At 71.1% G+C, this 41848-nt stretch carries 42 protein-coding genes, 4 pseudogenes and 1 riboswitch; of the genes and pseudogenes, 20 read left to right on the forward strand and 26 right to left on the reverse strand.

Going from position 1 to position 41848, the window contains the following annotated elements:
- Positions 1–115: 115 nt before the first annotated feature.
- Complete coding sequence (locus tag ACIRJP_RS35715) at positions 116–691, reverse strand: TerD family protein (protein WP_351258496.1); 576 nt, start codon at positions 689–691, stop codon at positions 116–118.
- A 183-nt stretch (positions 692–874) separates the two neighbouring features.
- On the opposite strand from ACIRJP_RS35715, the gene arfB reads away from it, so the two are divergent.
- Complete coding sequence (arfB, locus tag ACIRJP_RS35720; protein WP_266730820.1) at positions 875–1309, forward strand: alternative ribosome rescue aminoacyl-tRNA hydrolase ArfB; 435 nt, start codon at positions 875–877, stop codon at positions 1307–1309.
- Positions 1310–1386: 77 nt separating this feature from the next.
- Here the strand turns inward: arfB and ACIRJP_RS35725 are convergent, their stop codons facing one another.
- A complete protein-coding gene (locus ACIRJP_RS35725) occupies positions 1387–1893 on the reverse strand; it encodes a flavin reductase family protein (protein ID WP_351258498.1) in 507 nt (168 codons plus the stop codon).
- A 349-nt stretch (positions 1894–2242) separates the two neighbouring features.
- On the opposite strand from ACIRJP_RS35725, the gene cdgB reads away from it, so the two are divergent.
- Together cdgB and ACIRJP_RS35735 are read left to right on the forward strand one after the other, a co-directional pair.
- Entirely contained in the window at positions 2243–3889 is a 1647-nt protein-coding gene (gene cdgB, locus ACIRJP_RS35730; protein ID WP_404183639.1) for a diguanylate cyclase CdgB, read from the forward strand.
- A gap of 152 nt (positions 3890–4041) precedes the next feature.
- Positions 4042–4992 (forward strand): carbohydrate-binding protein, encoded by a 951-nt coding sequence (locus tag ACIRJP_RS35735; protein ID WP_404183642.1) that lies wholly within the window; start codon positions 4042–4044, stop codon positions 4990–4992.
- 86 nt (positions 4993–5078) lie between these two features.
- On the opposite strand, the gene ACIRJP_RS35740 is transcribed toward ACIRJP_RS35735, so the two are convergent.
- From ACIRJP_RS35740 to ACIRJP_RS35760, 5 genes and pseudogenes are all read right to left on the reverse strand, one after another.
- Positions 5079–5930: a ketose-bisphosphate aldolase gene (locus ACIRJP_RS35740; RefSeq protein WP_404183645.1), complete on the reverse strand. Its 852-nt coding sequence runs from the start codon at positions 5928–5930 to the stop codon at positions 5079–5081.
- A gap of 59 nt (positions 5931–5989) precedes the next feature.
- The gene (locus ACIRJP_RS35745) at positions 5990–7012 is read right to left on the reverse strand and encodes a 1-phosphofructokinase family hexose kinase (RefSeq protein WP_404183648.1); all 1023 of its coding nucleotides are present in this window, start codon (positions 7010–7012) and stop codon (positions 5990–5992) included.
- A gap of 170 nt (positions 7013–7182) precedes the next feature.
- Complete coding sequence (gene nagA, locus ACIRJP_RS35750) at positions 7183–8337, reverse strand: N-acetylglucosamine-6-phosphate deacetylase (protein WP_404183651.1); 1155 nt, start codon at positions 8335–8337, stop codon at positions 7183–7185.
- Entirely contained in the window at positions 8337–9269 is a 933-nt protein-coding gene (locus tag ACIRJP_RS35755; RefSeq protein ID WP_404183653.1) for an ROK family protein, read from the reverse strand. Before ACIRJP_RS35755 ends, nagA begins: the two co-directional genes overlap by 1 nt.
- Positions 9270–9389: 120 nt before the next feature.
- Positions 9390–9851 (reverse strand): annotated as a pseudogene (locus tag ACIRJP_RS35760) (SIS domain-containing protein); the annotation flags it as partial.
- Positions 9852–10070: 219 nt separating this feature from the next.
- Between ACIRJP_RS35760 and ACIRJP_RS35765 the strand changes: the two are divergent.
- The gene (locus ACIRJP_RS35765) at positions 10071–11291 is read left to right on the forward strand and encodes an extracellular solute-binding protein (protein ID WP_404183720.1); all 1221 of its coding nucleotides are present in this window, start codon (positions 10071–10073) and stop codon (positions 11289–11291) included.
- 39 nt (positions 11292–11330) lie between these two features.
- Positions 11331–11588: a DUF3263 domain-containing protein gene (locus ACIRJP_RS35770; RefSeq protein WP_266730802.1), complete on the forward strand. Its 258-nt coding sequence runs from the start codon at positions 11331–11333 to the stop codon at positions 11586–11588.
- A 42-nt stretch (positions 11589–11630) separates the two neighbouring features.
- On the opposite strand, the gene ACIRJP_RS35775 is transcribed toward ACIRJP_RS35770, so the two are convergent.
- Both ACIRJP_RS35775 and ACIRJP_RS35780 read right to left on the reverse strand, forming a co-directional pair.
- Positions 11631–12473, reverse strand: coding sequence for a hypothetical protein (locus ACIRJP_RS35775; RefSeq protein WP_404183656.1), 843 nt, complete (start codon positions 12471–12473; stop codon positions 11631–11633).
- 9 nt (positions 12474–12482) lie between these two features.
- Positions 12483–12968 (reverse strand): hypothetical protein, encoded by a 486-nt coding sequence (locus ACIRJP_RS35780; protein WP_404183658.1) that lies wholly within the window; start codon positions 12966–12968, stop codon positions 12483–12485.
- Between the two features lie 183 nt (positions 12969–13151).
- On the opposite strand from ACIRJP_RS35780, the gene otsB reads away from it, so the two are divergent.
- Positions 13152–14078 (forward strand): trehalose-phosphatase, encoded by a 927-nt coding sequence (gene otsB, locus ACIRJP_RS35785; RefSeq protein WP_404183661.1) that lies wholly within the window; start codon positions 13152–13154, stop codon positions 14076–14078.
- Between the two features lie 43 nt (positions 14079–14121).
- On the opposite strand, the gene ACIRJP_RS35790 is transcribed toward otsB, so the two are convergent.
- Complete coding sequence (locus ACIRJP_RS35790; protein WP_404183664.1) at positions 14122–15537, reverse strand: trehalose-6-phosphate synthase; 1416 nt, start codon at positions 15535–15537, stop codon at positions 14122–14124.
- 90 nt (positions 15538–15627) lie between these two features.
- Positions 15628–16584 (reverse strand): glucosyl-3-phosphoglycerate synthase, encoded by a 957-nt coding sequence (locus ACIRJP_RS35795; protein WP_404183723.1) that lies wholly within the window; start codon positions 16582–16584, stop codon positions 15628–15630.
- A gap of 153 nt (positions 16585–16737) precedes the next feature.
- Positions 16738–16864: riboswitch (SAM riboswitch) on the forward strand.
- A gap of 17 nt (positions 16865–16881) precedes the next feature.
- Between ACIRJP_RS35795 and thrC the strand changes: the two genes are divergently transcribed.
- The 4 genes from thrC to groL all read left to right on the forward strand — a co-directional run bounded on the left by thrC (position 16882) and on the right by groL (position 21184).
- Positions 16882–18207 carry a threonine synthase gene (thrC, locus tag ACIRJP_RS35800; protein ID WP_404183667.1) on the forward strand — a complete coding sequence of 442 codons (1326 nt, stop codon included), beginning with the start codon at positions 16882–16884 and terminating at the stop codon, positions 18205–18207.
- Positions 18208–18237: 30 nt separating this feature from the next.
- Positions 18238–18516 carry a MoaD/ThiS family protein gene (locus ACIRJP_RS35805; RefSeq protein ID WP_072487929.1) on the forward strand — a complete coding sequence of 93 codons (279 nt, stop codon included), beginning with the start codon at positions 18238–18240 and terminating at the stop codon, positions 18514–18516.
- Between the two features lie 420 nt (positions 18517–18936).
- Positions 18937–19143 (forward strand): cold-shock protein, encoded by a 207-nt coding sequence (locus ACIRJP_RS35810; protein WP_003967346.1) that lies wholly within the window; start codon positions 18937–18939, stop codon positions 19141–19143.
- Positions 19144–19561: 418 nt separating this feature from the next.
- Positions 19562–21184: a chaperonin GroEL gene (gene groL / locus ACIRJP_RS35815; protein ID WP_124717206.1), complete on the forward strand. Its 1623-nt coding sequence runs from the start codon at positions 19562–19564 to the stop codon at positions 21182–21184.
- A gap of 125 nt (positions 21185–21309) precedes the next feature.
- Here the strand turns inward: groL and ACIRJP_RS35820 are convergent, their stop codons facing one another.
- Positions 21310–21558: a hypothetical protein gene (locus ACIRJP_RS35820; protein ID WP_404183671.1), complete on the reverse strand. Its 249-nt coding sequence runs from the start codon at positions 21556–21558 to the stop codon at positions 21310–21312.
- Positions 21559–21870: 312 nt separating this feature from the next.
- Positions 21871–23112 (reverse strand): hypothetical protein, encoded by a 1242-nt coding sequence (locus tag ACIRJP_RS35825; protein WP_404183674.1) that lies wholly within the window; start codon positions 23110–23112, stop codon positions 21871–21873.
- Positions 23113–23754: 642 nt separating this feature from the next.
- On the opposite strand from ACIRJP_RS35825, the gene ACIRJP_RS35830 reads away from it, so the two are divergent.
- Positions 23755–24222, forward strand: coding sequence for a hypothetical protein (locus tag ACIRJP_RS35830; protein WP_404183677.1), 468 nt, complete (start codon positions 23755–23757; stop codon positions 24220–24222).
- A gap of 190 nt (positions 24223–24412) precedes the next feature.
- Here the strand turns inward: ACIRJP_RS35830 and ACIRJP_RS35835 are convergent, their stop codons facing one another.
- On the reverse strand, positions 24413–24631 hold the full coding sequence (locus ACIRJP_RS35835) for a ferredoxin (RefSeq protein ID WP_404183680.1): 219 nt from the start codon (positions 24629–24631) through the stop codon (positions 24413–24415).
- Between the two features lie 5 nt (positions 24632–24636).
- Positions 24637–25827 carry a cytochrome P450 gene (locus ACIRJP_RS35840; protein WP_404183683.1) on the reverse strand — a complete coding sequence of 397 codons (1191 nt, stop codon included), beginning with the start codon at positions 25825–25827 and terminating at the stop codon, positions 24637–24639.
- A 112-nt stretch (positions 25828–25939) separates the two neighbouring features.
- On the opposite strand from ACIRJP_RS35840, the gene ACIRJP_RS35845 reads away from it, so the two are divergent.
- Positions 25940–26539 (forward strand): TetR family transcriptional regulator, encoded by a 600-nt coding sequence (locus ACIRJP_RS35845; RefSeq protein WP_404183686.1) that lies wholly within the window; start codon positions 25940–25942, stop codon positions 26537–26539.
- Positions 26540–26634: 95 nt separating this feature from the next.
- Here ACIRJP_RS35845 and ACIRJP_RS35850 read toward each other — a convergent pair whose 3' ends face one another.
- Positions 26635–28245, reverse strand: a complete 1611-nt coding sequence (locus ACIRJP_RS35850; RefSeq protein ID WP_404183689.1) for an adenosine deaminase — start codon at positions 28243–28245, stop codon at positions 26635–26637.
- Positions 28246–28497: 252 nt separating this feature from the next.
- Positions 28498–28625: pseudogene (locus ACIRJP_RS35855) on the reverse strand (transcriptional regulator); the annotation flags it as partial.
- 114 nt (positions 28626–28739) lie between these two features.
- Between ACIRJP_RS35855 and ACIRJP_RS35860 the strand changes: the two are divergent.
- The 3 genes and pseudogenes from ACIRJP_RS35860 to ACIRJP_RS35870 all read left to right on the forward strand — a co-directional run.
- On the forward strand, positions 28740–28988 hold the full coding sequence (locus ACIRJP_RS35860; RefSeq protein WP_404183692.1) for a hypothetical protein: 249 nt from the start codon (positions 28740–28742) through the stop codon (positions 28986–28988).
- Positions 28978–29211 carry a hypothetical protein gene (locus tag ACIRJP_RS35865; protein ID WP_404183694.1) on the forward strand — a complete coding sequence of 78 codons (234 nt, stop codon included), beginning with the start codon at positions 28978–28980 and terminating at the stop codon, positions 29209–29211. Before ACIRJP_RS35860 ends, ACIRJP_RS35865 begins: the two co-directional genes overlap by 11 nt.
- 202 nt (positions 29212–29413) lie before the next feature.
- A pseudogene (locus ACIRJP_RS35870) lies at positions 29414–29539 on the forward strand (hypothetical protein); the annotation flags it as partial.
- Between the two features lie 61 nt (positions 29540–29600).
- On the opposite strand, the pseudogene ACIRJP_RS35875 reads toward ACIRJP_RS35870, so the two are convergent.
- Positions 29601–29810 (reverse strand): annotated as a pseudogene (locus tag ACIRJP_RS35875) (response regulator transcription factor); the annotation flags it as partial.
- A gap of 181 nt (positions 29811–29991) precedes the next feature.
- Here ACIRJP_RS35875 and ACIRJP_RS35880 point away from each other — a divergent pair.
- Positions 29992–30597: a Uma2 family endonuclease gene (locus tag ACIRJP_RS35880; protein WP_404183697.1), complete on the forward strand. Its 606-nt coding sequence runs from the start codon at positions 29992–29994 to the stop codon at positions 30595–30597.
- A 92-nt stretch (positions 30598–30689) separates the two neighbouring features.
- Here the strand turns inward: ACIRJP_RS35880 and ACIRJP_RS35885 are convergent, their stop codons facing one another.
- The 3 genes from ACIRJP_RS35885 to ACIRJP_RS35895 all read right to left on the reverse strand — a co-directional run bounded on the left by ACIRJP_RS35885 (position 30690) and on the right by ACIRJP_RS35895 (position 34281).
- Positions 30690–32240: a PTS transporter subunit EIIC gene (locus tag ACIRJP_RS35885; protein WP_404183700.1), complete on the reverse strand. Its 1551-nt coding sequence runs from the start codon at positions 32238–32240 to the stop codon at positions 30690–30692.
- A gap of 48 nt (positions 32241–32288) precedes the next feature.
- Positions 32289–33254 (reverse strand): N-acetylmuramic acid 6-phosphate etherase, encoded by a 966-nt coding sequence (gene murQ / locus ACIRJP_RS35890; RefSeq protein WP_388661708.1) that lies wholly within the window; start codon positions 33252–33254, stop codon positions 32289–32291.
- Between the two features lie 109 nt (positions 33255–33363).
- On the reverse strand, positions 33364–34281 hold the full coding sequence (locus tag ACIRJP_RS35895) for a MurR/RpiR family transcriptional regulator (RefSeq protein WP_266730761.1): 918 nt from the start codon (positions 34279–34281) through the stop codon (positions 33364–33366).
- A gap of 143 nt (positions 34282–34424) precedes the next feature.
- On the opposite strand from ACIRJP_RS35895, the gene ACIRJP_RS35900 reads away from it, so the two are divergent.
- Together ACIRJP_RS35900 and ACIRJP_RS35905 are read left to right on the forward strand one after the other, a co-directional pair.
- Complete coding sequence (locus ACIRJP_RS35900; RefSeq protein WP_072487914.1) at positions 34425–34793, forward strand: hypothetical protein; 369 nt, start codon at positions 34425–34427, stop codon at positions 34791–34793.
- Positions 34790–35122, forward strand: a complete 333-nt coding sequence (locus tag ACIRJP_RS35905) for a DUF4031 domain-containing protein (RefSeq protein WP_404183705.1) — start codon at positions 34790–34792, stop codon at positions 35120–35122. Before ACIRJP_RS35900 ends, ACIRJP_RS35905 begins: the two co-directional genes overlap by 4 nt.
- A 6-nt stretch (positions 35123–35128) precedes the next feature.
- Here the strand turns inward: ACIRJP_RS35905 and ACIRJP_RS35910 are convergent, their stop codons facing one another.
- The 4 genes from ACIRJP_RS35910 to ACIRJP_RS35925 all read right to left on the reverse strand — a co-directional run bounded on the left by ACIRJP_RS35910 (position 35129) and on the right by ACIRJP_RS35925 (position 38994).
- Positions 35129–36361, reverse strand: a complete 1233-nt coding sequence (locus ACIRJP_RS35910; protein ID WP_404183726.1) for a Cmx/CmrA family chloramphenicol efflux MFS transporter — start codon at positions 36359–36361, stop codon at positions 35129–35131.
- 81 nt (positions 36362–36442) lie between these two features.
- A complete protein-coding gene (locus ACIRJP_RS35915; RefSeq protein WP_404183708.1) occupies positions 36443–37123 on the reverse strand; it encodes a hypothetical protein in 681 nt (226 codons plus the stop codon).
- Positions 37124–37151: 28 nt separating this feature from the next.
- Positions 37152–38015, reverse strand: coding sequence for an endonuclease/exonuclease/phosphatase family protein (locus tag ACIRJP_RS35920; protein WP_404183729.1), 864 nt, complete (start codon positions 38013–38015; stop codon positions 37152–37154).
- A 337-nt stretch (positions 38016–38352) separates the two neighbouring features.
- Positions 38353–38994: a M15 family metallopeptidase gene (locus ACIRJP_RS35925; RefSeq protein ID WP_404183711.1), complete on the reverse strand. Its 642-nt coding sequence runs from the start codon at positions 38992–38994 to the stop codon at positions 38353–38355.
- 196 nt (positions 38995–39190) lie between these two features.
- Between ACIRJP_RS35925 and ACIRJP_RS35930 the strand changes: the two genes are divergently transcribed.
- Positions 39191–39868, forward strand: coding sequence for a response regulator transcription factor (locus ACIRJP_RS35930; protein WP_360928461.1), 678 nt, complete (start codon positions 39191–39193; stop codon positions 39866–39868).
- Entirely contained in the window at positions 39865–41073 is a 1209-nt protein-coding gene (locus tag ACIRJP_RS35935; RefSeq protein WP_404183714.1) for a sensor histidine kinase, read from the forward strand. The genes ACIRJP_RS35930 and ACIRJP_RS35935 overlap by 4 nt, the downstream gene beginning before the upstream one ends.
- 19 nt (positions 41074–41092) lie before the next feature.
- On the opposite strand, the gene ACIRJP_RS35940 is transcribed toward ACIRJP_RS35935, so the two are convergent.
- Positions 41093–41848: HAD-IC family P-type ATPase (locus ACIRJP_RS35940; protein ID WP_404183717.1), on the reverse strand; the 756-nt coding region annotated here is incomplete at its 5' end.

Below are 41848 nucleotides of genomic sequence, written 5' to 3' on the forward strand. Positions count from 1 at the left end.
TCCGGTGACGGTCCTCCCGGATCTCGAAGTCCATCGCATCCCCTGAGCTGGGGTGTTGCGACGACCACTAGAACTCAAGGTTGGCCTGGGGCTTTCGCGATGGGGTGCCGGTGCGTCAGAGGTTGACGCCGAAGTCCTGGGCGATGCCGCGCAGGCCGGAGGCGTAACCCTGGCCCACGGCGCGGAACTTCCACTCGGCGCCGTTGCGGTACAGCTCGCCGAAGACCATGGCGGTCTCGGTGGCGGCGTCCTCGCTCAGGTCGTAGCGGGCGATCTCGGCGCCGCCGGCCTGGTTGATGATGCGGATGAACGCGTTGCGCACCTGGCCGAAGTTCTGGCTGCGGGTCTCGGCGTCGTAGATCGAGACCGGGAAGACGATCTTGTCGACGTCGGCCGGCAGACCCGCCAGGTTGACGTTGATCTGCTCGTCGTCGCCCTCGCCCTGGCCCGTGACGTTGTCGCCGGTGTGCACGATGGTCTGGTCGGGCGTCGACTTGTTGTTGAAGAAGACGAAGTGGCCGTCCGAGACGACCTTGCCGGCCGGGTTGACCGCGATCGCCGAGGCGTCGAGGTCGAAGTCGGTGCCGGTGGTGGTGCGGACGTCCCAGCCGAGGCCGACCGTGACGGCGGTCAGGCCCGGGGCCTCCTTGGTGAGGGAGACGTTGCCGCCCTTGGACAGGCTTACAGCCATGGGAAGTCCCTTTCATCGTCGATCGCGGGCTTCGTGCCATCACGAAGCTACCGTCACAGGCCATAACGCGGGCAAGGGGTCAGGAGGTTCCTGACCCCTTTACTTTCTTTACCGAAATCCCTCGGTCGGCCGGACGGGCGGTACCGCAAAAGAAGGTGACGAACACCCCTCGGTCCGGGGAACATGGGTGCCATGTCCGGGCCCTATGTCATCCGTGGTTCGGTCTCCCTGCCGGAGGCCGAGCTCATGTGGCGTTTCTCGCGGTCCTCGGGGCCCGGCGGGCAGCACGTCAACACCAGCGACTCCCAGGTGGAGCTCCGCTTCGACCTCGCGGCGACCGAGTCGCTCCCCGAGGTGTGGAAGGAGCGGGCGCTCCAGCGCCTGGAGAGCCGGCTCGTGGGCGGGGTGCTCTCGGTGCGCGCCTCCGAGCACCGCTCCCAGTGGCGCAACCGCGAGACCGCTCTCGTACGGCTCGCCTCGCTGCTCGCCGAGGCGACGGCGCCGCCCCCGAGGCCGCGCCGCAAGACGCGCATCCCACGAGGCATCAACGAACGCCGGCTGCGCGAGAAGAAGCAGCGCGGCGAGACCAAGCGGGGCCGCTCCGGCCGCGACTGGTGACGGCCCGGGTACCTGCGGCGGCTCGGTGACCGCGACGGCCCGGATGCCTGCGCCGATGCCCGCTTCCGCCCCCGTCCTTACCCCAGCTGCCGGTACCGACCCCGGAAGTACGTCAGCGGCGACCCTTCCCCGCTCGGCAGCGCCGCGCTCAGGACCCGGCCGATCACCAGCGTGTGGTCACCGGCCACGACCCGCTGCTCGGTCCGGCACTCCAGCGTGGCCAGAGCCCCTGAGATCAACGGCGCGGCGGTGACCTCCCCTCGCTTGTAGGGGATGTCCTCGAACAGCAGCCGGTCGCTGATCCGGCCCTTCATCGCGAACCGCCCGGCGACGTGCCGCTGGCTCTCGGCGAGCACCGACACCGCCCACAGCGGCTGCTCGGACAGCAGGTCGTCCATCCGGGAGTCGTTGCGCAGGCTGACCATCACCAGGGGCGGATCCAGTGAGACCGACATGAAGGCGGTCGCAGTCATGCCGACGTCCTCGCCGCGCCCGTTCTCGTCCAGCGGCGGCTCCTGGGCGGTGATCAGCACGACGCCGGCGGCCAGCCGGGCGAGGGCGCCTCGGAACTCATCGTTGCTCACCCCCTCAGCATGGGGGATGGGCCGGGGGTGCGGGTCGGGGGTCTTCGTCTGCAACACATCGGGCACGCTAATCGCGCGGCGCGTGCCTCCGCATCGGGCCAGGGGACCAGCCCGGTCCTAGGACCCGCGCTCAGGGAGAGCCGGGATCCGCGTTCAAGGAACGTACGGAGCGGATCCGTACGGCACTCGCGACCCTTTACCATCTGTTGTGACTTGAGTCACAGAGTGCAATATTTGTTGACCCTGTGTACCGACTGCACAGCTCACTGTGATTCAGTTGCGGTGACACTGCAGTAAGTACGTCGATATGAAACCTGGAGTGCTGTCGAGGTCTCGGGGAGTGCGAGCAATGGAGGCCGAGTCGGAGCCGTACGTCCGCCTTGCGACGATGCGGCAGCTGCACCAGGCCGTCGCCGATCTCAATACGGCGCGGAGCCTGGCCGACACGCTGCAGACCGTGGCCGACGGAATCGTCAACGGTCTCGGCTACGAGCTGGCCTGTGTGAACCTGGTCCGCGCCGACGGTGACCTCGTCGTCGCCGCCTTCGCGGGCAACAGCGCGGCCGAGGCCCTGATCACCGGCCGGGTCGGCTCGCGCACCTCCTGGGAGCGCCGGCTGTCGATGGGGCGGGCCTGGGACGAGCTCCGCTTCATACCGCACACCGACGGCTGGGTCCTCCTCGACGACGACGTACCGCAGTGGCACACCGACGGGCCCGACCCCCGGTTCGAGGACGAGTGGCATCCCCAGGACCGCCTCTACGCCCCGATGTACGCGTCCGGCGGCGATGCCGATCTGCTCGGCGTCATCTCCGTGGACCGCCCGCGCAACGGCCGCCGCCCCGGTGCCTGGGGCCGCGAGGCTCTCCAGATGTACGCGTCGCAGGCCGCCATCGCGATCAGCAACGCCCGGCTGAGGGCCAACATGCAGCGGGCGCTCGTCCGGCTCGAACGGGAGCAGCAGGCGCTGCGGGCCAGCGAGGAGTCCTTCCGCCAGGCCTTCGAGTACGCCCCGAGCGGCATGGCCATCGCCGAGATGGGCGGCGACCAGCACGGCAGGCTGCTGCGCACCAACGACGCGCTGTGCCGGCTGCTCGGCCGGCCCGCGTCCGTTCTGCGCCGCTACTCCTTCGCCGACCTCGTCCACCCCGAGGACATCGGCACGCTGCTGCGCACCTCCGCCGAGGGCGGGCGCGCCGAGCTGCGGCTCGGGCGGCGGGACGGCACCTACCTCTGGGTCTCGCTGCGCAACTCCGTCGTCGCCGACACCGCGGACGGCCCGCGCTTCCTGCTCACCCACGTCGAGGACATAGAGGAGCGCAAGCGCCACGAGCTGCATCTGGCGCACCGCGCCTCGCACGACGCGCTCACCGGCCTGCCCAACAGCGCCGAACTGCGCTCGCGGCTGAGCGCCCGGCTCTGCGAACGCCCGGACTCCACGGCCACCACCCCGGTGGAGGCGCTGGACGCGGCCTACGGCGACGTCGACGACCCGGACGCGCGGATGGCGCACGGCTACGAGGTGGACCCGGCGCCCGGCGGCCCGTACGACCACCATGTGCACTGTGTCGCACCCGATACCGAGCACGACGACGGGGCGAAGGGGCTCGCGGTCCTCTTCTGCGACCTCGACGGCTTCAAGTCGATCAACGACCGCTTCGGCCACCACACCGGTGACGCCGTGCTGATCGAGGTCGCCCGCCGGCTCACCACCTGTGTCCGCGACGGCGACACCGTGGCCCGGCTCGGGGGTGACGAATTCGTCGTCCTGGCCGACGGGCTCGGCAACGCGGACGCCGCGGACCTGGCGGTACGCCTCCGTAACGCCATCATTCCGCCGATCCGGGTCGACGGCCGGGCGGTGCGCGTGGGGGCGAGCTTCGGCATCGGCTGGGCCACCTGCGGCATGACCGCCGAAGAGGTGCTGCGCTCCGCCGACCAGCGGATGTACGTGGAGAAGCGGTCGCGGTCGAAGGTTCACCGCAGGGCCGGCTGACGTTCACGGGGGCGCGGTCCTCGTGCTCCGCCGCACTTCCGGTACGGCCGACGGCAATTCTCGGTGCCGTTCGTTCGGGGTAGGCTCGGCCGGTCGGCCACGGCTGGCGATATCCGGCGACGGCTGGCGACATGGTGAGGAGTGACCCAGGGATGACGGCCGGCAACAACGGCGCAAACAAGCCCGAGGACGACGATCCGTTCGGCTATCTGTACGAGGACGGACAGGCGGCGGGTGCCCAGCCGCCGCGGCAGGGCGGCTACGGCTACCCGGGACCGGCGGCCCCGCAGCCGGGTGTGCCCCGGACCTCGTACAACCAGGTGCGCACCGTCGGCGAGCGCCAGTACGGCCAGCAGGTGCCGCAGCAGCAGGTGTACGGCCAGCCGAACGCGCAGTACGCCGCCCCCGAGACGTACCCCGGCGCCTCCACCGCGCAGGTTCCGCAGCAGGGCGGCCGCGGCCGGTCCGGCGGCTCCAGTGGCGGGCCGAACACCAAGGGCCTGCTGATCGCCGCGGTCGCGGTGGTGCTGGTGGTGCTCATCGGGATCGGAGCCGCGCTGCTCACCGGTGACCCGGACAAGGACAAGAAGAAGGACGAGGCCACTTCCTCGGCGGGCCCCGGCAGCCAGGTCGATGAGTCCCCGAAGCCCCAGCAGTCGCCGAGCTCCGAGGCCCCGGTCGAGCTCCCCGAGCAGGACGCGGCGACGCTGAAGCTCGGCGGCACGGCCCAGCTGGACAACACGGTCAAGGGTGCCGAGAGCTCCAACGGCCAGTACATCAACCTCAACGAGGTCGGCAGGTCCGCGACCTGGTCGGTCGAGGTGCCGAAAGCCGGCCCGTACACGCTGTTCGTGACGTACGGAGTGCCGGGCAAGGACGCCAAGACGTCCCTCACCGTCAACTCCGAGGCCCCCCGCGGCATCAACATGAAGAACTACGCGAACGCCCCCGAGGGTGATCTGGAGAAGGGCTGGACGAACACGTTCGCCTACGTCAATCTCAACAAGGGTGCGAACACCCTGATGATCTCCTGCAACGAGGGCGACCAGTGCGACGCCAATCTGGACCAGCTGTCGCTGAAGGCCGGTCACGTGAAGCGCTGAGTGTGTGACGAGAACGGTCCGGCCCCCATCGCCCGAGCGAGGCGATGGGGGCCGGACCGTTTTTCGACTGCGTGTCGCCCGGCCGGTCAGCCCATCAGGGCCAGGAAGCCGGCCACCGTCGCGGCCATCGCCTCGCGCCCCGGGGCGATGTACTTCCGCGGGTCGACACCCGTGGTGTTCTCGGCCAGGTACGCCCGTACCGCACCGGTGAACGCGGTGTTCAGCGCCGTGCCCACGTTGATCTTGACCATGCCGGAGGCGGCGACGGCCCGGCGGATCTCCTCGTCCGGGACGCCGCTGGAGCCGTGCAGCACCAGCGGGACCGGGACGGCGTCGCGGAGCCGGCCGATCAGCTCGTGGTCCAGGGCGGCGGTGCGCTCGGTCATGGCGTGCGAGGAGCCGACCGCGACGGCCAGGGCGTCCACCCCGGTGTCGCGGACGTACGCGGCGGCCTCGGCCGGTTCGGTACGGACGCCGGGGGCGTGGGCGTCGAGCGGGGCCTCGCCCTCCTTGCCACCGACCTTGCCGAGCTCGGCCTCGATCCAGATGCCGTGCTCGTGGCCCCAGGCCACCGCGGCGGCCGTGGCCCGCACGTTCTCCTCGTACGGCAGCTTGGAGGCGTCGAACATGACGGAGCCGAAGCCCTCCGTGTGTGCCTGGTGCAGCAGCTCCACGGACTCGACGTGGTCGAGGTGGAGGGCGAGCGGAGCGCCGGAGGTGCGGGCGACGGCGGCGGCCGCGGCGGCGATCGCGGAGAGCCGTCCGCCGTGGAACTTCACGGCGTTCTCGGAGATCTGGAGGATGGCGGGGGCGCCGGCGCGCTCCGCGCCGGCCGCGATGGCCTCCGCGTGCTCCAGCGTGATGACATTGAAGGCGGCGATCCCGCGTCCCTCGGCCTGGGCGGCGGAGACGAGTTCACCGGTGCTGACGAGCGGCATGCTGACCTCTTGCTACTTCTTTCGAACCAGCGGTCGGGCCGGTTCGGGACGGGCGCGGCCTATCGGGCCGCCGGTGTGTGTTCCTCGACTCCGACGCGCGGCAGCAGTTCCTCGTAGGCCGCGCGGTCGAAATCACCGGCTGTCGGGGAGAGCACGGTCGCCGTCGACAGTGCCACCGCCCGCCGCAGCCGGTCCGGCCAGCTCAGCCCCTCGACGAGTCCGGAGAGCAGCCCGGCCACCGCGGAGTCGCCCGCGCCGGTCGGATTGCCCAGGACCCTGGCGGGCGGCGCTGCCTGCCAGATTCCGTCGGGGGTGACCGCCAGCATGCCGTCCGGGCCCAACGAGGCGACGACCCCGTGCGCGCCGCGGCGGCGGGCGTCGCGGGTGGCGCGCAGCGGTTCCCGGGAGCCGGTGAGCTGGGCGAGCTCGTCGGCGTTCGGCTTGATCAGGTCGGGGCGGGCGGCGATGCCGCGTCGCAGCGGTTCGCCGCTGGTGTCCAGCAGCACGGGGACACCGGCGGCGCGGGCCGCACGCACCAGTTCGGCGTAGGCGCCGACGTGGATGCCGGGCGGCAGGCTGCCGCAGAGCGCGACGGCGTCGGCCCCGGCGAGGAGCTCCTCGTACCGACCGAGGAGGGCGGTCCACTCGTCGGCGGTGACGAGCGGTCCGGGTTCGTTGAGCTGGGTGGTGTCGCCGGTGGCCCGGTCCACGACGGCGATGGTGCGGCGGGTGTTCCCGGCGACGGTGACGAGAGCGTCGGTGATCGGTGCGGGGGCGATGGATGCGGGGGTGGTCGGCACGGGGGTGGTGCCGGGGGCTTCAGGCCCGGGGGCTCCGGGGCCGGGTGCGTCCGTGGCGGGCAGGCCGGCCAGCAGTTCGCGGAGCACCGCCCCGGTGGAGCCTCCGGCGAAGCCGGTGACCACCGTCGCGTGGCCGAGTGCGGAGAGCACCCGGGCCACGTTCAGTCCCTTGCCGCCGGGTCGCTCGGACATCTCGCTGACGCGGTGACTGGCGTGCGGGACGAGTTCCGGGACGCCGTACGTCAGGTCGAGTGCCGTATTCAGTGTGACCGTGAGGATCACCGCGGCCGCTCCCTCGATCCCTGCTCCGAAGCGCGAGACCTTGGATGGAATGCGCTTTCTCCAGCTGTTTTCCAGGCGATCATGCCAAAGAGGTGGCGGTCGGCCCAGAGCTGTGGACCAACCGCCGTCTCTTCGTTACTTATTCGACCGGTCGTCAATATTGGGACGGATCAGCCGATTTGAGGCTCCTTGATCCATTCGCCCTTGCGCATGACGCCCTTGAGCCCGAAGTCCGCGTCCAGGACCACCAGGTCGGCGTCCTTGCCCGGTTCCAGCGAGCCGACCTTGTCGTACACGCCGAGCAGCCGGGCCGGGTTGGCGGAGATGGACTGCACGACGTCACCGACCGGGATCCGGTCGATGGTCACGGCCCGGTGGAAGGCGGTGTCCAGCGTGAGCGTGGAGCCGGCGATCGATCCGCCCTCGACCAGCCGTGCGACGCCGTCCTCGACCTCGACCGCGAGCGGGCCCAGCTGGTAGAGGCCGTCGCCGAAGCCGGCCGCGTCCATGGCGTCGGTGATCAGCGCGACGCGGTGGGCGCCCGCGTGGTGGTAGGCCAGCTCCAGGGCCGCGGGGTGCAGGTGGGTGCCGTCGTTGATCAGCTCGACGGTGATCCGCTCGTCCTCCAGCAGCGCCGCGATCGGGCCTGGCTCGCGGTGGGCGAGCGGCGGCATCGCGTTGAAGAGGTGCGTGGCGACGGTGGCGCCCGCGTCGATCGCCTCGACGGTCTGCTCGTACGTGGCGTCGGTGTGTCCGATCGCGGCGATGACGCCGTGCTCGGCGAGCAGCCGCACCGAGTCGATGCCGCCCGGCAGTTCGGTGGCGAGCGTGAACATCTTCGCGGTGCCGCGCGCCGCGTCCATCAGCTTGCGGACCTCGGCCGGGTCCGGGTCGCGCAGCAGCTCCTCGCTGTGCGCGCCCTTGCGGCACGGCGAGATGAACGGTCCCTCGAAGTGGATGCCGGCCAGGTCGCCCTGCTCCACCAGCTCGGACAGGACGCCTGCCCGGTGGGCGAGGAAGTCCATCTCGCCGGTGACCGTGGAGGCGACCAGCGTGGTGGTGCCGTGCTCGCGGTGGGTCCGGATGCCGGTGAGGACCTCGTCCACGGTGCCTGAGGTGAAGGACGCGCCGCCACCGCCGTGGTTGTGCATGTCGACGAAGCCGGGGACCACCCAGTGGCCGCTCAGGTCGAGGGTCCGGGCGTCCTCGGTCGCGCTGCCCGCGATCCGGGTGCCTTCGACGATCACCCGGCCGTTCTCGACCGTCCCGGTGGGGAGCACCACCCGGGCGCCTGCGAGAACTGTGCTGTCTGCGCGTCCGGCCATCAGGCGGATACCTCCGTGGAGAGAAGATCCCAGGCGAGCAGCCCTGCGCCCAGGCATCCGGCGGTGTCCCCGAGGGCCGCCGGGACGATGTGGGGCAGCTTCTGGAACGTGACGCGTTCCTCGACGGCCGCACGGAGTGGTGTGAACAAGGTTTCCCCTGCCTCGGCGAGACCGCCACCGATGACGAGCGTGCTCGGGTCGAGCAGCGTCAGTGCGGTGACCAGCCCGGCGGCGAGCGCGTCCACGGCGTTCCGCCAGACCTCCAGCGCCGCCGGGTCGCCGGACTCGACGGCCTTCGCGCAGTCCGCCGCGTCCGCCTCGGGGTCGCCGGACGCGGCGGCCCAGGCGCGGCTGACGGCGGAGGCGGAGGCCAGGGTCTCCAGACAGCCGCGCTGTCCGCAGCCGCAGTCCGGCCCGTCCGGCCGGACCACGATGTGCCCGATCTCGCCCGCGTACCCGTGCGCGCCCGCCTCGATCGTGCCCGCGATGCCGATGGCCCCGGCGATGCCGGTGCCCAGCGGTACGAAGAGGAAGCGGTCGGCGCCCTTGCCCGCGCCGATCCGGCCCTCGGCGAGCCCGCCGGAGCGTACGTCGTGGCCGAGCGCGACGGGGACGCCGCCGAGCCGCTCGCCGAGCAACTGCCGCATGGGCACGTCGCGCCAGCCCAGGTTCGCGGCGTAGACGGCGACCCCGTTCTCGGCGTCGACGATGCCGGGCACGACGACGCCGGCCGCGACCGCGCTCTCGCCGAGGTGCTCCTCGCCGTACGCCCGCAGATCGGCGGCGAAGGCGAGGATCGATTCCACGACGGCTTCGGCGCCGCGCTCTCTGCCGGTGGCCCGCCGCGCCTCGTGCAGCAGGGTGCCGTCGGCCCCGACCAGTGCGGCCTTCATTCCGGTGCCGCCCACATCGAGGGCGATGACGTGTTTCACGGGAAACAGTTTCGCCCGAGGAATGAAAAAGGTCTAGTCCACTATCCCGGTTTGTTGCGGATACATACAAAATCGTGGCCAAGATCGCGCGGCAGAAGACCCGGGCCTTTCCGGTCGGTCTCAGGAGGAAAGGATCACGCTGCGTGAGAGGTTGCGCGGCCGGTCGGGGCCGTACCCCTTCGACTCCGCCAGCTCCACCGCGAGCCGCTGCACCCGGATCAGATCCGCTATCGGATCCGCCGTGGCGTGCGCGACCAGCGTGCCGCCCACCCGTGCCACATCCCCGGCCAGCCCCTCCGGCAACCGGCCGAACACCCACGCCACCCGGTGCGGCCCGGTGATCGAGATCGGGCCGTGGCGGTACTCCATCGCCGGGTACGACTCCGTCCAGGCACCCGCCGCCTCGCGCATCTTCAGCCCGGCCTCCTGTGCCAGCCGGTAGGTCCAGCCGCGCCCCAGGAACATCCACTGCTCGGCCGCGACCACCGCCTCGTCCAGCGGCTCCGTCACCGCCAGCTCCGCGTCCACCGCGGCAGCGGCCACCGTCTTCACCCCGGCCGGCAGGGGGCCCGACGCCTCCAGGCAGTTCCCAGGCCGGATACGACCGGGTGCCGGCCCGGTTACGTTGCGAAAGCGATATCGCTCTGGTGTAGACCATCGGCAACGGCCTGGGGGAGGATCGCAACTCGTCCGGAGCGCCCCACGACGGAGTGGCCGGCACGGACGACGCCATGGACGAGGACGGACTGGGCTGTGCAGCTGCGCCACCGGGTACTGATCGCGGCAGTGACCGCGCTGGGCATGACAGCGACGTTGTCGGGTTGCGGCAGCATGGGCGGCGGCCCGGAGGACATCACCCTCGAGCTCGTAGCGGCCGACTACGGCACCGGCCCGGCCAACAGCTCCGAGAAGTACTGGAACAGGCTGGTCAAGGGCTTCGAGGCCACCCACCCCGGCATCAGGGTCGACGTCACCGTCCATTCGTGGAAGAAGGTCGACCGAGAGGTCGCCGCGATGGTGAAGAAGGGGCAGGCCCCCGACATCGCCCAGATCGGCGCGTACGCCGACTACGCCAAGGCCGACAAGCTCTACCGGGCCGACCAGATGCTCTCCATCCGCACCCAGGCCAACTTCCTGCCGTCCCTCGCCGAGGCGGGCAGCGTGGACCGCACCCAGTACGGGCTGCCGTTCGTCGCCAGTACCCGGCTGCTCTTCTACAACAAGCAGCTCTTCGCGCAGGCGGGCCTCGACGCCCCGAAGACCTGGGACGACATACGCGACGACGCGACGGTGCTCAGGCAGCGCGGGGTGGCCTACCCGTACGCGCTGCCGCTCGGCCCGGAGGAACCGCAGGCCGAGACAGCGATGTGGCTGCTCGGCGGGGGCGGCGGCTTCACCGACGACAGCGGCTCGTACGCGATCGACTCGGCCGAGAACATCCGGACTTTCGACTGGCTGAAATCGAACCTGGTCGACAAGGGCCTCGTCGGCCCCGTCGCCCCCGGGAAGCTCGACCGCCAGAAGGCGTTCGACGCGTTCACCGACGGCAAGGTCGGCATGCTGAACGGCCATCCCACGCTGATGCGGGAGGCCGGGCGGAAGGGTGTCTCCGTCGGCATGGTGCCGCTGCCCGGCATCGACGGCCCGAGCAAGAGCTCGCTGGGCGTGGCCGACTGGATCATGGGCTTCAAGCAGAACGGTCACAGGGTGCCGCTGGGCAAGTTCTTCGACTACATGTTCAGCGACAAGAACGTCATCGACTTCGCCGACGAGTACGACCTGCTGCCGGTCACCGACAGCGCCTCCGCGGCGATGGAGACCGACGCCAGGTTCAAGCCGCTGTGGAAGTTCCTGGCCGCGCTGCCGGACTCGCAGTTCTACCCGTTCGGCAAGACGTCCTGGGCCCGGTCCAGGGAGTCGATCAAGGAGAACATCGGCAAGGCGGTCGCACCCGGCGGCAGCCCCGAGAGCGTGCTGGGGAAGATCGCACGCGACTCGGCGGCGGCGGAGCGCACCAAGTAGCGGGTGGCGGCCCTCCGGACGGGCGATATGTTGGCTGATATGACCGCCCCCACGCATGGCCCCGACGACACGGACGGCCTCTCCGACCGGGACCGTGCCGTGCTCGCAGTGGAACGGCAGTCATGGTCCGGCCCCGGAGCGAAGGAGCGGGCGATCCGCGAACAGCTGGGCATCTCGCCCACGCGCTACTACCAACTCCTGAACGCCCTGCTGGACGACCGCCGCGCACTGGAGGAGGACCCGGTCACGGTGAACCGCCTGCGCCGGGTGCGGGACGCGAAACGCGAACGGCGCTGAGGCCGAAGTACGCGGCGGGGTGGCGCTGGGACCGGCGTCCGCTCAGTAAGAGACGGTGATCAGGACGGGCTCCGCGGTGCCGGTGGCACGGAGCGCCTCGACGAAGACCTCCGTGGTCCAGGCCGCCGCGTCCAGGGACCACACAGGCACCCGGCAGCGGAAGGCCAGGGCCCGGCGCATCCCTTCGGTCTGCACCTTCCCGGTCGGTGACCGGGACAGACCCGTGAGGTTCACGGCGGTGCTCTCCGGTTCGACGGTCATCCGGCCGTAGGCGCACGCCAGCGCCTCCTCGCGGACGCGCCCGCCCCGGCCCGGCAGCCCCGCATCGCGGCCCGACACGGTCACGGTGATGTCCCTGGCCGCGCCCGGATCGGCCAGCTCGTACCAATGCGCGGCGTACAGCAGAGCGGCGGCGGGATCCGGCGCCAGATGCACCGGCGCCACGGTGTGCACTCCGGTGACCCGGACATCGCCCACTTGCCGCAGCACATCGCCGAGGACCGTCGCCACCGGCAGCACGGGCAGTCGCTGCCGGTTCAGGCAGGAGGCGACGTCCACCTGGAGCCAGCCGATCTCCCGGACGCGCCCGTCCTGCGTCCAGTCCTCCCCCGCGTCGTTGTGCCCCCACCGGCTTCCGCCGAGCTCCATGCCGGCGCCCAACAGGGTGCTGCTCCACCCGTAGGCCTCGGCCCGGCTCACCGCCAGGCCGAAGACGTCGACGTCTTCGGCTTCCGAGGCGTCCTCGGCCACGGCGGAACCGGAATCCGAGGGGTCCTCGGGTGGGCCGGACGCCGAAGCGCTCTCGGGCGGCGTGAGCCAGGGATGCCGGGTGAGGACTCCGTGCACGCCCATGAGCAGGGTCGCGTCCCGCACCACATCACCCATTGCCTCTCCCTACACACCCGCGCCGCAGTTGAAGGTCATCGTGGCAGTGACGGCCTTCTCCGGGGAGTCGGCCTCGCCGATGACGTCCACGTCGATCAGGCTCCGCCACTGCGTCTTCTTCCGGCCCTCGCACGTCTTACGGGCGTTGGCCCGATGGGTGCTGCTCGCCCTGCCCTTGGTCGGCTTCACCTTCTTCGACCCGCTGGCCACGGACTTCCACTTGCCGTGCCGGTCCTTCGCCTGAAGCCAGATGGTGACCTTGGCCTTCTCGCCGGGCTTCCCTCCCCTCACCCGCACCCACCAGCCGTGTCCGGACGCCGTCGCCGGGGGCGTACTGGAGACGTGGACGTGGTCGCCGTTGGTGTAGAAGAGGCCGGCGTCCGCCGCGTGCCGGGCTTTCGGCCCGGCCGGCCGGGCCTGAGCCGGGGCGGGGGAGAGGGAGGAACCCGCGAGGAGAGCCGCCAGTACCGTGGAAAGGACAAGAGACCTGCGCATCAGGGCCGCTCCCGATCGTGGGGGACTGGTCGCCCTGATCGCTGTCCGCACCCCACGGGCACCACACGCCAGGCCGGTGCCGTTCATTCGTTCGATACCTCATGCTCGCGGGGCGGTCGGCTGTGCCTCGCCCGTCACGCCGCAGGAGAGCCGGCTCCGGGCCCGCCGCTATAGGCTCGCCCCATGGGCAGCAACCCGGAAGCACCCGCACCCGAACCCGCCCCCACACACGCATCCGCGCAGGTGCCCGCACCCGCGTCGAGCGAAACCCCGTCCGAGCTCCCGACCCCCGCCGGCCGACCCGGCCGCGAGGCCCTCGCCGCGATCCTCGCGCGCCCCGACCGCGCCGTCATCGCGCTCGATTTCGACGGCACCCTCGCCGACATCGTCCCGGACCCGGAACAGGCCCGCGCCCACCCCGGCGCCGTCGAGGCCCTCGCCGCGCTCGCCCCGAAAGTGGCCTCCATCGCCGTGATCACCGGCCGCCCGGCCGGCGTCGCGGTCCGCCACGGCGGCTTCGCCGGAGTCCCGGGCCTCGACCACCTCGTCGTCCTCGGCCACTACGGCGCCGAACGCTGGGACGCGGTGTCCGGCACCGTCCACGCCCCCGCCCCGCACCCCGGCATCGCCTCGGTCCGCGCCGAACTGCCCGGCGTGCTCGACCGGTCCGGCTCCTGGCACGGCACGTGGATAGAGGAGAAGGGCCGGGCGATCGCCGTACATACCCGCCGGGCCGCCGACCCGCAGGCCGCGTTCGAGGCGCTGGGCGGCCCGCTCGGCGAACTCGCCGCCCGGCACGGACTGATCGTCGAGCCGGGCCGGCTGGTCCTGGAGCTGCGCCCGCCGGGCATGGACAAGGGCGTGGCGCTCGCCCAGTACGTACGGGAGACGGACGCCGAGTCGGTGCTGTACGCGGGCGACGACCTCGGCGACCTCGCCGCGTACTCGGCGGTGGAGAAGCTCCGCACCGAGGGTCCCGACGGCATCCCCGGCCTGCTGGTGTGCAGCGGCAGCGCGGAGGTGCCCGAACTGGCCGAGCGGGCCGATCTGCTGCTGGCCGGACCGGGCGACGTGGTCGCCTTCCTGGCGACACTGGCCCAGCAGCTCTGAGCGCCCCGACGGATCCGACCGGACCCGGCCGCCCCGGACGCTGTCAGCCCCGCCGCAACGCGTCCAGCTGGTCCAGGAACCACTGCTGCGGCGGCAGCGCGACCGCCGCCGCGGCCAGGCGTTCCGTACGCGCGGCCCGTTCGTCCTCCGCCATGGTCAGCGCCTCGTGCAGCGCCGCCGCCGTAGCGGAGACGTCGTACGGATTCACCACCACCGCGTCGCTGCCCAGCTCCTCGTACGCTCCCGCCTCCCGCGACAGCACCAGCGCGCAGCCGTGGTCGGAGACGACCGGGATCTCCTTGGCGACCAGGTTCATGCCGTCACGGATCGGGTTGACGAGCGCCACGTCGGCCAGCCGGTACGCGGCGAGCGAGCGGGCGAAGTCGTCCTTGACGTGCAGGACCACCGGAGTCCAGCCCTCCGTGCCGTGCACGGCGTTGATGTCGTCGGCGAGCCGCTGCACTTCGGCCGTGTAGTCCCGGTACACCGCCAGGTCCTGCCGCGAGGGGTAGGCGAAAGCGACATGGACGACGCGTTCGTGCCACTCGGGCCGCTCGTCCAGGAGTGCGCGGTACGCGAGCAGGCCGCGCACGATGTTCTTGGACAGTTCCGTGCGGTCCACCCGCACGATCGTCCTCCGGCCGGGGCCGGTCTGCTCGCGCAGCGCCGCCATCCGCTCGTCCACATCCGCCTCGTGGGCGCGGCGGCGCAGGAAGTCCGCGTCCGCGCCGAGCCCGTGCACCCCGATCCTGGTATGCCCGGTGCCGCCCAGGATCTGGGTGCAGCAGCCGATGAACGCGTCCGCCCAGCGCCGGGTCAGGAACGCCGCCCGGTCCGCGCCGAGGATGCCGTGCAGCAACTGCTCGGCGATGTCGTCGGGGAGCAGCCGGAAGTAGTCGACGGGCGCCCACGGGGTGTGCGAGAAGTGGCCGATCCGCAGGTCGGAGCGGAGCGCGCGGAGCATGCCCGGCACCAGCGCCAGGTGGTAGTCCTGCACCAGCACCGCCGCACCCTGCCCCGCCTCCTCGGCGAGCGCTTCGGCGAAGGCCCGGTTGTAGGTCTCGAACGATGCCCACTGCCGCCGGAACTCCGCGTCGAAGACCGGCTCCAGCGGCGTCTGGTACAGCATGTGGTGCACGAACCAGAGCACCGAGTTCGCGATCCCGTTGTACGCGTCGGCGTGCACCCGCGCGTCGATGTCGAGCATCCGTACGCCCTGCTCGGTGACCCCGCGCCGGACCGCCTCCCGGTCCCCGTCACCGAGCGCGGCGCACACCCACAGCTTGTCGTCCACGGCGCTCAGCCCGGAGACGAGACCGCCGCCGCCCCGTTTCGCGTCGAGCGATCCGTCCACGCCCAGGGTGTACGAGACCGGGCCGCGATTGGACGCGACGAGGACCTGGGCATCGGACCGGACGCCGGACCGGGCAGCGGGCTGGGCATCGTGCTCGGAGACCATGTTGCGGAATCTAGCCCGATCACGAACCGCCCAAACGTGCGAAGTCAGACCACATCAGGCCACGTGGCCGGACCACGTGGCCGGACCGCATCAGGCCGCGCGGCGCGAAACGTACTCCTCGATCTCACACATCGGCGGCCGCTCCTCGGTGTCCACGGCATGGGTGCGTGGCACGAAGCCGTTCTCGCCGCGTTCGAACTGGGTGAGCGCCGGGCGGGTCAGGTGGCCGCGGGAGAGCCGCAGCTGCGCGGTCCGGTAGATCGCCGCCGCCATCCGGCCGAGCGCCTGCCCGTCCTGGTGCCGGTGCTTGCGCACCCCCACATCGACCTGGGCCAGCGCGTCCAGCCCCACCGTGTGCAGCGCGTCGACCAGGAGGCCCAGTTCCACGCCGTAGCCGACGGGGAAGGGCAGCCGTTCGAGCAGCGAGCGGCGTACGGCGTATTCACCGCCCAGCGGCTGCACGAAACCGGCCAGTTGCGGCCAGTGCAGATTGAGCAGGGGGCGGGCCACGAGTTCGGTCACCCGGCCGCCCTGCCCCGCCGTGTCACCGAACGGGCGGTCGTACATCGCCTTCACGAACTGCACGTCCGGGTCGGTCAGCAGCGGGCCGACGATGCCGGAGACGAAGTCCGCCGAGAAGTCCTTCAGGTCGGCGTCGATGAAGCAGACGATGTCGCCACCGGTCACCAGGAGCGACCGCCACAGCACCTCGCCCTTGCCGGGCACGGCCGGTATCCGGGGAAGTATCGCGTCGCGGTGCACGACCCGGGCACCGGCCTCCCGGGCCACCTCCGCGGTGGCGTCGATGGACCCGGAATCGATCACCACGAGCTCGTCGACCAGCCGGACCTTCTCCATCAGCTCGCGCCGGATCGTCGCGACGATCTCGCCGACCGTCGCCTCCTCGTTCAGTGCCGGCAGTACGACACTGACGCTCCCGCGGCTCGATTCCCCGGCCCTGGCCCTGGCGGCCAGCAGGCTGTCCAGCGGGCGGTCGGCGGCCGACCAGGAACGCCTGGCCAGCCAGCATTCGACCTCTTCCAGCACGGTCGATACTCCCTGTATGTGATCCATCTCGCGGTTCGGACGACTATCTCAAGAGTCCGGTGCTTCGGTTACAGTCTTGAACAACGCGGACGACCATCGCATGCCGGGGTACGTCCGCCGATAAATGCCCGGATCGAAGATCCGGTGCCACAGCGCTCATCCAGAGGGACTGAGGGAACGGCCCGTTGAAGTCCCGGCAACCCCCCCACCGACCGTGAGGTCCGGTGAGGAAGGTGCCAATTCCGTCTCGTGGCGAAACGCGCCGCGAGGAAGATGAGGAGAAAGGGCCTCGCCACCATGGCTGCGCAGACCGTTGCAGTAAGCACCGATTCTTCCGTCGACGCCGAAGCCGTCAACGCTGAATCCGTCGACCTCGGCCCCGCCTCAGGCCTTTCCTGCCGCGAGTGCGGCGAGCGATTCGAACTCGGCCCCATTTTCGCCTGCGCGTCCTGTTTCGGGCCGCTCGAAGTCGCGTACGACCTGCCGAGCGGCTCTCCCGAGGAGCTGAAGAAGCGCATCGAGGCCGGGCCGGCCAACATCTGGCGCTACGCTCCGCTGCTGCCGGTCCCCGCCGATGTCGCCGAGAAGCCGAACCTGAACCCCGGCTGGACCAAGCTCGTCCAGGCCGACAACCTCGCCCGTGAGCTCGGCGTCGAGCAGGGCAAGCTCTTCGTCAAGGACGACTCCGGCAACCCCACGCACTCCTTCAAGGACCGCGTCGTCGCCCAGGCCATCGAGGCCGCCCGCGCCTTCGGCTTCACCACCCTGTCCTGCTCCTCCACCGGCAACCTCGCCGGTGCCGTCGGCGCCGCCGCCGCCCGGGCCGGCTTCCGCTCCTGCGTGTTCATCCCGCACGACCTGGAGCAGGGCAAGGTCGTCATGGCCGCGGTGTACGGCGGTGAACTGGTCGGCATCGAGGGCAACTACGACGACGTCAACCGCTTCTGCTCCGAGCTCATCGGCGACCCGCTCGGCGAGGGCTGGGGTTTCGTCAACGTCAACCTGCGTCCGTACTACGGCGAGGGCTCCAAGACCCTGGCGTACGAGATCTGCGAGCAGCTGGGCTGGCAGCTCCCGGACCAGCTGGTCATCCCGATCGCGTCCGGCTCGCAGTTCACGAAGATCGACAAGGGCCTCCAGGAGCTGATCAAGCTCGGCCTGGTCGAGGACAAGCCGTACAAGCTCTTCGGCGCCCAGGCCGAGGGCTGCTCGCCGGTCTCGCTCGCGTACAAGGGTGGCCACGACGTCGTCCGGCCGCAGAAGCCGAACACGATCGCCAAGTCCCTCGCCATCGGCAACCCGGCCGACGGCCCGTACGTCCTGGACATCGCCCGCCGCACCGGCGGCGCCGTGGAGGACGTGAACGACGAGCAGGTCGTCGACGCGATCAAGCTGCTGGCGCGCACCGAGGGCATCTTCGCGGAGACGGCGGGCGGCGTGACGGTCGGCGTGACGAAGAAGCTCATCAAGGCCGGTCTGATCGACCCGTCGCTGACCACCGTCGTACTCAACACGGGTGACGGCCTCAAGACCCTCGACGCGGTGGCCGAAACCTCTCAGGCGACCGCGACGATCCGTCCCAGCCTGGACGCGTTCCGCGCCGCCGGCCTCGCCACCAGCTGACCACCCGAGACTCCAGGAAGGGCACCCACCATGAGCGTCAAGGTCCGCATCCCCACCATCCTCCGCACCTACACGGGCGGCCAGGCCGAGGTCCCGGCCGAGGGCTCGACCCTCTCCCAGGTCATCGAGTCCCTGGAGCAGAACCACCCGGGCATCGCCGCCCGCGTCCTGGACGACCAGGGCAAGCTGCGCCGTTTCGTGAACGTGTACGTCAACGACGACGACGTGCGCTTTGAAGGCGGTCTGGAGACGGCCACGCCGGACGGCGCCGGTATCTCGATCATCCCGGCCGTGGCCGGCGGCTGCTGACGCCCCGTCCGACCCCACCGCGTTATCGAATTGCCCCCTCCGCTTCTATCGTGAGGGGGCAATTCTGCATGGTTGAGCGCGGTAGAGTGTGGGAAGTCCCCCGAGTTGCCCGTGCCGCCCGCATATGAGAATGCGCCCGGCCGCGACAAGATGCAGCCAAAGTGTGCGATGTGCTTGCGGCATAAGTCGCCTTTGCCTGGCCCGACTTGCCCAGGAATCTTATGAATTCCTCATATTCGGGCGTTCGGTGCGGCCGAGAATTCTCGTCCGATTGACCTGTTGCAGAGGGCAGTTGGGCAGATACATTCAGCCGCGGTCGACGCGTTCCGGCGCACACACCCTCTCCTGTCGGAGGGTGAGTTCTGACCCGGGTCCGCGAAGTGCGGTCCTGCGCAAGGGCCAGTAATAGGGGAGTTAGGCATGGCTCAGGGCACCGTCAAGTGGTTCAACGCGGAGAAGGGGTACGGCTTCATCGCGGTCGACGGTGGTGCGGATGTTTTCGTCCACTACAGCGCGATCCAGATGGACGGGTACCGCACCCTCGAAGAGGGTCAGCGAGTTGAATTCGAGATCTCGCAGGGCCAGAAGGGGCCGCAGGCAGACATGGTCAAGCTCGCCGTCGGCTGAGTTCGAACGGTCGGCCAACGACACCATTCACGCACTGCACTCACGCGCTGAGGGCCCGTACCCAGGGGGTACGGGCCCTCGGTGCGTCGCGGCCGCCCTGCGCGCGACGGTGCGCCCCCCGCGCACACAAGGCGGCGCACGCCGTCCCGGCCTGCGCCGCCGGACGTTTTCCACAGCCCTCCACACCCCTCCGCGACCCTCCCGGGTTGTCCACATCCCGAGGGGGACGCTTGCACTCGAGGGGGTCGAGTGCTAATCATTGGCGTTAGCACTCTCCAGGTGAGAGTGACAGAACTTGGACCGGGCCGGTGAGGCCCGCGGGCCGGTGGGGCAAGGAACCACCGGCTCACGCAGGCCGTCCGTCGCGGGCGCCACTCGGTCCGGAGAAATCCACCCCTGTCCGGGAGGACCACTTCACATGGCCAAGATCATCGCGTTCGACGAGGAGGCCCGGCGCGGTCTCGAGCGCGGCATGAACCAGCTCGCCGACGCCGTCAAGGTCACCCTTGGCCCCAAGGGTCGCAACGTCGTCCTTGAGAAGAAGTGGGGCGCCCCCACGATCACCAACGATGGTGTTTCCATCGCCAAGGAGATCGAGCTGGAGGACCCGTACGAGAAGATCGGTGCGGAGCTGGTCAAGGAGGTCGCCAAGAAGACGGACGACGTCGCCGGCGACGGTACGACCACCGCCACCGTTCTCGCCCAGGCTCTCGTCCGCGAGGGCCTGCGCAACGTCGCCGCGGGTGCCAACCCGATGGCCCTCAAGCGGGGTATCGAGAAGGCCGTCGAGGCCGTCTCCGCCGCCCTCCTGGAGCAGGCCAAGGACGTGGAGACCAAGGAGCAGATCGCTTCGACGGCCTCCATCTCCGCCGCCGACACCCAGATCGGCGAGCTCATCGCCGAGGCCATGGACAAGGTCGGCAAGGAAGGCGTCATCACCGTCGAGGAGTCCCAGACCTTCGGTCTGGAGCTGGAGCTCACCGAGGGTATGCGCTTCGACAAGGGCTACATCTCGGCGTACTTCGCCACCGACATGGAGCGCATGGAGTCGTCCCTGGACGACCCGTACATCCTGATCGTCAACTCGAAGATCAGCAACGTGAAGGACCTCCTTCCGCTGCTGGAGAAGGTCATGCAGTCCGGCAAGCCGCTGCTGATCATCGCCGAGGACGTCGAGGGCGAGGCCCTGTCGACCCTGGTCGTCAACAAGATCCGTGGCACCTTCAAGTCCGTCGCCGTCAAGGCCCCGGGCTTCGGTGACCGCCGCAAGGCCATGCTCGGCGACATCGCCATCCTCACCGGTGGCACCGTCATCTCCGAGGAGGTCGGCCTCAAGCTGGAGAACGCCGGTCTCGACCTGCTCGGCCGCGCCCGCAAGGTCGTGATCACCAAGGACGAGACGACCATCGTCGACGGCGCCGGTGACAGCGACCAGGTCCAGGGCCGGGTCAACCAGATCCGCGCCGAGATCGAGAACTCCGACTCGGACTACGACCGCGAGAAGCTTCAGGAGCGCCTCGCGAAGCTGGCCGGCGGCGTGGCCGTCATCAAGGCCGGTGCCGCGACCGAGGTCGAGCTCAAGGAGCGCAAGCACCGCATCGAGGACGCGGTGCGCAACGCCAAGGCCGCCGTCGAGGAGGGCATCGTCGCCGGTGGTGGCGTGGCTCTGCTCCAGGCCTCGGCCGTCTTCGAGAAGCTGGAGCTCTCGGGTGACGAGGCGACCGGCGCCAACGCCGTCAAGCTGGCGCTGGAGGCCCCGCTCAAGCAGATCGCCGTCAACGGCGGTCTTGAGGGCGGCGTCGTCGTCGAGAAGGTGCGCAACCTGGCCGTCGGCCACGGTCTGAACGCCGCGACCGGCGAGTACGTCGACATGATCGCCGAGGGCATCCTCGACCCGGCGAAGGTCACGCGCTCCGCCCTGCAGAACGCCGCGTCCATCGCCGCGCTCTTCCTCACCACCGAGGCCGTCATCGCCGACAAGCCGGAGAAGGCCGCCGCGGCCGCCCCGGGCGGCATGCCGGGCGGTGACATGGACTTCTGATCCTGACGGATCGGTAGTTCCTGTACAGCTTTACGGTGTCGGCCCCCTGGACCAGCTGGTCCAGGGGGCCGACGCTTTCGGTGCCGATGATCCGGGGCCGCCGCCCACCGCCCGGGGCCGCCGCCCTACCGGGCGAACACCATTTCCGGGAAGCGTTCCGAGGGCGCGTCCAGCAGATGGTCGTCGTGCCCGCGCAGCCACCGGCCGAAGAACGACGCGACGTACGCCCGGTTCGCGGCCAGGGCGCGGTGCGACGGCACCGTCCCGACCGCCCCGGCGAGCCCGCCCTCCGGCACCGCGCCCTGCCGGGCCAGCCGGGGCAGCAGCACCCCGGCGTCCGTGTACGAGGCATGCAGCGACCCGGTCAGCGTCACATCGGCCTTCCAGCCACGGGTGTTCGGATGTCACCCGGGAGTGTCGACTGGGGTGCGACGCTCACCCACGCGCACGAGGACGCGCCCGTCGACCGCCGGGCCGGGCAACTCAGAGGCCCGACGGCACCCACCTGAGCGGCGTGGCCCTGGACGGGCTCGACCGGCCGTTGCTGCTGATGGGTAGCGAGGGCTCGGGCGACTACCGGCAGCAGCCGTCCTGGGCGGCGTTCTGGGCCGGCTCCCCGGTATGAGGGCTCCCCGGTACGAGGCGGAGCACCGTACGCCGCGCCGCCGTCCCGTCCACGGACCTTCCTACGGCAGGCGGTCGAGCAGCCAGGTGCAGAGTTCCTCCGTCACGAGGGTGTGCCCCTCGTTCCGGGAAGCGAGCTTGAACTCGTCCAGCCCGCCGGTGCCCTCCGGGAGCGAGGAGATGTTCTTGTACAGCTCGTCGTCCGTGTCCAGGTCGGCGACATCGACCGCGCTGACGGACGGTACGAAGCAGTGCGACCGGATACGTACATCGGTCTTGAAGCCGAGGAACGGGTTCAGGGAATTGAAGGCGTCCGCGAGGATGCCGAAGCCCTCCAATGAGCCGCCGGGCGCGCCGTCGATCGACGGGAGCCCCTTCGTACGGACCTCGTTGGTCTTCAGCGTCACCACCCGCAGCTTCGCGACGAGCTCGTCGAGCCCAGGTGCCTGGGTGTAGAGCTTGGTCCCCGCAACCGTCAGGCCCTGGCTCTCCAGGGCCAGTTCGCCCGCCCGGACATCGGTGCCGGTTCCGTCGGCCGTCCCGTTGGCGACACCGATCAGCCGGGGCCTGCGCGGCCATTCGCCGACCGTCTGCATCTCGGCCAGGAACGCGCCGCGCTCGTCGCTCTGGTCAGGAGTGCTGTCCCATTTCTCGATGTGCCGCCACAGCAGCTGGCGGGCGGCCGGGCTGTTGATCTGGTCGGAGAAGCGGCTGTCGAGGTCCTTGATGTAGTGCGCGAACGCCTGGAGCGCGATCGGGATCCAGGCGCCCCGGTGCGGGCTGTCGTACGAGAAGTACAGCGAGGTCTGGTGGTCGATGCCCTGGCTCTCCATCTTGGCCAGCGCGTGCCGGGTGACGAGCCCGCCCACGCTGAACCCGCCGACCGCCAGCGGCGTGTCGCCCAGCCGCTCCGCGATGGCCCGCGCGATCGCGGCCTGCGCGGTACGGGAGTTGTCCAGAATCGACGCACTGCGCTCGTGATAGCCGAGCAGGACGACATCGTGGCCACGGCGGCGCAGCTCGCTGATCAGCGCGTAGTCCCCGAACTCCATGATCTGCCAGGAGAATTCCAGCTCGCTCGGCCCCGTACTGAAGCCGTCGGAGAAGATCACCGGCCGGACGAGTCCGGGGTTCCCCTCGCCGAAGTAGACCCAGGCGGTACCGCCCGGCAGCTCCCACATATCGCTGGGCGGCAACGGAAGGGAGCTGGGCCTCTCGGCGTCCAGGCGGGGGCCGGGGGCCAGCGCGATGGGGGGCCGGTCGTGGAGCCCGGAGACGATCTGCTCATGGGTGGGTTCGGACATGGTTCGTTCCCCTTTGGGCCAGTTGATTACGATGCGCGCCAAGAGGAACACGGAACGTAGCGAGCGGTCGGAGAAGGCGATTCAAACCACCCCCAGGCAGGAGCCGCTTTCGGACACCGGGCGACGGCTCGGCCTCACGGCCTCATGAGTGCGGGGCGCACGGGGCGGCACTGAGCTTGCCGACAGCCCTCAGATCGCTCCCTGTGTAAGCGGTCGCAGTGGTCAGGCCCCTGTTTGGTGTTCCACCACCGGCAGGGGTCGATCTGCGTCACGGAGGATCGCTCCGCATTCGGCACGCCAGAGCGCCACCACTTTCGGTGGCAAGTCGGTCCCAAGATGTCAACTCGTCGCTCGGGGTGGGTGGGCAGTGGCCCACCTCCCATTCCGCCGAAAGAGCGCTCGGACTTCGCGGATTGAGCCCCGGGCGGAACGCCCCTGGTGAGAGGGGGCGCGCGCCCCGCTCCGAATGCGCCGAGCACGCTCCAAATGCGCCGCGGCTGACGGGGTGGACCGAGGGGGCGCGCCGCGGGACAGAGGAGAGGGGCGGCGGGCCCCTGTGATCTTGGGTGCCGGGCCGGTCGAATCGGCCCGCACCGGGCGGATTGGCCCGGAATCCCCCACTCCAGTCGTACGAGGAGTCCCGTGCGTATCCGATCCATCCTGTCGCCCGCGGCGGCCGCCGTCGCGGTCGTGGCGCTCTCCACCCCCGCCCACGCCGTCGACAACGGCTACTACCTGATTCAGAACGCCGAGAGCGGCCAGTGTCTGAACTCCGGCGGAGGCATGTTCGGCGGTGAGCTCGGCGACTGCGGCCGCCGCTCCGGCTGGCACGCGATCAACCTGCCGGGCGGGGCCGTGCAGTTCCGCGAGGCGAACGACGAGAGCCGCTGCCTGGCCCTGTCGCCGCTGAAGATCTACCCGCCCGCCGTGGCCGAGCGCGAGTGCAACACCTCTCCGGACCAGTGGCTGATCCACGGCCCGTCCAACGGCGAGGGCGTCGCCCTGAGCCTCGACGGCGCCCCGAACCTGGGCACGCTCACCCCGCAGGACGACCGCGCGAGGCTGGGCGGCCAGGGCGAGCGCGAATGGGTCCTGGTACCGGTCGGCTAATCCGCCTCATCTTCCGTGGCCGGGCCCGGGGCTTGAGCTCCGGGCCCGGTCGTGTACCTGAAGCTCGTCGCCCACAAGGTCGACGTCTACCGGGGCAGACCTCGCCGCCGGTGACGCCGACCAGTTGTGGGCACCTCACCGCACACCGGACGGCCACTGAGAAGTCAGGCCGATACCGGCGGGGGACGGGTCAGTCGCGGCGGGGGCCGATGACGGTGTTCCCGTCGTGCACGGTGATCGCCAGGGCCGGGCAGATGCCGGCGGCGTCCAGGACCCGTTCGTCCGGCTCGATCCCCTCGGACCGGACACGGGCGCGCTCACCGTCCAGGACGAACACCTCGGGGACCGTCCCGGCGCACATGCCCGAGCCCTGACAGAGCTGGGGGTCGACGCGTACGTTCCAGGCCATGGCGCTCACCACTCCACCGGCATGACGCGCGGGCCGCGCACCAGCATCTCGGACTTCCAGGTCACATCCCCGGCCAGCCGCAGTTCCGGGAAGCGGGCGATGAGGGCGGCCAGCGCCTCCTGGAGTTCGAGCCGGGCGAGCGGGGCGCCCAGGCAGTGGTGGACGCCATGGCCGAATCCGAGGTGCTGGTTGCCCTCGCGGGCGATGTCGAGGACCCCTGGGGCGGTGAACCGCAGTGCGTCGCGGTTGGCGGCGCCGACGGCGACCAGGACCGGGCTGCCCGCCCGTACGAGAGTCCCGCCGACCTCGATGTCCTCGATGGCGTACCGGGGCTGACCGGCTCCGCTGCCCAGGGGGACGAAGCGCAGCAGTTCTTCCACCGCGTTCGGGACGAGCTCGGGTTCGGCCCTGAGCCTGGCCAGCTGGTCCGGGTGGTCGAGCAGGGTGAGGACGAAGTTGGGGATCTGGGACGCGGTGGTCTCGTGCCCCGCGACCAGGATGCCCACGCACAGATCGACGAGTTCGAGCTCGGAGAGCCGGTCCCCGCCGTCGCGTGCCTCGATGAGCGCCGTCATCAGGTCGTCCTGCGGTGCGCGGCGGTGCTGTTCGATCAACCCGGCCATGTAGGCGCGCAGTTCCTCGCGGCTCGCGTCGAACTCCTCGGCGGTGAGGGAACTGGTCGACAGCGCGTCGTCGCTCCACACCCGGAAGCGCGGCCGGTCCTCGGTGGGTACGCCCAGCATCCGGCAGATCACGGCGACCGGCAGCGGCAGCGCGAACAGGTCGACGAGGTCGGCGGGCGGCCCCGCGGTCTCCAGTTCGTCGAGCAGACCGGCGGTCAGCTCCCGGACCTGGGGGCGCAGCTTCTCGACCTGGCGGACGGTGAACGCCTTGGCGACCAGGGAGCGCAGCCGGGTGTGGTCCGGCGGGTCCATGCCGAGGATGCCCCCGTCGCGCTGCCCCTCGGACTGCCGGGGCTCGTCGTGCGAGGCGGCGGCGGCCCGGCTGAAGCGCTGGTCGCCGAGGACGAGCCGGGCGTCGGCGTAGCGGGTGACGAGCCAGGCCGGTTCGCCGTACGGCATCTGGACCCGTAAGAGCCCCGGCCGTTCGCGTACATGCTCGTAGGCCTCGGCCAGCTGGAGCCCTTCGGGGGTGTTGAAGGGGTAGGCGAGGGGTGCGGCATCTGCTGTGGTCACTGCGGCCTCCCGGATGTAAGCAGCTGCTTACAAAGGTAGGAGCGGTCTTCCCGGGCAGTCAACGACGCTTTAAGGCCGTTATCCTGACGGGCCGTTCGAGAGGAAAGCCGCCATGGAGACCGCTTCCGCCCCGCAGCCCGAAGAGCGCCGCAGGGACGCCGCGGCCACCCGCCGCCGCTTGCTGGAGGCGGCCCGGGACCTGTTCGCGGAGCGTGGCTACGAGGGGGCGACGGTCCGGGAGATAGCGGCGCGCGCCGGGGTCAACCAGGCACTGTTGTTCAGGTACTTCGGCTCGAAGCGGGGGCTGCTGACGGAGGTCGTGGCGCTCGGCGGCCTGGAGCAGCTGCGGGCGACGCCGCCGGAGGAGTTGTTCGAGACCGCCCTGCGCTCGATGCTGACCCGGAGCGCGGAGGGGCCGGAGGACCGTTCCCTGGAGGTCTATCTGCGGTCGGTCGGGCGGGGCGACGAGGCGGCCGGAACCCTGCGGGAGCTGGGCGAGGCGTACCAGAGCGCGCTGGCCGGGCTGTCCGGGGCCGAGGACGGTGCGCTGCGTGCGGATCTCGCCATGGCCTGGCTGCTGGGAATCGGCCTGATGCGGACGGTTGTCGCCCGGGAGCCCCTGGCCGGGGCCGATCCGGACGACGTCTGCCGTCTGGTCCTCGGGACGCTCGGCCATCTGTGGGTGGCGGAGCAGGAAGATCGAGGCGAGTAACGCCTGACGCCCGTACGAAGAGCGCCCCGAGCCCGGGGCTCAAGCCCCTTACCGGGCTCGGGGCCCAAGCCCCGTACCCGGCCCGGGGGCTCGGGTCAGCGGTTGTCGCGCTCGAAGACGGCGAAGGCCGCCTCCTGACGCCACTCGGTCGCCGCCTTCGGGTTGTCGGCGAGGTAGCGGGCGCAGCGCGAGCTCGGGCGGTCGGTGCCCGGCCGGTTGCCCTGGCAGGCGGAGACCGGGCGGTAGCCGGACGGGGCGGAGCCGGTGGCCCACAGGCTGCGGCCCTCGCGGAACGCGTACTCCAGCGAGGCGCGGGCCAGGTCCTTCAGCTCGACGTAGCCGAGGCCGTATGTCTTGGCCGCGTACTGGTACTCGTGGCTGATGTCGATCCGGGAGACGCCCGGGTCGTCGGTGGCCAGGACGACCGGGACGCCGTAGCGGCGGTAGGCGTTGAACGGGTGGTCGTCGCCCGCGATGCCGAGGATCTGCTTGTTGCTGGAGAACGGCACCTCGACGGCCACGTTGCGCCGCGCCATCGTGCGGGCCAGCTGCCGCCAGTCGTCCTCATGGACCAGGTCCACGCCGTGGCCGATGCGCTCGGCTCCGGCCACGAGCACCGCTTCACGGATGTGGAAGGTCAGGTCCTCGGGCTTGACCAGGCCGGGGGCCAGCTCACCGGCGTGCAGGGTGAGGTGGGAGTCGGGGTACTGGCCGCGCAGGTACTTCAGCATCCGCATCTGGAGGCTGTAGTTGGCCAGCGCGCTCTCACCGTCCTCCGGCTGTACGAGGTTGACCGCGAGGAACCTCGGGTCGCGCTCGGCCAGTCGCATGCCGACCGCCATCTGCGTGAACACCCGTACCGGGGAGCTGCCCCGGGACACCTGGGAGATCCACCTGACGGGGAGCTTGCAGCCCGGGTCGGGGCGGGGCGTGTCGCAGTGCGCGGCCTCACGGAACTGCGCGTCGGTGTCGTCGGCCTCCTGGACCGCCTCGTCCACCACCCGGTCGAGCTGGCCACCGGCCACGAGCTTGGCGTGGAGGGCGGCCAGGTCGGCGTCGTAGCCCACCTTGTCGGCGAGCGCCCTGCCGGCGTCCGAAGCGGGGGTGACGAGGGTCTCCAGGTAGAACTGGTTCTGCTCGACCACGGTGTTGGCCACGTTCGCGAGCATCTTGCCGCGGGTGTACCAGGTGGCCATGCCGAACTTGCCGAACGTGTCGAAGAAGTGGTCGTGCCCGGACTGGTCGGCCGGGAAGTCCTGCATGGACCAGGCCCGGATGATCCGCTGCCGGAACGCGGCGTCGTGCTGCGCCTCGGCCGCCGGCCTCGTACCCGGCCCGCACGGCGGCGCCACGGCCGTGTCCGTCGCGTCGATGCACAGCCCGGCCTCGCTCGCGAGCTGGATCAGGTACTCGGTGGTGACCGCCCCCGACAGGTGGTTGTGCAGGTCACCGCCCTTGGGCAGGGCCTTGAAGAACGCTGTCAGCTTCTCCGGCCTGCCCTGCAACGAGTCGAGGCGCTCGGAGGTCCTGGCCTCGGCCCGGGTGACGGGGCGGTGCATCGCCTGCGCCGCGGGCCGCGGTGAGGCTTCCTTCGCGGTGGAGGCGGCGGCCGGGATCGCCGGAAGCAGGGTCAGTACGGCGAGCGCGCCGAATCCGGCCGCACGCAGTGACTTGGGACGGTGGGCCGTCCGGAATGTTGAGTTCACCGCCGAATGATTGCGTCAGCCGAGGGCATTCCTCACGCAAACCGCATATATGGCCTGAAACCACCACTCGATCGAGTGGGTGCACCGCTGGGCGGCCGGGTCAGGGCCTGACCACCGGACCGGACGTGGGCCGGATCGGCCGACGGCCTCGGTCGATCCGCCCCGTTTCTCAGGCCTGGACGCCCTTGAGGTCCGCGATGAACGACGTCCACGCGGCGTCCCGGAACACGAGCGTCGGCCCTTTCGGCCACAACCGCTCACGAACAGCGGGATGCCCAGCGCCTCCTGTGAGAGGGCCGCCCCTCTCTTCGGTGGCGGAGCTCCACGCCGAGCAGGGCGCGTGGAGAGGAGGAGGGATCGGGCTTCTTGGGCCCCGGCATGACAACTTCCTGTGGCACACGTGCGGTTGTTGGTTCTGCGCCTCTTCCAGGTTAGCGACGCGTTGGACACGCTGGGTATGCATTGTCATTACTCAGCGTGGAAAGGAATGGCTCATGACGATCAAGGAACGGCGCAGGGCGACGGAGGGCAGAGTGCGGGCAGCGGAGGACGCGGTGGCGCGGTTGAAGGAGGGGTTCTCGGGTGTCGGGATCACGCTGCCGTCGCTGCGGATCGACCCGGTGTCATGTGCGGGGAGCGACGCGGGGACGCCGCTGGTGGACCTCGGACGGTGCAATCTCGACACGGCGCTGATGCTGAGTGTGGTGCTGGAGGCGCAGGGACTGGCCGGTCATGAACGGTGAAGGACCTGAGTCGAGCGCGCCGGAGCCGGGTTCGTTCGCGGTGGACACCCGGGACGGGCGGGTGGGGCGCGTGATGGGGCGCGTCGGACCGTACGTACAGCTGCGGGCGCCGGGCGGTGGGGCGGAGTGGGACTGCCCGCCGGATTCGGTGCGCCCGGCGCCGCTGGGGGAGGTGTTGCGGGCCCGGGTCCGGGAGGTCAACAGGGAGGGGAGGCTGCCGTGAAGGCGTCGTTGCGCCGGGTGGGACCCGGCTTTTGATACACGGAAGGGCGACACCCGGGTCGGGTGCCGCCCTTCGATCGGGGAGACGGGGCCCAGGGGAACGCAGTCAGGAAAATTTCAGGGAGCCCCTGCGAGCGTGCCGTTCCATGACAACCGACACGACGGACACGTACGCACCCGGCGGGCGCACGCGGGCGCGGCAGATGCTCAACAAGGTCCCGGAAGTGACCCTCTACTTCTGGGTGATCAAGGTGCTGTGCACCACAGTGGGCGAGACCGCGGCCGATCTGCTCAACGACAACCTCGGCATGGGGCTGATCAACACCTCGTACCTGATGGGTGCCCTGCTGGTCGTCACCCTGGTCTTCCAGTTCCGGGCGCGTTCCTACGTGCGCGCATCGCCTGGCAGACATCGCGCCCGTCGGAGTCCGGCAGCCCCACATCGAGCACGACCGCGTGCACCGACGTGTCGACGGCCTTCAGCGCGGTGGCGCCGTCGGCGGCGGTCACGACGTCGAAGCCCTCGTCACGCAGGCCACGGGCCAGGACATCGCGCAGGCCGTGGTCGTCCTCGACGACAAGAACGCGTGCTGCGGTCACTGGGTCAGTATTACCCGGCCGGAAAAACCGGTACAGAGAACCGGCGGCGGGGCGGTGGCCCGCGGCGGGCGGAGGGTCGCTGCCTTTCTCACACGATCGTGGGACGCTGATGGAAGCGGCGAACTGCCGCGGAACCGTCGATCTACGCTCCTCTGACAGGCCACGGGAGAAGGGACTCGCGATGACTGCCGCGATGGTCGAGAACGACCGGACCTCTGAGGGCCGCCCGTGGGATTACCTGCTGCAGACGTGGCGTGAACTGGACGTGCCCGAGGGGTGGCGCGCCGAGATCGACGAAGGGCAGATCGTCTTGGTACCTCCGCCTCATGCGCATCACAACGGCATCGCCGAAATGGTGCAGCATCGCCTGTATCGGGCACTCCCTGAAAAGCTGGGCATCTACCAGACTCTCGGCGTCCACGTCGTGCCCCTCGACAGGCTCTACGTGCCCGATCTGGTCATCATGGAGCGCGAACTGATCATGGCCGCCGACTCGGAGGCCAGTGACCCGATGGACGCGGCGGACGCGCTGCTCATCGTAGAGATCACGTCGAAGGGCAATGCCCGGGACGACCGGACGAAGAAGTACCGCGCCTATGCGCGGGCGGGCGTGCCGATGTATCTGCTCATCGACCGGTTCGACACGCGTGGGGCGATGGTCACGCTGTTCACGCAGCCCAATGAGGACGGGACGTACAAGCACTCCGACCCGGTGCCGTTCGGGAAGCCGCTCACCCTGCCCGAGCCGTTCGGTACGACGCTGCTCACGGATGAGTTCCCGGTCTGAGCGGCCTGATCGGTCTGAGTGGACCAAGCGGATACGGATGAGGGCGACACCCGCGTCGGGTGCCGCCCTCGGTCATGTCCGGGTGCCCGGGGTCAGACTCCGGCCGGTTCCTTCGACGCAGGGGACGCAGGGGACGCCGGGGCGCCCGTTGCGGTGGCCGTGGACCCGGCGGGTTCCTGTGAGACGTTGAACTCCGCCAGCAGGTCCTTGCTGAAGCCGAAGAAGTACGTCGCGAGGAACCCGGCGAGGTAGCCGACGAGCAGGCCGCCCCCGTAGATCGCGGCCGTGGTGCCCAGGCCGTGGTTGCCGTCGAGCAGGGGGAACAGGGCCCAGCCGGACGGGCCGATGGCCGTGGAGCCGACCTTGTCGCCGAGCTGGTTGAACAGGCCGATGAAGCCGCCGCCGAACGCGCCGCCCACGCACGCCGTGATGAACGGGCGGCCGAGCGGGAGGCTGACGCCGTAGATCAAGGGCTCGCCGACGCCCAGCAGACCGGCCGGGAGGGCGGACTTGATGGTGCGGCGGATCGACTCGTTGCGCGGGAGGCGGAAGTAGACCGCCGCGGCCGCGCCGACCTGGCCGGCGCCCGCCATCGCGAGGATCGGGAGCAGCACGGTGTAGCCCTGCTGCTCGATCAGGGTGGTGTGGATCGGGATGAGCGCCTGGTGCAGGCCCAGCATCACCAGGGGCAGGAAGAGACCGCCGAGCACGAAGCCCGCGCCCGCACCGCCGTTGGAGAGCAGCCAGTCGGCGAACGTACCGATGGCGGTGGAGACCTCGCCGGCCACGTACATCAGGCCGAAGATCGTCACCAGGCCGGAGACCAGGACCGTGAGGGTCGGGGTGACCAGCACGTCCAGTGCCTCGGGCACCCAGCGGCGGCACCACTTCTCCACGTACACCGCGAGCACCGCCGCCCCGAGTGCGCCCAGCACACCGCCCTGCCCGGGGGAGAGCTTCTGGCCGAACGCCTCGATGTTCGCGACGCCCGGGAAGACGATGATCGCGGCGACCGCACCGCCCAGGATCGCCGTACCGCCGAACTCCTTCGCCGTGTTGTAGCCGACGAAGACGGCGATCAGCGCCATGAAACCGGACGCCATCGCGGCGAGGGCGGGGGTGACCGAGGTCAGCCAGCCCAGGTTCACCAGCAGGCCGTTGAGGCCGGCGATGATGCCGCAGCCGATGAGAGCCGGGATCAGCGGGACGAAGATGTTCGCGATCCGGCGCAGGAACAGCTTGAACGGGGTGGCGTTCTTCGCCTTCCGGGCCGCCTTCATCGCGGCACCATGGGCGGCCAGCTCGTCCGCGGAGGCGGACGCGGAGGCGGATGCCGAGGGTGCGGCTCCGCCCGGCTCAGGGGCTGCTGCCCGGCCCTTTGCGCCCTCCTCAACCAGTCGCTCGAACTCCGGCGTGACCCGGGCGACGGTCCCCGGGCCGAGGACGATCTGGTACGTGTCGTCCTCGACCACCCCCATGACGGCGGGGACCGCCTTCAGGGCCTCGTCGTCGACGAGGGAGCGGTCGTGCAGACCCAGCCGGAGCCGGGTCATGCAGTGGGCGACGGTGCTGACGTTCGCGGCGCCACCGACGAGCGGAAGGATCGCGGCGGCGGTGGCGCGGCTCTTGTCTTCTGTTGCCATGGTGCGTGGTGCCTTGCTGTGCGGGGGTGCGGGGATGGAGCCGGTGGTTCAGGTGGTGCGGGGGGCGGCGGCGAGGGCGGCGCGGAGATGGCCGCCGGACGCGGTCAGGAGGTCGGCGGCGGTGGGGCCGTCGACCTGGCCGAGGATGGTGAGGATGGCGTTCTTCACCTCGCCGTCGGTCGCGGCGAGGGCGGCCTCGATCTCCTCGTCGGACGCTCCGGTGGCGAGCGAGACGATCCGGCGGGAGCGGGCGCGCAGCTTCTCGTTGGAGGCGCGGACGTCGACCATCAGGTTTCCGTACGTCTTGCCGAGGCGGATCATCGTGATCGTCGAGAGCATGTTGAGGACGAGCTTCTGGGCCGTGCCCGCCTTGAGCCGGGTGGAGCCGGTGAGCAGCTCCGGGCCGACGACGACCTCGATGGCGTGCTCCGCCGCGGCACCCAGCGCGGAGTCCGCGTTGCAGGAGAGGCCGATGGTCAGTGCGCCCTTGCCGCGGGCGTGCTCGACGGCCCCGATCGCGTACGGCGTGCGGCCGGAGGCGGAGATGCCGACCACGGTGTCGTCGGCGGTGAGATCCAGGGCATCGAGGTCGGCGGCGGCCAGCTCCTTGCTGTCCTCGGCGCCCTCGACGGCCTTGACCATGGCGGTCGGGCCGCCCGCGATCAGGCCGATGACCTCGGAGGGGTCGGTGTTGAAGGTGGGCGGGCACTCGCTGGCGTCGAGCACGCCGAGCCGGCCGGCGGTGCCCGCGCCCGCGTAGATCAGCCGGCCGCCGCGCGCCATGCGCTCCGCCGTGCCGTCGATGGCGGCGGCTATCTCGGGCAGCCGGGCGCCGACGGCGGCCGGGACGGACTGGTCCTCGCCGTTCATGATGCGGGCGATCTCAAGTGTGCCGAGCCGGTCGATCTCGGCGAGCTCGGGTCGGAACGCCTCGGTGGTGAGCGTCGCGAGCTGGGCGCGCAGCTCCCCGTAGCCGTCGGAGGCGGTGGGGTCGGCGTCGGTGGTGGAGGTCATGGAGGGCGGCTCTGCTTTCTCGGTCTCGTGCGGTTCAGCGGGTGCGGGGGGTTCGCGGACCGGCGGGCCGGTCAGCGGGTGCGGAGGGATCGCGGATCGGCGGGGCCGGTCAGCGCGGGCGTGGGGTGTGGCGGTGGGCCAGGGCTTCGTAGGAGGCGGCGAGGGCCGGTGCGGCCGTCTCGTACGTACGTTGCGCGACGCCTATGAACAGGCAGTCGACGACGAGGAGCTGGCTCGTACGGCTCGACATGGCGGCGGGCCGCAGCTCGCTCTCCCGGGCGGTGGACGTGGTCAGGACGTGGTCGGCGTACTGCGTGACCGGGCCGTCGGGGCGGCCGGTGATCGCGACCGTCGTCGCGCCCCGGTCGAAGGCGACCCGCAGCGGCTCGATCACGTCGACCGTGGAGCCGGAGTGCGTGATCGCGATGGCGACGTCGCCGGAGCGCAGCTGCACGGCGTTGGTCACCGCGAGGTGCGGGTCCGTGTGGGAGTGCGCGATCAGGCCGATGCGGGCCAGCTTCTGCGCGAGGTCCTGGCCGACGAGGGAGGAGGCGCCCACGCCGTAGATGTCGATGCGCCGGGCGGTGGCGGCGGCGGCCACGGCGGCACCGAGCTGGACGGTGTCGAGCCCGGCGGCCGTGTCGGCGAGGGTCTGCTGCTCGTCGTAGGCCAGCTTGGCCACCACGTCGGCGATCGGGTCGTCGACCGCTATGTCGGCCGTGACGGAAGGGGCCCGGCCGGACTGCTGGTGCGCGGCGAGCCCGGCGAGGGCGAGGCGCAGATCGCGATAGCCGGGGTAGCCGAGCAGGCGGGCCGTGCGGACCACGGTCGCCTCGCTGGTGCCGGTGAGCTCGGCGAGACCGGTGACCGTGAGGGCTGCGCAGCCGGCCGGATCACCGGCGACGGCCTCGGCGACGCGCTGCATGGAACGGGTCATGGACGGCGCGAGCGTGCGGACCTTGGCCGCGAGGGCCGCCGGGGCGGGCGGGGAGTCGGCGTTGAAACTTTCCTTCAGGTCATGGGTCACATTTGAAAGGTATTTTCAACCGGGTTGGCCGTCAACCCCCCCCTCGTCCCGTCTTCACCGGTCCGCGGCCACCCCCTCCGACAGCGCGGAAACGGTGCCGACGGGCGGGCGAGGCGAGTTCGCGGGCAGGTGACAATGGGCCCATGGAGATGAACCCCTTGGAACAGGCGCTGCATACGGCCCGTGCGCTGGTCATGGCCGATCTCGCCGCAGGTGACGTCGCCGAGGCCGGGATCGTCTCGCTGGTCGAGGACGCGGTGACGCACCGCCGCTGGTGGGTCGAGCAGTGGCCCGACGGTGCCGCGTTCGTGGTGGGCCTCGTCGCCCAGGACGTGCAGGACGCGCTGCTCGAACGGTACGGCCGGTGGCCGCTCTGCCCGGTCTGTGACGCGGGCGACCCGCACGCGCTCGACGTCGAACCCGAACTGGGTCCGGACCCGCACTGGGTGTGCACCAAGGCCGCGGTGGCGGTGGCGCCGGTCGGTTCGCTGAGCGGGATACTGCGGCGGTGACCGTCTACATCGACCCGCCCGAGTGGCCGGGGCACGGGCGGCTCTGGTCGCACCTGGTCAGCGATGTCTCCTTCGAGGAGCTGCACGCCTTCGCGGCGTCCATCGGCTGCCCACCGCGCGCCTTCGAGCGGGACCACTACGACGTACCGGAGACGCGGTACGAGGACGCGGTGCGGGCCGGGGCCCGGGAGATCGGCTCGAAGGAGCTCGTCCGCCGGATCACGCAGGCGGGGCTGCGGCGGCCCAAGGGGCGACCCGCACCGAGGCTTCCCGTGCAGGAAGGCCCCGTGCGGGAAAGCCCCGTGCAGGGGCGTCCCGCACAGGGCTGAGGCCGCTCAGGCGGTCGTCGAGGACGCGCACTCCTGAGGCGCGTCCTGCGGCGCGGCGGCCGGGGCGCCCGCCACCAGCCGGGACGACGAGGCGCGGCTGCGCTGCAGCCGCAGCGAGAACACCACGGCCACCAGCGCCAGTACCGTCATCGCCGCCCCGGCCCAGGCGGTCGCCGTGAAACCGAAGTCCGCGTCGATCACCGTGCCGCCCAGCCAGGGGCCGCCGGTGTTGCCCAGGTTGAACGCGGCCGTGGTCGTCGCACCGGCCAGCGTCGGGGCGGCGCCCGCCACGTTGAACATCCGGGCGTTCAGCGCCGGGGCCGTGTAGAACGCCGACAGGCCCAGCAGGAACGAGAGCCCGACCGCCGCGACCTGGTTCGACGCGAACAGGGCCAGCGCGGCCAGGAAGACCGTCGAGGCCGCGATACCGCTCATCAGCACCCCGAAGAGATGCGCGTCCGCGATCCGGCCGCCGATCGTCGTACCGACCAGCGCCCCGATCCCGAACAGCGCCAGCACGGTCGGCACCCAGCCCGAGTCCAGCCCGGCGACATCCGTCAGCAGCGGCGCCAGATAGCTGAACGCGCAGAACACCCCGCCCGCGGCGAGCGCCGTGATCACGATCGACAGCCACACCTGACGGTCCCGGTAGATGCTCATCTCCTGCTTCAGCCGGGGCTTCTGCTCCGGCAGCGGGATGCGCGGGATCAGCGTCGTCACTCCGACCAGCGCCACGGCGGACGCCGCGCCCACGGCCCAGAACGCCGACCGCCAGCCGAAGTTCTCACCGAGGAACGCGCCCAGCGGCACACCCAGCACATTGGCGACGGACAGACCGCCGATCATCACGGCCATCGCACGGGCCCGAGAGTTCACCGGCACCATCGCGATGGCGACGGCCGCCCCCACCGCCCAGAACCCGGCGCAGGCGAACGCGCTCACCACCCGCGACGCGAAGAGCACCTCGTACGTCGGGGCCAGCGCGCCCGCGACCTGACCGAGGCCGAAGACCGAGATCAGGGCGATCAGCGTGGTGCGGCGCGGCAGCCGGAGCGTGGCCACGGCGAGCAGCGGGGCGCCGATCACCATGCCGATCGCGAACGCGGATATGAGGAGTCCGGCACGGGGTATCGACACGTTCATGTCGTCGGCGATGGGCGGCAGCAGCCCGGAGAGCATGAATTCGCTGGTTCCCAGGGCGAAGACCGAGAGACCCAGGATGTACACGGCCAGGGGCATGCGGGAGCGGCGAGCGGCAGAGTCGGGCATGACAGCTGCCAACAGCGGCCGCGTCCCCGGCATTCCCCGGCGAGCCGGGGATCAGTGGCCGAGCAGCTCCGATTCGGTCATCAGGTTCTGCCGGGCCCGCGGCTCCCAGTGCTCCGCCCCGTACGGCGTACGGAACAGCCGCGGCAGCCCGAGCAGCTGGCGCAGCACCGTCGCCCGCCCCTCCTGGAACGCGTCGTCCGGCACGAAGCCGTACTCCTCGCGCACCTGCGCCGCGTAAGCCGCGTACTGGCCCGGGGGCGCCGCGAGAATGGCCAGATCCGCGTCGCAGAGCACCTCGCCGTCGCTGTCGCCGTCCGCCGGGTCGTGGGTGACGGTGAGCCGTACGAGCCGGGCCACCTCCGCCGTGACGCCGTCCGGCACCCCGGCCTCCGGGAGGGCGCGCTCGGCCAGCGCGGCGCTGCGCTCCTCGTTCTCGGACCGGTCGGGCCGGTACACCGCGTCGTGGAACCAGGCGGCGAGGCGTACCGCGTCCGGGTCGGCCGCGTACCCGGCGAGCGTGTCGACGTGATCGAGCACCGCGACCAGGTGCGCGGTGGTGTGGTACCGCCGCTGCGGCTCGGCCCAGCGTGCCAGGAGGTTGTCGGCGTACGGCAGCGGGTCGGGGCCGGGGGCGCCGGCCCGCGCACCGACGAGCGCCGTCCGCCAGCGCTCGCGGAGGGAGTCGTCGCGCCCCGCGCCGGGGGCACTGTTCGCACGCGAGCTGTCGGTCATGGCACCGACCCTAAGGGCTCGCCCCGCGCTACGTCTTGAGTGCGGCGGCGACGGGACGGTGGTCGCTGCCGGTGGCGGGCAGGGTCCAGGCGTCGGTGGGGGTGAGGCCCCGGACGAGGATGTGGTCGACCCGGGCGATCGGGAAGGCCGCGGGCCAGCTGAAGCCGAAGCCGCTGCCCGCCTCGTCCTCGACCGAGGTCAGCCGGGACATCAACGGGGCGAGGCGGCGGTCGGTGGTGGCGCCGTTGAGGTCGCCCAGCAGGAGGACCTTCTGCTGCCGCTCGTGGTCGAGCATGCGGTCGAGGGCGGTGAGGGCCGCGTCGCGCCGCCCGATCGTGAAGCCGGAGGCGCCGACGCGTACCGAGGGCAGGTGGACCACGTAGACGGCGAGCGGGCCGTCCGGCGACTGGACCCGGGCGCGCAGGGAGCGGCTCCAGCCGGGGTCGATGGTGACGCGGCGGGATTCGGCGAGGGGGTGGCGGCTCCACAGGGCGACGGTGCCGATGTGCACGGAGTGCGGGAGTCGGCGGTCCAGCACCTCGCGGTAGGCGGGCAGGGCGTCGTCGGTGATCTCCTCCAGGGCGACCAGGTCGGGGTCGGCGGCCAGCAGCGTACGGGCGGTCGCTTTGGGGTCGGGATTGGTGGCGCCGACGTTGTGGGTGACCACGGTCAGGTTCGGCTTCGTGTCGCTCTCTCCGCCGAAGAACAGGGGTCCGAACACGCCCATCCACACGGCCCCCAGGAGAAGGGCGGCGATGACGGCCGGTACCGACCTGCGGAGCAGGGCGGCCAGGAGCAGCGCCGGTACGACCAGGCCGGTCCAGGGCAGCAGGGTTTCGAGCAGGCTGCCGATGTTGCCCGGCCGGTTGGGCACGAGCGGGTGGCCGGCCATCAGGAGCGCCGCCCCCGCCGCGACGGCGCTCGTGGTCCAGCCCGTACGGAGCACCGGGCCGCACCGGCGCAGGAGCCGCCCCGGCCGGTCCGGTTCGCGCCCCGGCCGGTCCGGTTCCTGCCGTGCCGGGGCGTGCGGGGGACCGGCCATCGGCTCCGGGCCGGAGAGATCGGTGGGGTCGGAGAATCCGCCTCCGATGTGTACATCCGGATAGGGGTCCTCGCGCAGATCGGCCATGACATGTCCTTCGGAAGCAGGGAGGGGCGCGGCAAGGGCCCACGGGTTTGAAAGGCGCGTCGCCGACCGGTGCAGGTCGCGCCGCCGGTCGCAGCGCCGGTCAGCCGGCGGCGTCGGTCCGCGGCGTCGGGCAGTGGCCACCAGGGCTGGTCAGCAGCTCGAAATGCCACATCTCGTTGTTGTAGACCTGGCACAGGCCGTAGTCGGCGCCGTTGCGGATGAGCCAGTCGTCGGCATCGGTGGGGCCGATGTCGACGGCCTTCCCGGACACGTGGGTCGACTTCTCCGGGGTGTTCACGAACTGCCGCGCCTTCTCCGCGCTCCCGTACTTCTGGATGCCCTCGTCCAGCAGGCGCTGCTGGTGTTCCCTGCTGCGCCATCCCGAGGTGACCCGGAATTCGATGCCGTCCCCGCGGGCGTCCCGGGCCGCCTTCTGCACGGCCTTCAGCAGGTTCTTGTCCAGCCGGTCGATGGCCGGGTACCGGGTGTCGAAGGGCGTGAGGTGACGGTCCTGCGGGAGGTCGCCGCCGTCGGTGCTCTCCGGCGCGACACCCGCCGTCGCCGCGCCGCGCAGCCCCCGGTCCGCCGTCGCGACGGCCCGCGCGGCCGGTTCGCTCCGGGCCGTCATGCCCCATGCCGCCGCGAGCGCCAGCCCCGCGACCGCGCACACCCCCGCCGCCGTCCGGACGGGGAAGCGGCGCGCCGCCGTGGCAGAAGGGCTCGCTGTCGGGTCGTCGTGCATGGTGGCCTCCGGAAATCCCGGTCGGGGCGGGCGGCGGGTGCCGCGGGCCGATGCACCGAGTGAAGAGCGGGCCGTGTTGTGGGACCGTCTCGATTTCCCCATACGTTTTCGATAGGCCCGAAGCGCTACGTTTTCGATGGGCCCGGCCTGATCCACGCGAGAGGTCCGAAGTGAAAAGCAGAGCAGGAGAGGCCGCATGCGGGTGCTGATTGTCGAGGACGAGCTGTATCTCGCCGAGGCGGTGCAGGCGGGTCTGAGGCTCGAAGCCATCGCCTCCGACATCGCCGGGGACGGCGACACCGCCCTGGAGCGCCTGGAGGTGAACGAGTACGACGTCGTCGTGCTCGACCGCGACATCCCAGGGACGCACGGCGACGACGTGTGCCGGGCCATCGTGGAGCGGCGCCTGGGCTGCCGGGTGCTCATGCTGACCGCGGCGGGTCTCCTCGACCAGAAGGTCACCGGGTTCGAGATCGGTGCCGACGACTACCTGACGAAGCCCTTCGACCTGAAGGAGCTGGTCGTACGGCTGCGCTCACTGGCCCGCCGGCCCAAGGACAGCACGCCCCCGGTCATCGAGTGCGCCGGAATCCGGCTGGACCCGTTCCGGCGCGAGGTCTTCCGCGACGGGCGGTACGTGGCGCTCACCCGGAAGCAGTTCGCCGTCCTGGAGGTCCTCATGACCGCGCGCGGCGGCGTCGTCAGCGCGGAGACGCTGCTGGAGCGGGCCTGGGACGAGAACGCCGACCCGTTCACCAACGCCGTCCGCATCACCATCTCCACCCTCCGCAAACGGCTCGGTGAACCCTCCGCCATCCACACCGTGCCGGGCGTCGGCTACCGCCTCGACGGGCCGACCGGGCCCGTACGGTGAACCGCCGCACGGCACCCGGCCAGGAAGCCGGGGACACGGAGCGGGGCGCGGCGCGGACCGCGCGGCCGCGGCGGCTGACCGCCCGGATGAAACTCACCCTGACCTACGCCCTGTTCGTCTTCGGCTCGGGGGCACTCAGCCTGATCGTGGTCTACCTGGCCATGCGCTTCCTGCCCAACTACCCGCTGACCGCGGTGAACCCGCAGGCCGCGGACCTCGCCGCCCGGCCGGACATCCTTCAGGCCCTGTTCGCGGCCGCCGGCGTCACCCTGCTGCTCCTGGCGCTGCTCGGGCTCGGCGGCGGGTGGCTCATCGCGGGCCGTGTCCTGCGCCCCCTCCAGGAGATCACCAGGGCGGCCGGGCGGGCCGCCGACGGCTCCCTGGACCACCGCATCGGACTCACCGGCCCGCGAGACGAGTTCACCGAACTCTCCGACACCTTCGACGACATGCTCGCCCGCCTCCAGCGGTCCTTCGAGGCCCAGCAGCGTTTTGCCGCCAACGCCTCGCACGAGCTGCGCACCCCCCTCGCCGTCAGCCGCACCATGCTCGACGTGGCCGTCGCCGACCCCGACGGCCAGGACTACCGGCAGCTCGTCTCCCGGCTCAGCGAGACCAACCGGCGCGGCATCGAGATCACCGACGCCCTCCTGGAACTCTCCGCGCTCGACCACACCCCGCCCGCCACCCAGCGCCTCGACCTCGCCGACACCGCCCGGCGAGCCGTCGAAGCCGTCCGCGAGGAGGCGGGTGCGCGGGGCGTCACCCTGACCACCGACATCCGCCCGGCTCCGGCAACCGGCAACGACGTCCTGCTGCGCCAGCTCGTCGTGAACCTGCTCCACAACGCCGTACGGCACAACCTGCCCACGGACGGAACGCTCACCCTGACCACCGGCCCCGACCCGGCGCGTCCCGGCCACGCGCTCCTGACCGTCGCCAACGCCGGACCGCTGGTGACCGGCACCGTCGACCGGCTCACCGAACCGTTCCTGCGGGGCGGTGGGCGGCTGGCCCAGCCGGACCCGGCACGGCGCGGCCACGGCCTCGGACTGGCGATCGTCGCCAGCATCGTCCGCGCCCACGACGCGGACCTGGCGCTGATCCCCAACCCCGAGGGGGGCCTCACCGTCCGGGTGTCGCTGCAGGGCCCGCCGCCCGACGACGAGAGCCCGTCCGGCCGTGCTCGGCCGGACGGGCCCTGAGGGGTACGGACCAGGCGTCCTACGCCGCCGCCCTGAACCCCCGCAGCCGCAGCGAGTTGCCGACCACGAAGACCGACGAGAAGGCCATCGCGGCGCCAGCGATCATCGGGTTGAGCAGCCCGGCCGCGGCGAGCGGCAGAGCGGCCACGTTGTAGGCGAAGGCCCAGAACAGGTTCGTACGGATGGTGCCGAGGGTCTTGCGCGACAGCCGGATGGCGTCCGCCGCGGCCCGCAGGTCGCCGCGTACCAGCGTCAGGTCGCCGGCCTCGATCGCGGCGTCCGTGCCGGTCCCCATCGCCAGGCCCAGATCGGCCTGGGCGAGGGCGGCCGCGTCGTTGACCCCGTCGCCGACCATGGCGACCGAACGGCCCTCGGCCTGGAGCTTCTTGACGACGTCGACCTTGTCCTCCGGCATGACCTCCGCGTACACCTCCTCGATCCCGACCTCGGCCGCGACCGCCTCGGCCACCGCCCGGTTGTCGCCGGTCAGCAGGATCGGGGTGAGGCCCAGGGACCGCAGCCGCTCGATGGCCTCCGCGCTGGTGTCCTTCACCGCGTCGGCGACTTCGAGCACCGCCCGCGCCTCGCCGTCCCAGGCCACCGCGATGGCCGTCCGGCCCGCGGCCTCCGCCTCGGCCTTGCGCCGGGCCAGCTCCACGGGGAGGTGGATCTCCCACTCGGCGAGCAGCTGCTCGCGGCCGACGAGGACGGCGTGGCCCTCGACGACGCCCTGGACGCCGAGTCCGGCGATGTTGGCGAAGTCCTCGGGGGTGGG

The sequence above is a fragment of the Streptomyces sp. NPDC102437 genome (genome assembly GCF_044765565.1).
In the GTDB taxonomy this organism is placed as follows: Bacteria; Actinomycetota; Actinomycetes; order Streptomycetales; family Streptomycetaceae; genus Streptomyces.

Bases quoted from the DNA above. Each gene is read 5' to 3' on its own strand.
- thrC (WP_404183667.1), top strand. From the start codon at position 16,882: ATGGCTGCGCAGACCGTTGCAGTAAGCACCGATTCTTCCGTCGACGCC.
- ACIRJP_RS35775 (WP_404183656.1), bottom strand. From the start codon at position 12,473: ATGGGTGATGTGGTGCGGGACGCGACCCTGCTCATGGGCGTGCACGGA.
- nagA (WP_404183651.1), bottom strand. From the start codon at position 8,337: ATGGCCGGACGCGCAGACAGCACAGTTCTCGCAGGCGCCCGGGTGGTG.
- ACIRJP_RS35930 (WP_360928461.1), top strand. From the start codon at position 39,191: ATGCGGGTGCTGATTGTCGAGGACGAGCTGTATCTCGCCGAGGCGGTG.
- ACIRJP_RS35790 (WP_404183664.1), bottom strand. From the start codon at position 15,537: ATGGTCTCCGAGCACGATGCCCAGCCCGCTGCCCGGTCCGGCGTCCGG.
- ACIRJP_RS35885 (WP_404183700.1), bottom strand. From the start codon at position 32,240: ATGGCAACAGAAGACAAGAGCCGCGCCACCGCCGCCGCGATCCTTCCG.
- ACIRJP_RS35835 (WP_404183680.1), bottom strand. From the start codon at position 24,631: ATGGCCTGGAACGTACGCGTCGACCCCCAGCTCTGTCAGGGCTCGGGC.
- ACIRJP_RS35910 (WP_404183726.1), bottom strand. From the start codon at position 36,361: ATGCCCCTGGCCGTGTACATCCTGGGTCTCTCGGTCTTCGCCCTGGGA.
- ACIRJP_RS35845 (WP_404183686.1), top strand. From the start codon at position 25,940: ATGGAGACCGCTTCCGCCCCGCAGCCCGAAGAGCGCCGCAGGGACGCC.
- ACIRJP_RS35810 (WP_003967346.1), top strand. From the start codon at position 18,937: ATGGCTCAGGGCACCGTCAAGTGGTTCAACGCGGAGAAGGGGTACGGC.
- ACIRJP_RS35805 (WP_072487929.1), top strand. From the start codon at position 18,238: ATGAGCGTCAAGGTCCGCATCCCCACCATCCTCCGCACCTACACGGGC.
- ACIRJP_RS35740 (WP_404183645.1), bottom strand. From the start codon at position 5,930: ATGCCGCTCGTCAGCACCGGTGAACTCGTCTCCGCCGCCCAGGCCGAG.
- ACIRJP_RS35915 (WP_404183708.1), bottom strand. From the start codon at position 37,123: ATGACCGACAGCTCGCGTGCGAACAGTGCCCCCGGCGCGGGGCGCGAC.
- ACIRJP_RS35880 (WP_404183697.1), top strand. From the start codon at position 29,992: ATGACTGCCGCGATGGTCGAGAACGACCGGACCTCTGAGGGCCGCCCG.
- otsB (WP_404183661.1), top strand. From the start codon at position 13,152: ATGGGCAGCAACCCGGAAGCACCCGCACCCGAACCCGCCCCCACACAC.
- ACIRJP_RS35780 (WP_404183658.1), bottom strand. From the start codon at position 12,968: ATGCGCAGGTCTCTTGTCCTTTCCACGGTACTGGCGGCTCTCCTCGCG.
- murQ (WP_388661708.1), bottom strand. From the start codon at position 33,254: ATGACCTCCACCACCGACGCCGACCCCACCGCCTCCGACGGCTACGGG.
- ACIRJP_RS35920 (WP_404183729.1), bottom strand. From the start codon at position 38,015: ATGGCCGGCCACCCGCTCGTGCCCAACCGGCCGGGCAACATCGGCAGC.
- ACIRJP_RS35715 (WP_351258496.1), bottom strand. From the start codon at position 691: ATGGCTGTAAGCCTGTCCAAGGGCGGCAACGTCTCCCTCACCAAGGAG.
- ACIRJP_RS35900 (WP_072487914.1), top strand. From the start codon at position 34,425: ATGGAGATGAACCCCTTGGAACAGGCGCTGCATACGGCCCGTGCGCTG.
- ACIRJP_RS35735 (WP_404183642.1), top strand. From the start codon at position 4,042: ATGACGGCCGGCAACAACGGCGCAAACAAGCCCGAGGACGACGATCCG.
- ACIRJP_RS35765 (WP_404183720.1), top strand. From the start codon at position 10,071: ATGACAGCGACGTTGTCGGGTTGCGGCAGCATGGGCGGCGGCCCGGAG.
- arfB (WP_266730820.1), top strand. From the start codon at position 875: ATGGGTGCCATGTCCGGGCCCTATGTCATCCGTGGTTCGGTCTCCCTG.
- ACIRJP_RS35825 (WP_404183674.1), bottom strand. From the start codon at position 23,112: ATGTCCGAACCCACCCATGAGCAGATCGTCTCCGGGCTCCACGACCGG.
- groL (WP_124717206.1), top strand. From the start codon at position 19,562: ATGGCCAAGATCATCGCGTTCGACGAGGAGGCCCGGCGCGGTCTCGAG.
- ACIRJP_RS35865 (WP_404183694.1), top strand. From the start codon at position 28,978: ATGAACGGTGAAGGACCTGAGTCGAGCGCGCCGGAGCCGGGTTCGTTC.
- ACIRJP_RS35925 (WP_404183711.1), bottom strand. From the start codon at position 38,994: ATGCACGACGACCCGACAGCGAGCCCTTCTGCCACGGCGGCGCGCCGC.
- ACIRJP_RS35860 (WP_404183692.1), top strand. From the start codon at position 28,740: ATGACGATCAAGGAACGGCGCAGGGCGACGGAGGGCAGAGTGCGGGCA.
- ACIRJP_RS35770 (WP_266730802.1), top strand. From the start codon at position 11,331: ATGACCGCCCCCACGCATGGCCCCGACGACACGGACGGCCTCTCCGAC.
- cdgB (WP_404183639.1), top strand. From the start codon at position 2,243: ATGGAGGCCGAGTCGGAGCCGTACGTCCGCCTTGCGACGATGCGGCAG.